The following is a 56,721-nucleotide window of genomic DNA, read 5'->3' on the forward strand; positions in this document are numbered from 1 at the left end:
ACTGGCAGGTCCAGGCCGCGACCACTGCGGCGCCACCACTGGCGCAAGTCTTTGAGCCACTTTTCGCCTTCGTCGTCGCGCATCTCGGTGTCGTACCAGACGGTCAGGTCGGAGACATGCCCGGCGTCGTTTTCCAGCCAAATGGCGACGTAGGGGCGGTGATACTCGGCAACATCCAGGCGCGGGATCTGCACGGTGAGTTGCGCGTCGGCGGCTTGCAGGGCGCTGCTGCCCAGCAGGGCGGCCAGGGCAAAGGCCAGATGCGGTTTCATTGTGGTCTCCTTTCTCAATGCATGCTCAGTAGCAGAATCAAAAGTGGGATAAGCAGCCCCAGGGTGGTCAGGGGCCAAGTGAACGGGCGGTGGCTGGCCTGACGCAGCAGCAGTAACAGCCCGGTGAGGGCAAATACCAGGCAGGCGACAGCAGTCAAATCGATAAACCAGCTCCAGGCGCCAGAGGTGTGGCGACCTTTGTGGAGGTCGTTCAGATAAGCTATCCAGCCGCGATCGCTGTCCTCAAACAGCAGTTCGCCGCTGTCCAGGTCCAGGCTCAGCCAGGCGTCGCCGCCCGGTCGGGGAAAGCCCATGTACAGCTCACCGTCATCCCACTCGGGCGTGCGTCCGGCGAGCGAGACCGGCAGGGTCTGCTCCAGCCAGTCGGCCAGCTCGGGTGGCAGCGTGGCGTCTTCTGGTGGGTTTTGCTGTAGCCAGGTGCGCAGGGGAGCCGGCAGGCTGGTCTCGATCTCGGTGACCTCGGCCCGCGACTCAATCTGATGCGCGTGATTCAGGGTGATGCCGGTGACCGAGAACAGCAGCAAGGCAGCCAGGCAGATAGCCGAGCTGATCCAATGCCACTGGCGCAAGGTGCCCAGACGGAAAGGTAGTTTCATAACGCCGCGTGTTTGCAAAGATGAGGCGCTAGCCTAAAGGTAAAGCCTTATTTGAGAAAGGTTCTCGATTGTAAATTTTATGCAAATTTCGTTGAGGCTCCGCTCGTCCAGTCGATTTGAACCCGTCTCCAAGTCTGCTTGACTAAAGGACAAGGTCTATTGCTGTTTCGTTAGACCTTAGAAACCCTTATAGAGGAGAGCATTATGTCGTTTGATCAGAAGCATCCTGGTGAGAACAATATGCCGCATTTGCCGCTGCCCGAGCTCGATCCGCCCCATGACCATTGGGAGGGGCCGCTGGAAAGCGAAGAACTCAATGAGCTGGACGCCGGCGAGGTGTGTCGTAACCTGCGCGATGAAGCCAAGTAGGGGCTGTTATCATCGTTTCAGCAGGTTCGCGCGAAACAGCATTTCAATCCGTAGGCTGATTGCCCAGCGCGGCTGGAAGTCAGCCTCGCGCGGGAAGTGCAGTTCCGGGACGATGTCGACGAACAGCATTTGTCGATGAAGGTCTCGGCGGTAGTCTGCAAGCAGGTAGTAATCGTTGACGCGGGGGGTGGATGCGCTATCTCCGACTAATACCCCCGCGTAACGAATGGCACTGCGCGGTCCCAACACCTCGTTGATTTGTGCCCCTTGTGAGAACTCCAGCGTGTCGTATTCCTCCTGCCATTGCAGCTGGCTGATAAAGCGCAGGTGGCGGCTGCTGTCCAGCGGCCGGCCGAGATCCCACTGAGTGCGTGCGGAGTAGCCGTCGTCTTCAAACCAGGATGCGCGGTTATAGCTCGACAGCTGCCAGGGGCCGTCGCCCAGTTGCCACAAACGCTCGGCGCTGGCACGTGCGTACGGGTTGAGTGGCCAGCGTACCTTTACGCCAGCGCCAGCTTGGGTCTTCCAGCCCACAGTGGGGTCGTTGTTGCCTAGCCCAGCCAGACCAATGACCGTGTTGCTGAGGCTGTCGTCCTGGGGGCGCAGGGGCTCGGCGCCTTGCTCTTCCAGGGTGCCGCGTGATTCTTCCGGATCGCTCTCGATGATCAGCCGCAGCCGTTCACGGGTAGTGGGCAAGTCCAGCTTGAAGCGAATACCCGGGTCAATCTCGAAATCCTCCGACTCCATCCAGTCAAAGTCACTGCTCAGTCGCAGGTAGGATTCGTTGTCGACTTCCTGGCTATCCAGCGTACCGAAAAACCCATCGAGATTGCGTGCTGTAATGTCCACCCAACGGATCACACGGTCGTGGACCGGGGTAATGGTTTCAATGGCCCAGGGGGCCAGGTCGGTGTCGTCGTTCGGCGTGGCGTGCACGCTGGTGATGCCAAGCAACAACACTACGGCAAGATGGACTCTGCTCATGTTGTTTTGCTCCCTTCAGGCAAGCGCGGATCAACGCTCCGCAGCACTAATCAGCCTGCCCACCGCCTGAGTATAGCCCGTCTGGTGGATGGCACCCGCCGTGCAAGGGTGTAGACTGCGCCTTGGTGGAAACGCTGTATTCAACGGCGGTCCGTTGAGGAGGCGTCATGCTGTTGTGTTTGCAGGTATTGGTGGTGCTGCTGGTGTCGCTGTGGGCGCTGCCGGCGCTCTGGTATCACCGCCCCCGTCGCCTTGCCCTGCGTTATCTGCCCCTTGCCCTGTGGTTACTGTTGATGACTCTGGTCGTGACGCTCGCCGCGCGCGATCAACCGCTGAGCGCAGCCCTGTGCTTTCTAGTCGGTTTTGCGCCGCTGCTGCTGTGGTGGCGGGGCGTGATGCCCAAGGGTAACTGCGACTGGGCCGATGACATGGCCTACACCACCACCGGCGTGGTTGACGGCGACAGCCTGCGCCTGCAGCGCGTGCGCTGTTTTGACTGGCGCAGTGCGACGGACTACGAGATGCGCTGGGAGAGCCGCGAGTATTCGCTGTCAGCGCTGCGCTCGGTGGACATGCTGACGTCCTTCTGGGGGCACCGCTCCATTGCCCACATGCTGATTTCCTTTGGTTTTAGTGATGGCCGGTATCTGAGCTGGTCGGTTGAAATCCGCCGCGTGCGTGACCAGGAGTACTCGGCTATCGCCGGGTTTTTCAAGCATTTTGAACTGAACATCGTTGCCAGCGACGAGACCGATATCGTCAAGGTGCGCAGTAATCACCGTGGCGAAGACATGTATTTGTATCGCACCCGGCTATCGCCGGCCGCCGGCCGTCAGTTGCTGCTGGGTTACGTAGAGGCGGCCAACCGGCTGGCGGTACGCCCACGCTTTTATCATACGGTGCGGGCCAACTGCACCAACGTGGTGTTTGCGCTGATGCAGCGCATTCGCCCGGACCTGCGCAGCGACATTCGTTTGCTGCTCAGCGGTTATCTGGATAGTTATGTGTACGCCCAGGGCGGGCTGCAGAAAGGCTTTTCGCTCGCCGAGTTGCGCCAGCGCGGGCGCATTACCGAGCGGGCCCGCGACGAGAGTAGCGATGTACCCTTTTCCCGGCGTATCCGTCAGGGTGTGCCGGGTTGTGACAATGACTGAGGCAGGTGAACGGGTATGAAAGTAGGGCTGTTGCAATGTGATGATGTCGCCGACGATCTGCTGAGCGCACATGGCAATTATCCGCAGATGTTTGAGCTGGCGCTGCGCAAGCGCCTGCCGCAAATGCACTATCGGGTGTACCAGGCGCATCGCGGCGAGCTGCCGGCCGATGTGCACGAGTGTGATGTCTACCTGACCACTGGCAGCAAGCACGGGGTGTATGAAGACCTCGATTGGATTCGTGGGCTGGAGGTCTTCGTGCGTGATCTGTGGGCGGCCGAGAAACCGCTGGTTGGGGTGTGCTTCGGCCACCAGTTGATGGCCCGTGCGATGGGCGGCAATGTGCAGAAGTCCGATCGTGGTTGGGGTGTGGGTGTGTCCTTCAATCAGGTGATTGAGCCGCAGCCGTGGATGCAACCCGCACAAGAGTCACTTGACCTGATCGTCAGTCACCAGGATCAGGTCATCGACCTGCCAGCGCAGGCGCAAGTCATTGCCAGCAGCGATTTCTGTCCGAACTACCTCCTGCAATACGGCGAGCACTTTCTCAGCGTGCAGGGGCATCCGGAATTTGAAAAGGCCTACTCCTTTGACCTTATGGATATGCGCTCGCACACCATTCCTCCGGCGCGGGTGCGTGCCGGCAAGGCCTCGCTGCACGCGGAGCTGGACAGCGATTTGATGTTCGACTGGATCGTCAATTTTCTGCAAAAGGGTGCAGGCTTTGCCTGAGGCCGGGTAGCGGCGTATCCTGCTTCGCACCTTCATTCAGCGCGGGAGCGCCCATGATTTTTATCTCCAATCAGGTTCAGCTCGGCGACTGGGAAGTCGAGATGAGCGCCGTCCGCGCCCAAGGCGCGGGCGGTCAGAACGTCAACAAGGTGTCCAGCGCGATTCATCTGCGTTTTGACATCAACGCCTCCAGCCTGCCGCCGTTCTACAAGGAGCGGCTGCTGGCGCTGCGCGACTCGCGTATCACCAGCGATGGTGTGATCGTGATCAAGGCGCAGCAGTACCGCACCCAGGAAATGAACCGCGAGGACGCCATCAACCGCTTGCGCGAGATGATTCTGGCTGCAGGTGTGGTGCAGAAGAAGCGGCGCCCGACCCGTCCGACCCGCAGCTCGCAGGTCAAACGGGTGGACGGCAAGGTCAAGCGCGGTCAGACCAAGCAGCTACGTGGCAAGGTCGACCTGTAGACTGACTGGTTCTGCACTCGCTCAGGCCGTTGGCACCAGCACGCGATTGCCTGCGCCGGGCAGGGTGCGCAAGCTGCGGGCGCGGCTGTTGTCGATGCTGTATTCCGCTGCCTTGACGGTGCTGACAAAGCGCCAGTCCGCGCGCGCTTCCTCTGCAGTAAAGGTCACCAGCAGATAACCGCGCTGATTGGCGTTCAGGTACTGCAAACCGTCTACCAGCGTGATGATGGCCTGCTCGGCTGCCGGTATCTGCGCTTCGCTCAGGCCCAGGTAGGACTCCAGCCCCGGTGAACTGACCGAGGCGGTCGCAAACTCCACACCCACCGCATCGCCCGCCAACGTGGCCAGGTTGTTGGCCCAGGCGTTGTGGGTATCGCCAGCCAGCACGACCAGGTTCTGGTTCAGCGCGCGCGTCGCGCCCAGCACCACTTCACGCTCGTAGGCGTAGCCGTCCCAGGCATCCAGGTTGTAGGGGATCACCGTCTCGATACGCGCAATCTCGGCAGCGGTCAGCGTCGGATCTCCCGCCTGCTGGCGCAGCTTGATGGTGACCAGCTCGGTCAGCATGGCAGTCATGTCTACCGCACCCGGGTTCTGCAGGGCGGTGAGCATTTCCGCCGGCAACAGCATGCGGCCCATCAGTATCTGTTGGCCAAGCACCTGCCAGGTGGCGGTGGAGGTGGCGAGCTGCGTCTGTAGCCAGTCCAGCTGGGACAGGCCCAGCAGCGTGCGGTTGGTGTCGCTGACATCTGCGGTGAAGCGCGCTGCATCAAAGCCGGTGGCGCTGATGTAGTCGGCAAAGTTCAGTTGCTCATCGCGCCCGATGATGCGGGTATCGAGCATGTGCAGGCTGACCAGGTCGCCAAAGTCAAAGCGGCGGTAGATGGTTTCTTCATCGTCGTCGCTGGCCGGGCGCACGGGCATCCACTCAAAGTAAGCCTGCAGCGCCGCCAGCTTGCGCTCGGTGAAGTCGCCTTCGCCGTCGTTGTGGTTCTCGGCACCATTGCGCCAGGTGTCGTTGGTTACTTCATGGTCGTCCCACACGGCGATAAAGGGCGCGCTGGCATGCAGCAGTTGCAGGTCCTCATCGGTGCGGTAGAGGGCATAGCGCTTGCGGTAGTCGTCCAGCGAGAGGATCTCACTGGCGTTGTCCTCCGGCAGCAGGCGACCCAGGGCGGCGGCATCTTCGGTGGCGTAGCCGCCGTTACCGTATTCGTAGATGTAGTCGCCCAGATGCAGTACGGCATCCAGTTCAGCCTCGGCCGCAGCGGCGGCATAGACATGGAACAGGCCTGCGGGGTAGTTGGAGCACGACAGCACGGCAAAGCGCACCTGATCGATACTGCCGGCCGGCAGCGTCTTGCAGCGGCCGACGGGTGAGGTGAGCCCGGCTACCTTGAAGCGGAAGTAGTAGCTGGTGCCCGGCAGCAGGTCTTGTGCATCAACCTTGAGGGTGAAGTCACGAGCGGCATTGGTGCTGGCAGTGCCGCTGTGTACCAGGTCGGTGAAGGCGCTGTCGGTGGCGATTTCCCAGCCGATCTGCACCTCTGCGTTGTTGCCATCGGTGGGGGTAATGCGTGTCCACAGCAATACACGGTCGGTCAGCGGGTCACCGCTGGCAACACCATGCTCAAAAGCCAGGCCGCGCACTGCCTCGTCGTCGCTGGACGAGGAGCTGCTCGACAGACAACCCTGCAGGCCGCTGGATACTACGATGGTGCCAACGGCCAAGGCCGAAGCGCGCAAAAAATCCCGACGATTGAATCCACCCACGTTACTGCTCCTGATCTGTTGTGTGGGCAAAGGCTGGCAGCTGTGCGTGACAGGGGTGCGACAAGACCGTTACGGCTTGTCGACAAACCACAGCTCGATGGCGTCACTGGTCAACTGATCACGGTTTTGCGGGGTGGGCGTCCAACTGCGCCAGCAACGCGTGGCGTGGGTGAGGAACTCGAACAGCGGCAGGTGCTGACGCAACACCCGGCGCTTGCGATGGCTGATGACCGGGTTGAAGTAGCCGAAATAATCGAGCATCTGCCGCGGGTTCTTGCGTACCCACAGCCACGACCCCATCTCCAGCGTGAACGGCAGGAACAGGTTATCGGGCTTATGTTCCTGGCTGTGGTCGTAGAGGTAGTCCCAGAGGTCGCCGTGGGTGGTGTAGTTGATCGACTGCGGCTCGATGATATAGGGGTGATGGTGCGGGTAGGTCTGCTCGAACAGCTGCTTCAGCCGCAGCACCTCGGCGATATGGGCGATGGGTTTGTGGCTGCGGGCATAGCTGCACCAGAGCCGGTCGCGGCGCCCAAAACCGCTGTGGCAATCCACACTCATGGCAAAGGGCGCAGACTGCATGCGCTGCTGCACGGTGTTGACCACCGCCATGGCTTCGGGCTCCATGGGCGCGCCCATCTTGCCCCGGTACCAGGGCAGGCGGCGGCTGATACGGTGGCCGCTGACCAGCCAGGGCACCGGCCCCATGGCATCGACCGGGGCGTTGCGCATCAGGTCTACGCCGTTGAGGTTGCTGCGCCGGTGATGCCAGATGCCGCCGGGGTTGATCATCGGCATGAACAGCAGCCGGACCCGCTCCAGTTGCTCGCGCAACTGATCATCCCAGTCGAGCCGGTGTACCAGACTGTGCAGCCAGGAAATCAGCACCTGGGTGCCAATCCGCTCAACGCCATGCACGCCACCAAAAAAGCCAATCACCGGCGCCTGCGGCGAGCGGCTACCCAGCTCGATCACCCGCACCGGAATGGACAACCCGTTGACCGGCACATGCAAAGGCGTACTAACCCGCAGATGCCGCGCCGCCTGATGCAACAGCTGTTCAAGCTGCGCGTGCTCGGGGAGGTGGCGATGGATCTGGTGTTGCGCGTCGCTCATGAGGCACTCGGGCGTGGGGAAGCCTGATCATGGCAGGGGTGTGTGACGATTGGGTTAATGTGCTCGAGCGGGAGCATCGTTTGCTCGTATTGGCATGGCTTTACGCTATCGCTCATGCGTACTCTGCTTTTCGCCTTCCTGGCGAGTCACTTTTCTTTGTGTGGCCAAAGAAAAGTAACCAAAAGAAAGGCACCCGGCCGCGCTGTCGGGGTGCTCTATGGGTTGTTAGGGGAAATGGGCAAGCATTTCCCCTGACTCGCCGTAAGGGCGAAACCTGAATTGGATGTGGGCTTGGCAACCGGCCTTAACGACGAACTGCAACGGGTTGAGACTATCCAGCAGCGTCAGTGCCATACGACAAAGCAGCCTTCAAACCTCAATCCACCAACGCCCCATTCACAATCGCCCGCAACTCCTGCCGCACCGCATAACTCGACGACGGAATCAGCTGGGTCATAAAGACCATCAGCAGGTCTTCCACCGGATCGATAAAGAAGTTGGTACTGGCCATGCCGCCCCAGCCGTATTCGCCCACCGAGCCGTTGGTTTGTGACTTGGCGACGTCGATCTTGACCGAAAATCCAAGGCCAAAGCCGCTGCCGTCGTAGGGTGTTTCGCTGAAGGAGCCGACCGAAACGCCGGGCAAGTCCTGGTTGTTCGGCAGGTGGTTCATGCGCATGAACTCCAGCGTTTTACGGCCGATGATGCGAGCGCCGTCCAGCTCGCCGCCGTTGGCCAGCGCCTGGGCGAAGCGGTAGTAGTCGTCAATGGTGGAGACCAGCCCGCCGCCGCCCGACAGATAGCCGTGGGCCTTGCTGAAGTTGGAGTCTTGCGGGTCGTCCTGCAGGCTGAAGCTGCCGCCGGGCTGGAACTGGTAGCAGGCGGCAAAGCGCGGCAGTTTGTCGGCGGGTACGGTGAAAAAGGTATCCACCATGCCCAGCGGCGCAAAGATATGGCGCTGGAAGTATTCATCCAGCGACAGCCCCGATAGTACCTGCACCAGGTAGCCGCATACGTCGGTTGCGACCGAGTAGTTCCAGGCGGTGCCGGGAGAAAACTCCAGTGGCAGACGGGCCAGGTCCTCGACCAGGCGGTCCAGTGTCAGACCCGGGCCGCCGTCGAGCTTGAGGCTGCGGTAGGCCGCATCGACGTTGGTGCGGTTCATGAAGCCGTAGGTCAGGCCCGACTGATGGGTGAGCAGATCGCGGATGGTCATCGGCCGCTCGCAGGCGGTGGTCAGCATCTGCGGGTAGACGCCGGTCTTGTAGACGCGCAGGTTGCTCCAGCTGGGAATGTACTTGTGGACCGGGTCATCAAGCAGAAAGCGGCCCTGCTCGTACAGCTGCATCAGGGCGATGGAGGTGATCGGCTTGGTCATGGAATAAATGCGGAAGAGGGTGTCACGCTCCACCGGCAGGCCGCGCTCCACGTCCCGCAGGCCCTGCGCGTGACAATAGACCAGTTCACCGCGCCGGGCGACCAGCGTCAGGGCGCCGGGCAGTTTGCCGGCGTCGATGTAGGCTGATTGTAGGTGGCTGCCAATGTGTGAAATCCGTTCCAGGTCGACGCCGGCGATGCAGTTGCTGTGGGCCATAGGTGGAGTATCCCTCGTGTGCGTGAACCCTCGATAGTAGCTTGCCGGGGCCGCTGACAGAAGGCTCCAGCGCCGGCAAATGCCGCGTCATGCGGAGGCGTGATGGCGGTTACAAAATAAAGTCGGTTTCGCCGGGCCAGACCTCTTGTGCGCCAACGCGGCGCGGAGTAAAAAAACGCTCACCGAAGCGGCCTGAGGATTGCGATGAAATGAGCGACCATTCGCCCTGTCTGAACTGCGGTGCCTGTTGCGCCACATTCAGGGTGTCTTTTTACTGGGGAGAAACCGATAGTACCCCAGGGGGTGACGTACCCACCCACCTTACCGAACAGATAACGCCTTACCGTGCCTGCATGCAGGGCACCAATCAGCCCAAGCCGCGCTGCGTCGGTTTGCTGGGTACGGTTGGCGAGGGCGTGCGTTGCAGTTTGTACGAGCAGCGCCCCAGCCCGTGCCGTGAATTCCCTTATCACGGTGAAAACGGCCAGGACAGTCCGGATTGTCAGCGCGCCAGAGCCGCCCACGGCTTGCCCCCGCTGCCATCCAATCCGACACGTCCGCGGCTGATTCCGATCATCGCGGCTTGATCTGAGTGCACGCACGCCATTACCGGCGTGCGTGATCTCATTCAGCGCTGCTGCGGGTGCTGCTATCGGCAATCAGCGCATGCACCAGATAGAGCTTGCGCAGGCTGTCGACGTTGAGCACAAAGGGGTAGATATCGGTCTGCCCCATGCTGCGCGCCAGTACGTTCAGCACGCTGCTCAATTGCACCCAGCGATTGCAGAAATCCAGAAAGGCCTCGCGTTCGTCCTGCCCCAGCGGCAGCGGCGGTAGCTGACTGCTGTCAAAGGGTTCAACGTGCATGGCCAGGCTCCCGGGCTGGATGCCAAAGTCCAGGGCGGCATTCAGGGTGTCGGTCATGTGCAGGTAATGCGCCCAGGTTTCGGCCCAGTCTTCCCAGGGGTGAGCGCTGGCGTACTGGCTGATGAAATGCTGCTGCCAGTCGCTCACGGGCTGTTCGTAATGCGTTTTGAGGGCGGCCTGATAGTCGGCGCGCTCATCGCCGAACAGCTCGCGGTAGGGCGTTAGCCAGTCGGTGGTCTGTACCAGCCGGTCCCAGTAGTAATGCCCACTTTCATGGCGGAAGTGCCCGAGCAGGGTGCGGTAAGGTTCGTGCAGTTGCTGACGACGCTGCTCGCGGTTGGCCGGGTCCGCTTCGGCCAGATCCAGGGTGATTTCACCGGCCATGTGCCCGGTGGTGATCGGTGGCCCGCCCGGCAGCTGGCGCAACAGGTGAAAGCCCAGACCATGCTCCGGGTCCAGCCGGCGCGGCACTACCGGCAGCCCCAGGAGAACGAGCTGCGCCACCAGGCGGCGCTTGGCCTGCTCGACCTGCAGCCACAGGGCCTCGCTGTTCGCTTGGCTGAGATCGGGGATGGTCAGGTTGAGGTCGCATGACAGGCACAGGGCCGCGTCGCTGTCAGCGGGAATCAGCCAGTTGCACTGGGCCGCGCTGGCACGGTTGGTGCAGCAGCGCACACGGCGCGGCTCGGCAGCCTGGGTGCGGTAATGCTCGGCGTCTGGTTTCAGGGCCAGCAGCTGGCCCTGTTCCGGCAGGTAGCCCAGCTCGGCGCCGCAGCGCACGCAATGGGTGTTGTCAAAGAAGATCGGCTGGCCGCAGCTACAGCGCTGCAGCAAGCCATTGGGATGGTAATCGAACAGCTGTTGTCCGCGACTGCGCTGCAGCAGTTGCTCGAAGTAGCTCATGGTGCCTCCTGTGCTCGCTCAACTGCTGCCTTGCAGTTGCTCCGGGCTGGCGAAGTAGGTTTGGCTGATGGCCGCGTGTAGTTCGTCAAAGTCGATCTGGATCTCGTCGACAAAGGCGTGCAGCTCGTCGGGCTCGGCGGCCAGCAGGGCGACGTCCGGCTTGCTCAGATTCTGCCGACAGGTTTCCACCTCCTGCAGGGCCAACTCATGCCGCGGTAAGGTCTGCAGAGCGTTGGCCAGGCGTTCCATGCAGCAGGCCACGCTGCGCGGGAACAGCCGATCCTGCAGCAGGAAGCTAAGCACATCCGGCCCGCGAATGCGCAGACGTACGTGCTGGCGATACATCTGGTAGCCGGTGAGGGATTTGAGCACGCTCATCCACTGCAGGGTTTCAAATGGCTTCAGGTCTTCGTCGCTGCGCGGCAGCAGGTTGGCCGAGCGCACGTCGATGATGCGGGTGGTCATGTCGGCGCGTTCCAGCTGGCGGCCCAGCATCAGGAAGGAGCGCACCTGGGTGTAGCTCAGGATGCCCTCAATCAGGCCGTTGACCGTCTGGCAGCTGCGAATCACGCGGCCCAGAAAGGCGTCGCGGCGGCGCGGTGTGATACCCGAGCCGACCTGCTCCTTGACGCTCAGATACAGCTGGTTGACCTCTTCCCAGATTTCGCGCGGAATCACGTCGCGGGTGGTACGCAGGTTCTCCCGAGCGGCGGCCAGCGAGCTGAGAATGGAGCCGGAATAGCGGCGGTCACCGCACATGAAGGTCAACACGCTGGCTTCATCGCGGGTGGGGTACAGCTCGTCGAACAGGGCGTCGTTGCCGGTAATGGCAATGATCTCGGCCCATCCCAGCTTGGTCGAGCGGGGCAGGTCGAGTAACAGGTGACTGGTGACGCTCAGCAGGCGGGCGGTATCTTCGGCGCGCTCAAGATAGCGGGCCATCCAATAAATATTTTCGGCTACACGTGAAAGCATGATTCAGTTCCCTGCCAGGTCAACGATCCAGGTGTCTTTGCTGCCGCCGCCCTGCGAAGAGTTGACGACCAGCGAACCCTTGGTGAGCGCGACCCGGGTCAGGCCGCCGGTAGTAACCCAGGTGGATTCTCCAGACAGGATGAAAGGTCGCAGGTCCACGTGGCGCGGCTCCATGCTGTTGCCGCACAGAGTTGGCGAGGTAGACAGGCTCAAGGTGGGCTGCGCCATGTAGTTGCGCGGGTTGGATTTGATCAGCTCGGCAAAGGTGTCGCGTTCCTTTTTGGTCGCGTGCGGGCCGATCAGCATGCCGTAGCCGCCAGACTCGTTGGCGGGTTTGACCACCAGCTTGTCGAGGTTATCCAGCACGTACTTGCGGTCGTCTTCGAACATGCACAGGTAGCTGGGCACGTTGGGCAGCAGGGGCTCCTGGCCCAGATAGTATTCGATGATCTTGGGTACAAAGGCGTAGATCACCTTGTCGTCTGCCACACCGGCGCCCGGTGCGTTGGCCAGCGCGACGTTGCCCTTGCGCCAGGCGCGCATCAGGCCGTGGACGCCGAGCATGGAGTCCGGGTTGAATACCTCGGGGTCGATGAACATGTCATCGACGCGGCGGTAGATGACATCCACCCGCGCCAGCCCGTCGATCTTGCGCATGTAGACGCAGTCGTCGTCACCCACCACCAAGTCGGTGCCTTCGACCAACTGCACGCCCATCTGCTGAGCCAGGTAGGAGTGCTCGTAGTAGGCCGAGTTGTAGATGCCGGGGGTGAGGATGACGATACTCGGGTCATCGCCGGGGCGCGGCGACAGCGAGGCGAGCATGTCATACAGCTGTGCGGTGTAATCGTCGACCGGCTGGATCAGCCCGGTGGCGAACAGGTCGGGCATCACGCGCTTGGTGACGTTGCGATTCTCCAGCATGTAGGACACACCAGAGGGAACGCGCAGGTTGTCTTCGAGCACGTAGAGCGTGCCGTCATTGTCGCGCACCAGATCGGAGCCGCAGATGTGTGCCCAGACGTTGTGTGGGGTGGAGATGCCCACGCACTGCGGTCGGAAGTTGACCGACTGGGCCAGCACCTCCTTGGGTACTACGCCATCTTTGACGATCTTTTGGTCGTGGTACAGGTCGTCGATAAACATATTCAGAGCCTGCACACGCTGCTTGAGCCCGGCGTCGGTCTTCTGCCACTCGGCCAGCGGAATGATGCGCGGCACAATGTCGAAGGGCCAGGCCCGGTCGATCATGTTGCCTTCGGTATAGACGGTAAAGGTGATGCCCATCAGCTGGATGGCCACCTCGGCTGCGGTCTTGTGTTCGGTCAGCTCGCGGGCGTCGAGATTGGCGAGATACTGGCACAACAGCTCGGCCTCCGGGCGCGGCTGTCCCGGTGCCTTGATGAGTTCGTCGTAAAAGCCCTTCGAAGTGTAATCGTCCCAGTTTACTTTACTCATTCAGCTACTCTATTCGCCAGGGGAAGGTTGGTGTGCAACCTGCAATTGCCATACCAGATGCACTGGATCGGGGCACTGTCCTGATGCGTGCGTTGTTACGGACGGCAGCGAAGATTGTCACCCACCTGTGTTAAGGGTTGAGTATCGCTGTGCTTGGCACAGCCATTGCTTCTACTGTCGCGGGCACGGCCGCACACTTGATTGGGATCATCTGTCATGACAATCCGCGTAGCACTAAGGCACCAGACCACCTACGATTTCGACAAGCCGGTTGCGCTGTCGCCACACCTGGTGCGTCTGCGCCCGGCGCCGCACTGCCGCACGCCGGTTGATGCCTATAGCCTCAAGATTAGCGGAGGTGAGTACTTCATCAACTGGCAGCAGGACCCTTTTGGCAACCATGTGGCCCGTTTGGTGTTTCCGGAAAAGATGAGCCACCTGTCCATCGAGGTAGAGCTGGTTGCCCCGATGACGGTCATCAACCCCTTTGATTTCTTTGTCGAGGAGTACGCCGAACAGTTCCCCTTCGACTATCAGGAAGGCTTGCGCAAGGAGCTGGCGCCCTACCTTGAATGCACCAAACCGGGGCCGCTGTTGAGCAAGTGGCTGACCTCTGTCAGCCGCGAGGAATGCTCCATTACCGATTTTCTGGTCACCCTGAATCAGCGGCTGGCCAACGACATTACCTACGGCATCCGTATGGAGCCTGGCGTTCAGACGCCAGAGCAGACGCTGGAGCTGGCCAGTGGGTCTTGCCGGGATTCAGCCTGGCTGCTGGTGCATATCTGCCGCCAGCTGGGCCTGGCAGCGCGCTTTGTCTCCGGTTATCTGGTGCAGCTGACCGCTGACGTCAAGGCGCTGGATGGCCCTTCGGGTACCGAAACCGATTTCACCGATCTGCATGCCTGGACCGAAGTCTTTGTGCCGGGCGCGGGTTGGATCGGGTTGGACCCGACTTCCGGGCTACTGGCAGGCGAGGGGCACCTGCCGTTGGCCGCTACAGCCGAGCCGGCCAGCGCCGCGCCCATTACCGGCGCAAGCGACCCCTGCGAAGTCGAGTTTGGCTTTGACATGAGCGTCACCCGGGTGCACGAAGACCCGCGGGTAACCAAGCCTTACAGCGACAGCCAGTGGGAGGATATTCTGGCGCTGGGGCAGCAAGTTGATGCGCGTCTGGATGAGCTGGACGTGCGTTTGACCATGGGCGGCGAGCCGACCTTTGTCTCCATTGACGATATGGATGCACCAGAATGGACCATCGCAGCGCAGGGGCCGACCAAAAGAGGGCTTTCCGAGCGTCTGTTACGCCGGCTGCGGCCGCATTTTGCGCCCCATTCGCTGATCCATTATCAGCAGGGTAAATGGTACCCGGGCGAGCCACTGCCGCGCTGGGCGCTGGCCTGTTACTGGCGCCGAGATGGCAAGCCGATGTGGCAGGATGATCGCTGGCTGGCTGATGTAGACCGCGACTACGGCGCGGACGAGCACAGCGCCAAACGCTTTGCCGAGGCGCTGATGCGCCGTCTGGGCGTGTCGGGTAAGCATTTGCTGCCTTGCTTTGAAGACGCCTACTACTACCTCTGGCTGGAACGTACTCAGCCCATCGACGTTGACCTGCGCGGTGAAGACCTCAAAGATGATGAAAATCGCCTGCGCCTGGCGCGTCTGCTGGAGCGTGGTCTAGATCGTACCGTGGGCTACACCTTGCCGCTGACACGGGCAGAGCGGGGCGGCTGGCTCAGTGGCGACTGGCCCCTGCGGCGTGAGCAACTGTATCTGGTGCCGGGTGACTCGCCCATGGGCCTGCGCCTGCCGCTGTCGTCGTTGCCCATTGCCCGGCGTGAAGAAGCGCAGCCGTTGTCGCTGTTTGACGAACCCGCGCCGCTGCCTGACCTGCACGGTGAGGTGGCGAGTCGCTACAGCGCTGTGCACAGCATCCGCCATGACGGCATGCATCACATGGCCGCGGGGCAGGACTGGCAGGAACAACTGCCCGAGTTGAGCGACGGAGGTGTCATCGGCACTGCGCTGTGCATCGAGCCGCGTGACGGCAAGTTGTTTATCTTCATGCCGCCGCTCGCTGAACTTGAGTCCTATCTGGAGTTGCTGGCCTGCATTGAGCACTCGGCTGCCGAGCTGGACATGCCGGTCTGCATCGAGGGCTATGCGCCGCCGTCTGACAACCGCATCGAAAAATTCATGATCACGCCGGACCCGGGGGTGATTGAGGTGAACATCATGCCGGCGGCCAGTTGGCCGGAGCTGGTACGCAATACGGAAATCCTCTATGAGGAAGCGCGTCAGACGCGTCTGGGCACCGAGAAGTTCATGCTCGACGGGCGTCATACCGGCACCGGCGGCGGTAACCACGTTACCCTGGGCGGCCGCACGCCAGCCCAGTCGCCGTTCTTGCGCCGGCCCGATCTGCTGGCCAGCATGCTGACCTACTGGCAGCACCATCCGAGTCTCTCGTATCTGTTCTCCGGCATGTTTATCGGCCCGACCAGCCAAGCGCCGCGGGTGGATGAAGCGCGTTACGAAGCGCTATACGAGCTGGAAATCGCACTGTCGCAGATGCCGGAAGGTGAGGTGCCGCAGCCCTGGCTGGTTGACCGCCTGGTGCGCAACCTGCTGACGGATATCACCGGCAATACCCACCGCGCCGAGTTTTGTGTCGACAAGATGTATTCGCCCGACAGCGCCACCGGGCGCCTTGGGCTGTTGGAGCTGCGCGGTTTTGAAATGCCGCCGCATGCGCGCATGAGTCTGATGCAACAACTGCTGATTCGCGCGCTGGTAGCGCGCTTCTTTGCCGACCCGTATCGCCAGCCACTGGCGCGCTGGGGCACCGCCCTGCATGACAAGTGGATGATGCCGCATTACCTCTGGCGCGATCTGTGCGAGGTGCTGGCGGATCTGCGCGATCACGGCTTTGACTTTGCAGAAGACTGGTTTGCGCCTTTTCTGGAGTTTCGCTTTCCGCACGCCGGCGAGGTGCAGTACGGCGATACCCGTATCACCCTGCGCCAGGCTATCGAGCCCTGGCACGTGCTGGGCGAGGAGGTCAGTGGCGGCGGTACGGCGCGCTATGTGGACTCCTCCGTCGAGCGGCTGGAGGTCAAGCTGCAGGACTATAACCCGGCGCGTCACGTGCTGACCTGCAATGGCTTTCGGGTACCGCTGCAGTCAACCGGTGTGGCGGGCGAGGCGGTAGCCGCGGTGCGCTATCGCGCCTGGCAGCCACCGTCGGCGCTGCATCCGACCATCGCCGTGCAGGCGCCGCTGGTGTTCGATCTGGTCGATACCTGGAACGCCCGCTCGCTGGGTGGCTGCACCTATCACGTGGTGCACCCGGCCGGACGCAACTTCGAGCGCTTCCCGATCAATGCCAATGAAGCAGAGGCGCGGCGCATGGCGCGATTCTGGGAGTATGGGCATACCCAGGGTGCGATGGCAGAGATCCAGCAGGCGCCCGGACAGGAGTATCCACATACGCTCGATCTACGACGCGCCGGGGTGCGCAGTCCTGGTTTATAATCGACGGTTACACATTTAAGGCTGCTGATGTTCAGCCGTCACCGGGAACTGCTGCATGCAACAAGCTGTGAATCTGGGATCTGCCGTCAAGGCCATCCTTGGGGAGTATCCGGGATGCGCCGGGCACGACGAGCTGCTGGGCGAGGATCAGCAGCCGCGTGTCCCCTGGCAGGCACTGCTGGAGGACGTCGCGCGTCTCGGTCCTGACGTGCTCGTTGGACGTTGGGAAGAAACCCAGAATCTGCTGCATGAGAATGGCGTTACCTTCAACCCTTACGAAGATGACCCGGGCCAGCTCCGTTCCTGGCAGCTGGACTGTCTGCCTTGGGTGGTTGGTACCCAGGAGTGGGATGAGCTGGAAGCTGGCCTGCGTCAGCGCAGCCGCCTGCTTGAGCACATTCTGGATGACCTCTACGGTGCGCGGCGCATCATCAGTGAGGGCCTGTTGCCGCCGGAGCTGATTTTTACCCATCCGGGCTTTCTGTTTTCGGCCGCAGACAGTCCGCCGCAGGTAGAGCGACCGCTGCTGATTTTTCATGGTACGGATCTGGTGCGCGACAGCCAGGGCGGCTGGCAGGTGCTGGCCGACTGGACCCAGTCGCCGGCCGGCGCAGGCTACGCGCTGGAAAACCGCATTACCCTGGCGCGGGCCTTGCCGAGTATCTACCGTGAAGCGCCGATCAAACGGCTGGCGGGCTTTCTGCAGGCGCAGCACCGCTGTTTGGCCAGTCTGGCCAACGGGCAGCGCGAGCAGCCGAATATCGTCCTGTTGTCGCCGGGCCCGGGCAGCCCCGGTTACTTTGAACACGCCTGGCTGGCCAACTACATGAATTTCTCGCTGGTCGAGGGCGATGACCTGGTGGTGCGCGACGGGCAGGTTGCCATGCGTACTCTGGGCGGCCTCAAGCAGGTGGATGTGATTCTGCGGCAGATTAACGACCCCTGGTGCGACCCGCTGGAACTGCGCCCGGACTCGCTGCTCGGGGTGCCTGGGCTGCTACAGGCCGCGCGTTGCGGCAATGTGCATATCGCCAATGCGCTGGGCGCCGGTATTTTGGAGCACCCGGGGCTCTCGGCCTTTTTGCCGACGCTGTGTCAGGCGCTGCTGGGCGAAGAGCTGCTGCTGCCGTGCCGAGAAACCCTCTGGTGCGGCGATGCCCGCTCGCTGGAACAGGTCAAGTCCGAGATCGACGGCTGGATACTGCGCGATATCAGCAAGCCCGGACGCCTCTACCATGCCGATCAAATGGGTCTCGAAGCGCTGCGCGACCTGCGCATCAGCATGGAACGCCACCCTTATCTGTTTACCGCTCAAAGGCCGATCGAAGCCGCGGTGACCCCTGGTTTCAACCCGCAGACCGGCACTCTGGAGCGGCAAAGTGCGACCCTGCGCTTTTTCAGTCTGGTCGAGCCCGATGATCTGACCAAGCCGGTCAACGAGCGTAACTACCGCGTCATGCCGGGCGGCCTGGCTTGGGTTGGTGAGCCGGGTGCACCGCTGATGAAGAGTCGGCTGGTCAAGGATATCTGGGTCATGGCGCCGGTGCCGCAGCCGCACATCAGTTTGCTGCGTCAGGCACTGGGGCCGATTGTCGTGACCCGCGACGGCAAGGATCTGCCATGCCGAGTAGCGGAAAGCCTGTTCTGGATGGGCCGTTACGGTGAGCGGCTGGACACCCGTGGCCGGCTGCTGCGCGAGGCGCTGGCCCGACTGCTGCAGGACGAGCGCCCGGAAACCGGCTCGCAGCTGATGCCGGACTTGTTGCGTGCGCTGGAAATTCCGCTGGACCCGGCCGATCTGGAAGGGGAGGCGCCAAGCAACAGCCGCTTCTCGCGCGAGTACATCGCCATTCGGGATCGCCTGCTGCAGATGTTTTCTGATGATCTGCCAGACGGCCTGCCGGTGCTGTTCGGGCACTTTGTACGCAACAGTCGGGCGGTGCGAGACCACCTTGGGGACGACACCTGGCGTGCTATCAACAGTTTGCGTCAGCACTTCAACAGCATGTCTCGGGCCCGGGGCGTGGTGGTCGGTCAGCGTCATCTGGAAGCCATGGTGCTGGATCTGGCGGCGTTCTTCGGTCTGTGCAACGAGACCATGCCGCACCATTATGGCTGGCGCTTCCTTGATATTGGCCGTTTTCTGGAGCGTGCCATCGGCTCGCTGGAGTTGCTCAAGCTCGCGCTGCTGACCGCTGATGAGCCCGGTATTCCGCTATGGGAGGTGGTGCTCGCTACCACCGACAACCTGACTGTCTACCGTCGGCGCTATCGCTCACAGCTGCACCCGCTGGCGATTCTGGACCTGTTGTTGTTCGATGAGGCCAACCCGCGCTCCATTGGCTACATGCTCAAGCGGCTGGGTTCGCAGATTGCCAAGTTGCCGTCGCCGGGCAGCTCACCGTACCGTAATCAGGAACAGCGGCTGATTATTCAGGCGACCAGTGCCCTGCATCTGGTCGACATCGAAACCCTGTCGGATCTGGAAGGCTCTGTTTCGGCGCGCAAGGCGTTGAGCGAGCTGCTGGATCAGTTGATTCAACCGATGGCTGAGCTGTCCAACGCCATCACCCACAGTCATTTCAGTCATGTTGAAGCGCCTCGTCAGTTGGTCAGCATGCACTTCAGCGGCCAGGCCTGAGAGGTTTTTGGTGAAATATCTTTTGCGCCACAGCACCCGTTATCAGTACAGCGGCCCGGCCAGCCTGAGTCAGAACGAGGCGCGCATTTTGCCCCGTGTACTGCCCTGGCAGGAGTGCAATAACAGCCAACTGGAGATCAGCCCGCGTCCTGATCGCATGCGTGAGCGCACTGACTTTTTTGGCAATCGGGTGGTGTACTTCTCCATCGAGTCCTTGCATGACAGCCTGGACGTTAGCGTCAGCAGTGAAATCATCACCCATCCAAGACCCTTGGCTGACATCTTCTCGGGCATCGCCTGGGAGCAAGCGGTGCTGGAACTGCGTCAGGACCCGCGCCAGACCAACCGCGATTGTCTGGATGCGCGGCTCTATGTGCTCAGCTCGCCCTTTGTGTATCAAAGTGCCGAGCTGGCCGAGTTTGCCCGCAGCAGTTTCACGCCCGCGCGCAACCTGATTGATGCGGTGCTGGAGCTGAACACCCGTATCTTCACCGAGTTCACCTACGACCCTGAATTCACCACGGTCGCAACGCCCCTGCAGGACGTGCTGGCCAGCAAACGGGGCGTCTGTCAGGACTTTGCCCACCTGGCCATCGGCTGCCTGCGCTCGCTGGGCCTGGCGGCCCGTTATGTCAGCGGCTACATGGAAACGCTGCCGCCGCCCGGTCAGGAAAAACTCCTCGGCGCAGACGCCACCCACGCATGGCTGGCGGTCTACGTGCCCGGTTGGGGCTGGCTGGAGATCGACCCCACCAACGGCTGTGTGCCCGATGAGCGCTACATCGTACTCGGCTGGGGACGCGACTTCGCCGACGTCACGCCGCTCAAGGGCGTGATGACGGGCGGTGGGGAGCATGTGCTCAGTGTGGCGGTGGATGTGTTGCCGCAGGCCTAGATCAAGCTGCAAGCCACAAGCTTCAAGCTGCAAGAAAGAACCCGCGCGGTTGCGAATCGCGCGGGTTTTCTTTTGCTGGTGCATGGGCGCCAACAGCGTTGAGAAAAGGTTGTCGGAGTACCAGCAGAGCTCACCCTGATTACGTTTGCGCCTCAGAGCACAAAAAAACCCGGCCGGAGCCGGGTTTGCTTGCAGCTTGCCGCTTGAGGCTTGCCGCTGTAACGCGCGTTACATATTCGGATAGTTCGGGCCACCCGTGCCTTCGGGCGCGATCCAGTTGATGTTCTGGGCCGGGTCCTTGATGTCGCAGGTTTTGCAGTGTACGCAGTTCTGCGCGTTGATTTGGAAGCGCTTCTCGCCGTCGTCCTGAGTGACAACCTCGTATACGCCGGCCGGGCAGTAACGTTGTGCCGGCTCGTCGTACAGCGGCAGGTTTTTCTCCAGCGGGATGCTCGGGTCTTTCAGCGTCAGGTGGATCGGCTGATCTTCTTCATGGTTGGTGTTGGACATGAAGACAGAAGACAGCTTGTCGAAGCTCAGCACGCCATCGGGTTTCGGATAGTCGATCTTGGTCGCTTCGGAGGCCTTTTTCAGGCAAGCGTAATCCGGCTTGGTGTCGTGCAGGGTGACCGGGATCTTGCCGCCGAACCAGTTCTGGTCGATGTAGTTGAACGCGCCACCGAACAGCGGGCCGAACTTGTGAATCGCCGGGCCGAAGTTACGGGCTGCAAACAGCTCGTCGTACAGCCAGCTGGACTTGAAGTTGTCGACGTAACCGGTCAGCTCGTCACCGCCTTCGCGGCCAGCCTTGAGGGCTTCAACAACGGCCTGGCCGGCCAGCATGCCGGATTTCATGGCAGTGTGGCTGCCTTTAATCTTGGCAAAGTTCAGGGTGCCCAGATCGCAACCGATCAGCGCGCCGCCCGGGAAGACCATCTTCGGCAGGGAGTTGATGCCGCCTTTGCAGATGGCACGAGCGCCGTAGGCAACGCGCTTGCCGCCTTCCAGGTACTGTTTGATGACCGGGTGGTGCTTGTAGCGCTGGAACTCATCGAACGGCGACAGGTGCGGGTTGGAGTAGGACAGATCAATGATCAGACCAACGACAACCTGGTTGTTCTCGATGTGGTACAGGAACGAACCACCGGTGTTTTCGGTGCCGACGATATCCAGCGGCCAGCCAGCGGTGTGAACAACCAGGCCTTGTTCGTGCTTGGCTGGGTCGATATCCCAGATTTCCTTGATGCCGATGCCGTAGTGCTGGGCATCTGCTTCGGAGTCCAGGTTGTAACGTTTGATCAGCTGCTTGCCGATGTGGCCGCGGCAGCCTTCGGCGAACAGGGTGTACTTGGCGCGCAGTTCCATACCCGGGGTATAGAAGCCGTCTTTCGGGTTGCCTTCACGGTCGACACCGAGGTCACCGGTGAGGATGCCGCGAACGACGCCGTTTTCGTCAATCAGCGCTTCCTGGGCGGCAAAGCCCGGATACACCTCTACGCCCAGGCCTTCGGCCTGCTCGGCCAGCCAGCGGCACAGGTTGCCGAGGGAGATAATGTAGTTGCCATGGTTGTGCATGGTCTTGGGTACGAGGGCGTCGGGCAGCTTGGTCGACTTGTCTGCGCTGGTGAGCATATAGATGTCATCGCGCTTGACCTCGGTGTTCAGCGGGGCGCCCATCTCTTTCCAGTCAGGGAAGAGTTCGTCCAGGGCGCGCGGCTCGAATACCGCACCGGAGAGAATGTGGGCGCCGACTTCGGAGCCTTTTTCTACGACACAGACGCTGATTTCCTGTTCGGCTTCAGCGGCTTGCTTTTTGATTTGGCATGCAGCTGCCAGGCCAGAGGGGCCGGCACCTACGATGACAACGTCAAACTCCATGAATTCGCGTTCCACAATTTATCTCCTAACTCAAGGCCCGTCACATGTAATTGGATTCTTTAGATGATCTTCCGTGATCCATTGAGCCGCGCAGTATAACAGCCCGTTTTTTGCGCTCCAACGCAAAGATGGCGTTTTGGCCCTTTATTGGACCTTTTGTCGAATTGCTCCTATTGACCGCCTGTGCTTGGAAAGTCATGATAAAGAGCTTTTGAACGACGGGCCCGCTTTAGTCTTATTGTGAACGTTTTTTTATTTCTGGTCACTATTTGTTCGGGCTTTGTTTTGGCTACACATTAAATGAGGCAACCATGAAGGTACTTGTAGCGGTTAAGCGAGTCGTTGACTACAACGTCAAGGTTCGCGTCAAAGCGGATAACTCCGGTGTTGATCTGGCCAACGTCAAGATGTCGATGAACCCCTTCTGCGAGATCGCCGTAGAAGAAGCCGTACGCCTGAAAGAAAAAGGCGTTGCGACCGAAATCGTCGCTGTCACTGTCGGCCCGACTGCCGCCCAGGAACAACTGCGCACCGCCCTGGCACTGGGCGCCGACCGCGCTGTTCTGGTTGAGTCCGCAGACGAGCTGAGCTCCCTGGCCATCGCCAAGGCGCTGAAAGCCGTTGTTGATAAAGAGCAGCCGCAGCTCGTTATCCTCGGCAAACAGGCCATCGACTCCGACAACAACCAGACTGGCCAGATGCTGGCTGCACTGTCTGGCTACGCTCAGGGCACCTTTGCCTCTGAAGTTGCCGTTGAAGGCGACAGCGTCAAGGTCACCCGCGAAATCGACGGCGGTCTGCAGACCGTTGCTCTGAAGCTGCCGGCCATTGTTACCACTGACCTGCGTCTGAACGAGCCGCGCTACGCGTCGCTGCCGAACATCATGAAGGCCAAGAAAAAGCCGCTGGAAACCCTCAAGCCGGAAGACCTGGGCGTGAGCACTGCCTCCACCGTCTCCACCCTGAAGGTTGAAGCCCCGGCTGCCCGCAGCGCTGGCATCAAGGTCAAGAGCGTTGACGAGCTGGTCGACAAACTGAAGAACGAAGCCAAGGTGATCTGAACATGAGCATTCTGGTTATTGCTGAACACAACAACGCCGAGCTGAACGCAGCTACTCTGAACACCGTTGCGGCCGCTCAGGCTATCGGTGGCGACATCGATGTACTGGTTGCCGGCGCTGGCTGCGCAGCCGTTGCTGACGCCGCTGCCAAAGTTGCTGGCGTAAGCAAGGTCCTGCTGGCTGATAACGCTGCCTACGCAAACCTGCTGCCGGAAAACGTTTCCCTGCTGATCGCTGAGCTGGGCAAGGGCTACACCCACATCCTGGCGCCGGCCAGCACCAATGGTAAAAACTACCTGCCGCGCGTTGCTGCGCTGCTGGACGTTGATCAGATCTCCGAGATCACTGCTGTTGAGAGCGCTGACACCTTCAAGCGCCCGATCTACGCCGGTAACGCGATTGCCACCGTGCAATCCAGCGCTGCCATCAAGGTCATCACCGTACGCGCCACCGGCTTTGACGCCGTTGCGGCCGAAGGCGGCAGCGCTGCCGTTGAAGCCGTTGCCTCTGCCCACGACGCTGGCACCTCCAGCTTTGTTGGCGAAGAGCTGGCCAAGTCCGACCGTCCGGAACTGGCAGGCGCCAAGATCGTCATCTCCGGTGGCCGCGGCATGCAGAACGGCGACAACTTCGAAATGCTGTACAAGGTCGCCGACAAGCTGGGCGCTGCTGTAGGTGCCTCGCGCGCCGCGGTTGACGCCGGCTTCGTACCGAACGACATGCAGGTTGGTCAGACCGGTAAGATCGTTGCGCCGCAGCTGTACGTCGCGGTCGGCATCTCCGGTGCCATCCAGCACCTGGCCGGTATGAAAGACTCCAAGGTGATCGTTGCGATCAACAAGGACGAAGAAGCGCCGATCTTCCAGGTAGCCGACTACGGCCTGGTTGCCGACCTGTTCGAGGCGGTACCGGAGCTGGAAGGTAAGCTCTAAGCCACAAGCCGGCCCTTGGGCCGGCGGCTGGAAGCTAGAAGCTGAAAGCTGTAAGACCACTGCCGCGTGAGTGGCTGGTTTTTCGCTTTAAACAAACCCCTGACGCGCAAGCGTTGGGGGTTTTGTTTTTTTTGGGAAAGGGTTGAGGGCTGGCTAGAGGCTTAAGGTTGGAAGCCATAATCCTGAGTAAGTGGTTAGGCTATGGGAAGGGCCTTTGCCGCGTCAGTTCAACGACTTCGCGGAGTCGAAACTTCCAGCTTCCAGCTTCCAGCTTCCAGCTTCCAGCTTCCAGCTTCCAGCCTGCGGCCGGCTCTAAAGCTCGAAGGCTTCGAGCCGCTTGCCGTTTTCGTCGACCTCAAGTGCCCAGCCGGCCTGGTCCCAGTCTCCCAGGACAATGCGTACGGCGGGAGCGCCGTCGATCATCAGGTCGTGGATGGCGGGGCGGTGGGTGTGGCCGTGGATGAGGGTTTTTATGCCTTTCTCACGCATGATGTGGGCAACCGCGCCCAGGTTGACGTCGGTAATGTCGGCGGCTTTCATGCGGGTGCGGCTCTGGCTTTCGTTGCGCAGTTTGCGGCCCAGTTTGTAGCGGGTGCGTTTGGGCAGGTTACGCAGCAACAGGCGGCTGGCGGGGTTGCGCAGCCAGCGGCGCATGCGCATGTACTCAAGGTCGTCGGTGCAGAGGCTGTCGCCGTGCATCAGCAGTACCGGCTCGCCATTGAGTTTGACCACCGTCGGGTCGTTGAGCAGGGTGCAGCCAGCGGCGCGGCAGAAGCGTCGGCCGAGCAGAAAGTCCCGGTTGCCGTGCATCAGGTATACCCGGGTGCCTTGCGAGCTTAGGTGGGAGAGGGCGCGCACAACCTCGCGTCCCAGCTCGTCGATGGTGTCGTCACCCAGCCAGACTTCGAAAAAGTCGCCCAGGATATACAGTTCATCAAAGCTCGGGGCGCGGGTTTCAAGCAGACGCAAAAACGCCCGGGTGATATCCGGGCGTTTTGCTTCCAGATGCAGATCCGAGATAAACAGATAGCGCATCGGGATAATGGGCTCAGTCGACCAGTTCGGCGCGCTCGATGATCACGTCCTCGGCGGGTACGTCCTGGTGGCCGGAGCGGGAGGTGGTGCGCACGCCCTTGATCTTCTCAACTACGTCCATGCCATCGGTCACCTTGCCGAAGACCGCGTAACCCCAGCCGTGCATGGTCGGAGCGGAGAAGTTGAGAAAGTCGTTGTCAGCCACGTTAATGAAGAACTGGGCGCTCGCCGAATGCGGATCAGGTGTGCGCGCCATGGCGACGGTGCCGACACTGTTGCCAACGCCGTTGTCGGCTTCGTTCTTGATCGGATCACGGGTGTCTTTTTGCTGCATGCCGGGGGCAAAGCCACCGCCTTGAATCATGAAGTTGCTGATCACGCGGTGGAAGATGGTGCCGTCATAGTGGCCGTCACGCACATACTGCTTGAAGTTCTCAACGGTCACCGGTGCTTTGTCGGCAAAGAGTTCCAGGGTGATGACGCCGTAGTTGGTATGCAGTTTGACCATGGGGTAATCCTCAGACAGTCGGGCGATGGAGGTTTGATGCCAGCTGCATTGCTGCATTCAGGCACCTGCAAGTTTCGGGTATGATACGGGTTTTGGCCATGATGGCCTAGGGATGCGCAGGCTAATGCACTAGTCTGCCTGTCCCGAGTGATCCCCGATGCGAAAAACATCACCTGAGCGAGTTTTGCCGACCTTATGAACAAGCCCGACGCTACCCCTCCGAGTCACTTCCTGCGCCAGATCGTCCAGGCCGATCTGGACAGTGGCAAGCACAGCAGCATTGTCACGCGTTTTCCGCCGGAGCCTAACGGCTACCTGCACATCGGGCACGCCAAGTCGATCTGTCTGAACTTTGGCCTCGCCAAGGAATTTGGTGGTGTCTGCAACCTGCGCTTTGACGACACCAACCCGGCCAAGGAAGAACAGGAATACATCGACGCCATCAAGGCCGATGTCGAGTGGCTGGGCTTTGAGTGGGGCGGTGATGTGCGTTACGCCTCTGATTACTTTGACCAACTGCACGCCTGGGCCATCGAGCTGATCAAGGCCGGCAAGGCCTATGTCTGTGAGCTGACGCCCGAGCAGGCCCGCGAGTATCGCGGTACCTTGACCGAGCCGGGCAAGAACAGCCCGTTCCGGGAGCGCAGCGTTGACGAGAACCTGGATCAGTTCCAGCGCATGACTGCCGGCGAGTTTGCCGATGGCGCCAAGGTGCTGCGTGCCAAGATCGACATGGCCGCGCCGAACATGAACCTGCGCGACCCGATCATCTATCGCATCCGCCATGCCCATCACCACCAGACCGGTGACAAGTGGTGCGTTTACCCGAGCTACGACTTTACCCACGGTCAGTCCGATGCCCTTGAAGGCATCACTCACTCGATCTGCACCCTGGAATTTGAAGATCATCGCCCGCTGTACGAGTGGTTCCTCGACCAGCTGCCGGTACCGGCGCACCCGCGTCAGTACGAATTCGCTCGTCTGAACCTGAACTACACCGTCACCAGCAAGCGCAAACTCAAGCAACTGGTCGATGAGAAGCACGTGGACGGCTGGGATGACCCGCGCATGTCCACGCTCAGCGCCTTCCGTCGTCGTGGCTACACGCCTGCTGCCATTCGCGAGTTCTGCGAGCGCATCGGCGTGACCCGGTCTGACGGTGTGGTTGATATGGGCGTGCTCGAATTCTGTATCCGCGACGACCTGGATGCCAACGCACCGCGCGCCATGTGCGTACTCAAGCCGTTGAAAGTGACCATTACCAACTACCCGGAAGGTCAGACCGAAGAGCTGCGACTGCCGCGTCACCCCAAGCAGGACATGGGCGAGCGCGTACTGCCGTTTGAGCGGGAGATTTACATCGATCGTGAGGACTACATGGTCGATCCGCCGAAGGGCTACAAGCGCCTGGTGCCGGGCGGTGAAGTACGTTTGCGTGGCAGCTACGTGATTCGCGCGGATGAAGCGATCACCGACGCCGACGGCAACATCGTCGAGCTGCTGTGCAGCTATGACCCGGACACCCTGGGCAAGAACCCGGAAGGCCGCAAGGTCAAGGGTGTGATTCACTGGGTGCCGGCGAGCAGCAGCGTTGAGTGTGAGGTGCGACTGTACGATCGCCTCTTCAACACCGCCAATCCGGATAAGGGCGAAGCGGGCACCACCTTCCTCGACAACATCAACCCGGATTCCCTGCAGGTGCTGAGCGGCTGCCGCGCCGAGCCGTCGCTGGCTGAGGCAACGCTGGATGATCGCTTCCAGTTCGAGCGCGAAGGGTACTTCTGCGTCGACTCGCGCGACTCCAAGGCCGGTGCAATGGTCTTCAACCGCACCGTTACTTTGCGCGACTCCTGGGGGGGCTGATGGCGCTCGCACTTTACAACACCCTGACCAAGACCAAGGACACCTTCAAGCCGCTGGTTGGCAATCAGGTACGGATGTATGTCTGCGGCATGACGGTTTATGACTTCTGTCACATCGGCCACGCCCGGGTGATGGTGGCGTTTGACGTGGTGGCGCGCTGGTTCCGCCATCGCGGCTATGACCTGACCTACGTGCGCAACATCACCGACATCGACGACAAGATCATCAAGCGCGCCAACGAAAACGGTGAAACCTTCGAGCAACTGACCGAGCGCATGATCGCGGCCATGCACGAAGACGAGGCGCGCCTGAACGTGCTGCGGCCGGACCAGGAGCCGCGTGCCAGTCAGCATATCGAGGGTATGTTCTCGATGATTCAGACGCTGATCGACAAGGGCTACGCGTACGCGCCGGGTAACGGCGACGTTTATTACCGCGTTGGCAAATTCGAAGGCTACGGCAAGCTGTCGCGTCGCAAGATCGAAGATCTGAAAATCGGCGCGCGCATCGAAGTGGACGAAGCCAAGCAGGACCCGCTGGACTTTGTACTGTGGAAAGCAGCCAAGCCAGGTGAGCCGAGCTGGACGTCGCCTTGGGGTGAAGGTCGCCCTGGCTGGCATATCGAGTGCTCGGTCATGTCGACCTGCTGCCTGGGCAATACCTTTGACATTCACGGCGGCGGCCCGGATCTGGTGTTCCCGCACCATGAGAACGAGATCGCCCAAAGCGAAGCGGCCACCGGCGAGCAGTACGCTGCTGCCTGGATGCACGCCGGTGCGGTGCGCGTTGATGGCGAGAAGATGTCCAAGAGCCTGGGTAACTTCTTCACCATTCGCGAGGTGCTGGAAAAGTATCATCCGGAGGTGGTGCGTTACCTGCTGGTGTCCAGTCACTACCGCAGCGCAATCAATTATTCCGAAGACAACCTCAAGGAAGCCAAAGGGGCGCTGGAGCGTTTCTATATCGCACTCAAGGGCCTGCCAGACGCGGCGCCTGCCGGTGGCGAAGCCTTTGCTGAGCGCTTTGGCGCCGCAATGGACGACGACTTCAACAGCCCTGAAGCCTGCGCCGTGCTGTTTGAAATGGTGCGCGAGGTTAACCGCCTGAAAGAGACCGATGTCGCCGCTGCTGCTGCACTGGCAGCCAGCCTGCGTCAGTTGGCCGAGGTGCTGGGCGTACTGCAACTGGATGCTGACACCTTCCTGCAGGCGGGTGCTGCCGGCAAGGTCGATGCTGCCGAGGTTGAGGCGTTGATTGCGGCGCGCCTGCAGGCACGTGCCGACAAAAACTGGGCCGAGTCCGACCGCATCCGCGATCAGCTCACCTCCATGGGTGTGGTGCTGGAAGACGGTAAGGGCGGCACTACTTGGCGGCTGGCGGACTGATGCCACAGGATATGACCGATCTCCGGGGCCGCGTGGCCCTGGTAACCGGTGCCGGTAGCGCCGACGGTATTGGCTTTGCGATTGCCAAGATGTTTCACGTCGTTGGCGCGACTGTGGTTCTGACCTCGACCACCAATCGAATTTTTCAGCGCCAGAATGAGCTGGACCCTGAGCGCCTGCGCAGTTTGGCGGTGGTTGCCGATCTGACTCACCCCGAGCAGGCTGCCCAGCTGATTGATCAGGTCATGGCGCAGTTTGGACGGATCGACATTCTGGTCAACAACGCCGGGATGTCGCAGTCCGGTATTGAAGAGCCGATTGGCGATTTGTTCCACCGCATGGCGTTTGAGCACTGGCAGCGCGAGATTGATCTGAATCTCAATACCTGCGTGCACGTGAGCCAGCCGGTACTCCAGCACATGCTGGCGGCGGGCTTTGGTCGTGTGATCAATATCGCCTCGGTGACCGGCCCGCTGGTGACCTTTCCGGGTACCGCCGGTTACAGCGCGGCCAAATCTGCAATGGTTGGTCTGACTCGCTCCATTGCTCATGAGGTGGCGGGGCAGGGTATAACCGTCAACGCCATCGCTCCTGGCTGGATTCACACCCCCTCCAGCTTGCCCGCCGAGCTGGAAGCCGGGCGACACACGCCGGTTGGCCGGCCTGGTAGGCCGGACGAAGTGGCGCGCGTTGCGTTGTTCCTGGCCAGCGAAGGCTGCAGCTACATGACAGGGCAGATGCTGGTGGTGGACGGCGGGAATTCTTTGCAGGAAATCAAGGGTTAGCCCGCTGCACGGCAGCGGGCTAACACGGTTACCACGTTGATCAGTACCAGATATCGGAGTTGATCTTGTCCTTCAGCTCCGGGTACTCGTCAGCCCGGAACACCGGCTCCACGCCGGTTTTGCGCTGGGCCAGATAGTCCTTGGTCAACTTGGCCACGGTGCCGGACAGCAGCAATATGCCGATCAGGTTGATGGTCGCCATCAGCCCCATCGAGGCGTCCGCAGCGTTGAATACGGTGCCAACCGCCTGGTAAGCCCCCCAGACCACCATCGCCAGTGCCGCGCAGCGCAGGCTGAGCATGCCCATCTTGCCGCCAAGCCCGAGGAAGATCATCGCATTCTCGGCGTAGGAGTAATTGGCCACGATGGAGGTAAAGGCGAAGAACAGAATCGCGAAGGCAATGAAGTAGCGGCCGGCGTCACCAATGTGCGCTTCCATCGCCGCCTGTGTCAGCTGGGTGCCGGTTACGCCGTTGCCAGGTTCCAGTACGCCTGAGAGCAGAATCATCACTGCGGTGGCGGTACAGATGACCAGGGTGTCGATAAATACCCCTGTGGCCTGCACGAAGCCCTGCGATGCGGGGTGGTGCGGGTTGGGTGTTGCGGTGGCGGCGACGTTGGGCGCCGAGCCCATGCCCGCCTCGTTGGAGAACAGCCCGCGCTTGATACCGTTAAGCATCGCCGCGGCGACCGAGCCGGCTACGCCACCGGCGGCCTCTTCCAGCCCGAAGGCGCTTCTGACGATGGTCGCCAGCACGCCGGGCACCTCGTCATAGTGCATCGCCAATACCACCAGCGCCATCAGCACATAGGCGGCAGCCATAAAGGGCACGACAAATTCGGCAAAGCGGGCAATTGAGCGCAGGCCGCCAAAGATAACGACAGCGGCAACCAGCGCAATGGCAATGCCGACAATCAGTTTGTTGAAGCCAAAGGCGCCTTCCATCGCATCGGCAATCGAGTTTGCCTGCACGGCGTTGAACACCAGACCAAATGAAATGATCAGGCAGACCGAGAAGATACTGCCGGCCCACGGCGCCTTGAGGCCCTTGGACAGGTAGAACGCAGGCCCGCCACGGTACTGGCCTTCGCCGTCGCGCACCTTGTAAAGCTGCGCCAGGGTACTTTCGGCATAGGCCGTTGCCATGCCGACCAGCGCAACCATCCACATCCAGAAGATTGCCCCGGCACCGCCAAGGTACAGAGCGACAGCAACGCCAGCCAGGTTGCCGGTGCCAACCCGGGAGGCAAGGCTGGTGCACAGGGCCTGAAAGGGCGAGATGCCGGACTTGTCACTTTGCCGCGCACCCAGTACCGAGCGGATCATCTCCCCAAAGTGAAGAAACTGCAGAGCGCCCAGGCGGATGGTGAAGAAGATCCCGACGGCCAGTAGTCCGTATATAAGGACATACCCCCAGAAAATCGTGTTCAGCGCGTCAATTATCGTGTTCATGGTCATCCCCCAGATACTTTTGAAATAGATTGTTACTTTCAATGTAGCGGCCCTGCGCCACGGCGCCAGCTGAGGATCTGATAATGTCTATTGTCAAAAGTGTGGAAAGGGCAGAGGATGGGAGAGCTGCTCGACCTAACGACGATAACAAAAACTGCAATACCAGAGGTGAGTCATGTCTGTGTTGACGCCTGAAAACCTGACTATTCAGCCCCGGCGCATTGATTTTGGCCTGCCTGATCCGCTGCCTCGGCATTGGCTTGGTGGCGACCCTTTCAAGACACATTTCTTCAACGCCATGTCATTGCTGTTCCCCGATGGCGAGTGTTTTTTTATCGACTCTGTCAGGCACTTTCGCGATCAGGTTACCGACCCGCAGCAACAGGCTCTGATCAAAGGTTTTATCGGCCAGGAAGGCCATCACAGTCGTGAGCACATCGAATACAACAACCGTTTGCAGGCGCTTGGCTACGACGTTGAGCGGCTAACCCAGCCGGTGCGTCGCCGTATTGCCTATGCAAACAAGCACCTTTCTCCTGAGCGCCGTTTGGCCGGCACTGTGGCCATGGAGCATTTCACCGCCATCATGGCTGATTCGGTGCTGCGTGAACTGCGCTGGTTCGAGGGCTCTGATGAGGCGATGCGACGCATCTGGCGCTGGCATGCCTTGGAAGAAACGGAGCACAAGGCAGTCGCCTTCGACCTGTACATGCAGGTATGCGGTGATCGCAAGCTGCTGCGCGAGGCCATGCGCTTTTCCACCTGGTTTTTCCTACGGGACGTTACCCGTGGTGTCTGGCACATGCTCAAGCGCGATGGGCACCAGTGGGATGTGCGTTTGTGGTGGCGAGGGATGCGCTGGTTGTGGGGGCGCGGCGGCTTCTTTTCGAGCCTGTGGGGCGCTTATCGCGACTTTTATCGCGAGGACTTTCACCCCTGGCAGCATGACAACGAGGCGCTGATGCGCGACTGTCAGCGCGAGTTTGATTTGGCTAATACGTTACGAACAAACTACTGAATTGTCTCGGTCTGAGGCGACGTTTTGTCGCTACTGGTGTATCCTTGCGCGCAATCTCTTGTGAGGAGCTACCATGCCAATACAACTACACATCGCAAAAGAAACCCGGCGTCACGAGAATCGCGTTGCCCTGGTGCCGGCGGTTGTTGCCAAGCTGCAGAAGCTGGGCATTGAGCCGCACTTGGAGCCGGGCGCCGGTGAGGCGGCCCGTATTCCGGATGCCGACTACACCGCCGCCGGTGCCACCGTCGGTGCTGCGCCGGCCGAGACACGGCTTTTTTTTCGCGTCCAGCCGCCCAGCCTCGCTGACATTCAGCTGATGCCCGAAGGCTCCATTCTGTGCAGCTTTATCTACGCACAGCGTGAGCCAGAGGTGGTGAAGGCGCTGCGTGATCGTCGCATCACCTGTTTTGCGATGGAGCTCATCCCGCGTATTACCCGCGCCCAGGCAATGGACGCGTTGTCCTCCCAGGCAGCCCTGGCCGGCTACTACGCCGCGCTGCTGGCAGCTACCCACCTGAACCGCATTCTGCCGATGATGACCACGGCCGTAGGTTCGCTGCGCCCGGCCAAGATTCTGGTCATGGGGGCCGGGGTCGCCGGTCTGCAGGCGCTGGCTACCGGCAAGCGTCTGGGTGCGATGATTGAAGGCTACGACGTACGACCGGAAGTGCGCGAACAGGTCCAGTCGGTGGGTGGCAAGTTCGTCGATACCGGCGTGTCCGCAGTGGGCGAGGGCGGTTACGCCCGTGAGCTGACCGAGGAGGAGCAGAAGCAGGTGCAGGAGGTGCTGACGCGCCACGTGCAGCAAGCTGACGCGATCATCACTACGGCCTCCATTCCCGGCAAGCCAAGCCCCAAGATTCTGACCGAAGAGCAGATCATGGGCATGAAGAGCGGCTCGGTGATTATTGACCTGGCGGCAGAAGGGGGCGGTAACACGCCGCTGACGCAGCCCGGTGACACTGTTGAAGTCGGACCGGCGACCATTGTTGCGCCGCTGAACATTGCCAGCCACCTGGCCGAGCACGCATCTGAGCTGTACGCCCGTAACCTGCTGGCCCTGGTGGGCTTGATGGTGCAGGACGGTGAGCTGTCCCTGGATTGGGAAGACGAAGTGCTGGCCCGTTCAGTACTGACCCACGACGGCGAAATCCGCAACGATGCAGCGCGCGCTGCTGTCGAAGAGCAGGCTTGAGGATTTAAAAAATGGATATGAGTGTCACTATCACAGGCTTTGTTGCCCTGTATATTTTCCTGCTGGCAGCCTTTGCCGGCTATGAAATCATCGGTCGTGTACCGGCCATTTTGCACACCCCGCTAATGTCGGGCTCCAACTTCATTCACGGCATCGTGGTGGTCGGCGCGATGTGGGCGCTGCTCAACGCGGGCTCCACTCTTGAGCAGGTCATCGGTTTTGTCGGCGTTCTGCTGGGCGCGGGTAACGCGGCTGGCGGTTACGTGGTAACCGAGCGCATGCTGGAAATGTTCAAGCCGACCAACAAAGCGCCCGGCGCAGACAAGGAGTAAGTAGACCATGTTCAGTGCTTTTCTGATTGACGCGGCCTACTTCGTCGCAGCCTTTCTGTTTTTGTACGGTCTCAAACGCATGGCCAGCCCGGTTACTGCACGCTCGGGCATCATTGTTGCCGGCGGCGGTATGCTGGTCGCCGTGGTTGCGGCCTTTCTGTACGGCTTTGATGTCAGCCCGCGCGCCGAGGCGCATCTGGGCACCAACCTGTTCCTGCTGATCCTGGCGCTGGGGCTGGGTACCGGCTGGGCGTGGTTCAGCGGCAAGCGCGTTGCCATGACCGACATGCCGCAAATGGTCGCCTTGTACAACGGTATGGGCGGCGGCGCCGCGGCGGCGATTGCTGCTACCGAGCTGCTGTCGGGCAATGCTCTGGCGCACGGCGTGGTTGTCACTGTGCTGGCAATTCTCGGTGGTTTGATCGGTGCTGTTGCGCTGTCCGGCTCGCTGATTGCCTGGGCCAAGCTCGATGGTCGAATGAACAAGACCTGGCGTCTGGCCAAGCATCAGTACGTCAACGCGGCCTTGCTGGGTGGTGCGCTGTTTATCGGTGCGATCATCAGTGTGATGGCGATTGCCGGCGCAACGGAAACGCCAGTGTTCCTGATCCTGGTGTTCTTTGCCGTCGCTCTGGCGCTGGGTGTACTGCTCACCACGCCGATTGGTGGCGCCGATATGCCGGTGGTCATCTCCCTGTACAACGCATTCACCGGCCTGGCCGTTGCCTTTGAAGGTTTTGTGCTGCAGAACCCGGCGATGATCATTGCCGGTACGGTAGTAGGCTCGGCCGGCACGCTGCTGACGTTGATGATGGCCAAAGCGATGAACCGCCAGGTCAGTAACATCATCTTCAGCGATTTTGGTGGCGAAGACGATGGTGCCGATGGCGAGATTCAGGGCACCATGAAGTCGGCTGATGCTTCCGATGCGGCCATTGCCATGTACTACGCAAGCAAGGTGATCATCGTTCCGGGTTACGGCCTGGCGGTGGCACAAGCGCAGCACAAGCTGTATGAGTTTGTGAAGCTGCTGCAAAAGCAGGGTGTCGAGGTGAGCTTTGCCATTCACCCGGTTGCCGGCCGTATGCCGGGCCACATGAACGTGCTGCTGGCCGAGGCGGGCGTACCCTACGACATCATCTTCGACCTGGAAGACATCAACGAAGACTTCGCACAGGCCGATGTTGCCATCGTGCTGGGCGCCAACGACGTGGTTAACCCCGCGGCGCGCACCCGCAAGTCCAGCCCGATCTACGGCATGCCTATCCTTAACGTGGATCAGGCGCGTCAGGCCTACGTCGTCAAGCGTGGCCAGGGCAAGGGCTACTCCGGCGTCGAGAACGAGCTGTTCTTCCTCGACAACACCTCCATGGTGTACGGCGATGCCCAGAAGGTCATGGTTCAGATGATCGAAGCGGTCAAGTCGCTGGGCTAAGCCTATCGGCAGTGATCAGGCCTCTGTCCGCAAGGGCAGGGGCCTTTTTGTATTCTGCAGGAACCAAAAAGCGCGGCCCCTGGTCAGCTTGAGCGTAGATAGCCCGCATAAGGAGTTCGTGAGGTGGATGAATCACCACAAAACCTGGAGCAGTTGCTTAAACACGTGGACGGGCTGGCCGAGGGGCAGGAACAGGTCTCGATGCGGGCCGTGGTGGACTCGATTGGTCGGCGCTCGTTCGGCCCTTTGCTGCTGATCATGGGGGTGATGTTGTTCTCGCCCTTGAGTGGCATCCCGGGGATGGCCATCTTTGCCGGCATCTTCGTGATGCTGATTGCCCTACAGATGCTGTGCGGGCGCAGCAACTTCTGGCTGCCGGCCTTTATTCTTGATCGTGCGGTGCCGCAGGCGCGTCTGCGCAAGGCGATAGGCTGGGTGACCCCGACGGCGCGGCGAATTGACAGGCTGATCAAGCCGCGGCTGGACTTTATGCTGCAGCGCACGTCCACCTTCTTGATCGCCGGGTTGTGTGTGGCGGTCGCGGCGGCCTTACCCCTGCTGGAGCTGGTGCCGTTCTCGTCTTCGATTGTTGGGTTGGCGCTGGCAATTATGGGCCTGGCGCTGGTTGCACGCGATGGCTTGCTGGTACTGATTGCGGTCACGTTGATTGTGACAGCGGCGAGCCTGGTGCTGAGCAAGCTGCTTTAGCCGTCTCGCGGAAGGGATTAGGAGGTGGGGTGTGCCCGGCCATGGCGGTCGGGCACAGTCAGGCTCAGGCCTTGGCGGTGTAGCCGTAGATGGACTTCACCTCCAGGAAGTCGTCAAACCCGTAGTGCCCCCACTCGCGGCCGATGCCAGACTCCTTGTAGCCACCGAAAGGAGCTTTTGGGTCCAGCGGTGCGCCGTTCAGGTGTACCATGCCGGTACGGATGCGGCGAGCAACATTACGCGCACGATCCAGGTCGCCGGAGGAGACATAGCCAGACAGACCGTAACGGGTGTCGTTGGCGATGCGCACGGCGTCCTCTTCATCTTCATAACCAATGATCGACAGTACCGGCCCGAAGATCTCTTCGCGGGCGATGGTCATGTCGTTGGTGACGTGGGTGAACACGGTGGGCTTGACGTAGTAGCCCTTGTCCAGACCCTCGGGGCGTCCGGGGCCGCCAGCAGCCACTTTGGCGCCTTCTTCGATGCCGGCGCTGATCAGGTCCTGAATCTTGGTCCACTGTGCTTTGGAAACAACCGGGCCCATGACCGTATCGGCAGCTTTGGGGTCGCCAGTCTTGACCTTGGCGGCGGCGGCCTGGGCGATGGCGGCAACGTCGTCCATGCGGCTGTTGGGTACCAGCATGCGGGTCGGTGCGTTGCAGGACTGGCCGGTGTTGTTCATGCAGGACATGACGCCATGGGCCACCATCTTCTCGAAATTGACGTCGTCGAGCAGGATGTTGGCAGATTTGCCGCCCAGCTCGAGCGCAACACGCTTGATGGTCTGTGCGCCGTTGGTCATGACCTGGCGGCCGGCAGCGGTGGAGCCGGTGAAGGACATCATGTCGATATCCGGATGGGCTGACATCGCGGCGCCAACGGTGGGGCCGTCGCCGTTAACCAGGTTGAAGACACCTGCGGGTACGCCGGCTTCATCGAGAATTTCGGCAAGGATCAGAGCCGACAGTGGCGCGACTTCAGAGGGCTTCAGCACCATGGTGCAGCCGGTAGCCAGTGCCGGTGCGATCTTGCAGGTCAGCTGGTTCATCGGCCAGTTCCACGGGGTAATCAGGCCGCAGACGCCAATCGGCTCCTTGACCACCAGAGTGGTGCCGATTTCTTCTTCAAATTCGAAATGCTTGAGGGCTTCCAGTGCCGTCATGAAGTGCGACAGGCCAGACGGGGCTTGGGCAGTCTGGGCAAGCTTGGTTGGTGCGCCCATTTCCAGTGAGATCGCCTCGGCGACATCACCCATGCGCTTTTTGAAGACTTCAATCACGCGTTCTAGCAGGGCGATGCGCTCTTCACGGGTGGTATTGGCGTAGCTCGGGAAGGCGGCGCGGGCGGCGGCTACCGCGGCGTCTACGTCTTCCTTGGTGCCGAGCGCGATGCTGGCAACGGCTTCTTCGGTGGCAGGGTTGATGACATCAAGCTGCTGATCGCCTTTGGGGGCTACCCACTGACCGTTGATGTAAAACTGCTGATGATGGCTCATTGCGCATGGCTCCTTCTTATTTATGAGGGTGGTACTCTGGGGCCAACCATAGCACTGCAGTCCGCGCGAATTCACGCAATTTGGCGACATTTGTTGTGTATCTGTGTAAGTGTCTCGCGGGTGAGGCCTTTCGCCTTCCGAAGGCGCGCTGCAGCCTCTATAATGCGCCGGCTGCGAGCAGCGTAATACTTGACTGAATTGCTTGGATATTGCATAGTGTCGCGGTGAAATCAACCGCTTGAGAGCGTCTATGCGACTGACTACCAAGGGTCGTTACGCCGTTACAGCCATGCTGGATCTGGCGTTGCATGAAGACCAGGGCCCCATCACGCTGGCCGATATTTCGATGCGCCAGGGTGTTTCCATCTCCTATCTGGAACAGCTGTTTGCCAAGTTGCGGCGCGGCAAGCTGGTCGAGAGCGTGCGCGGTCCCGGCGGTGGTTACCGCCTGGCAGGTGGCGCGGCAGCGATCAGTGTGGCGCAGATTGTTGAGGCGGTGAACGACTCGATGGACGCCACCCGGTGCCTGGGCAAGGGTGATTGCCAGGACGGTGAGGTCTGTTTGACCCACCACTTGTGGTCCGATCTGAGTGCCCGGCTGCGGCAGTTTCTCAATGACATCACGCTGGCTGAGCTGGTCTCGCGAGAGGACATCCGTCGCGTCAGCTCGCGGCAGGATCATTGCATTTCCAGAGCGCGTCACACTGTGAGCGAGCTGGAGCGCATTATCTGAAAGAGCCGTAGAGCTCTCCATTTTCATGTGTCGGCCCGTGCCGGCACAGGCCTGAATCAAGCATTGGCGATCGCGTGATCGTGATTGCAGAATCTGAGGTGATACCGTGACTGAAGAAGTCGAAAGCCTTATCAGAAAGGACTATGCGGCAGGTTTCCACTCTGCCATCGAGTCCGAGACCCTGCCACCGGGGCTGAATGAGGACGTGATCCGTTTCATTTCTGCCAAGAAGGAAGAGCCTGAATGGCTGCTGGAATGGCGCCTGAAGGCATTCCGTGCCTGGCAGGAAATGGAAGAGCCCACCTGGGCCCACGTGCATTACCCGGAAATCGACTTCCAGGCGGTATCCTACTATTCAGCACCCAAAAGCATGGACAGCAAGCCCAAGAGCCTCGATGAGGTCGACCCTGAGCTGCTGGCCACCTATGAAAAGCTGGGTATCCCGCTGCATGAGCAGGAAATGCTCGCCGGTGTCGCGGTAGACGCTGTATTCGACTCGGTCTCGGTAGTCACCACCTTCCGTGAAAAGCTCTACGAAGCCGGTGTGATCTTCTGCCCGATCAGCGAAGCGGTACACAAGTACCCCGAGCTGGTGCAGAAGTATCTGGGCAGTGTGGTGCCGCAGAAAGACAACTATTACGCCGCCCTGAACTCGGCGGTCTTCTCCGATGGCTCCTTTGTCTATATCCCCAAGGGCGTGCGTTGCCCGATGGAGCTGTCTACCTACTTCCGCATCAACGAAATGAACACCGGGCAATTCGAGCGTACCCTGATCGTCGCCGACGAAGGCTCCTACGTCAGCTACCTCGAAGGCTGCACGGCGCCGATGCGCGACGAGAACCAGCTGCATGCTGCAGTTGTCGAACTGGTCGCCCTGGATGATGCACAGATCAAGTATTCCACCGTGCAGAACTGGTATCCGGGTGATGCCAACGGCAAGGGCGGTATCTATAACTTTGTTACCAAGCGCGGTATTGCCCACACCAACGCCAAGATCTCCTGGACCCAGGTAGAGACCGGCTCGGCAGTGACCTGGAAGTATCCCAGCTGCGTGCTCAAGGGCGACAACAGCGTGGGCGAGTTCTACTCGGTTGCCCTGACCAATAACTTCCAGCAGGCCGATACCGGCACCAAGATGATCCATCTTGGCAAGAACACCCGTTCGACCATCGTCGCCAAGGGTATTTCTGCCGGTCGCAGCGACAGCGCCTATCGCGGTCTGGTGCGGATCAACCCGGGTGCCGATGGCGCGCGCAACTATACCCAGTGTGATTCGCTGCTGATCGGTGATCGCTGCGGCGCGCACACCTTCCCGTATATCGAAAGCAAGAACCCGAGCGCCGTGGTTGAGCATGAGGCGACAACATCCAAGGTCAGTGATGACCAGATGTTCCTCTGTCAGCAGCGCGGCCTGGATGCCGAGAAAGCGGTCTCGATGATCGTTAACGGCTTCTGCCGCGAGGTATTCAAGGAGTTGCCGATGGAGTTTGCGGTAGAAGCCGGCAAACTGCTTGAGGTCAGTCTCGAAGGTTCTGTGGGCTGAGCGCAGTGCGCCGCCCACTCACGGTTAAAGTAATTTATCAGGCGTAAATGATGCTGAATATCAAAGACTTGTACGCAAAAGTTGAAGAGAAAGATATCCTCAAAGGGCTGTCCATCGAGGTCAAGCCGGGCGAGGTACATGCCATCATGGGCCCCAATGGCTCGGGCAAGAGCACCATGGGCAACGTGCTGTCCGGCCGCCCCGGTTACGAAGCGACCGCCGGCTCTGTGACCTTCAAGGGCAAGGATTTGCTGGAGCTCGAAACCGAAGAGCGTGCGCGTGAAGGTCTGTTTCTGGCGTTTCAATATCCGGTCGAGATTCCGGGCGTCAGCAACATGGAGTTTCTTAAGGCTGCGGTAGATGCCAAACGCAAGCATCAGGGGCTTGAAGAGATCTCCTCTGTCGACTTTCTCAAGCTGGCCCGTGAGACCTGCAAACGCGTCAACCTGGATGCCAGCTTCCTCAAGCGCGGTGTCAACGAAGGCTTCTCCGGCGGCGAGAAGAAGCGCAACGAGATCATGCAGATGATGCTGCTTGAGCCCGAACTGTGCATTCTCGACGAGACTGACTCCGGTCTGGATATCGACGCCCTGCAGGTCGTTGCTGATGGTGTTAACGCCATGCGCGACGGCAAGCGCAGCTTTCTGGTCGTAACCCACTATCAGCGCCTGCTGGACTACATCGTGCCGGACTACGTGCACGTGCTGGCCGGTGGTCGTATCGTCAAGTCCGGCGACAAGAGCCTGGCGCTGGAGCTCGAAGCCAAAGGTTATGGCTGGCTGGAAAACGAGGTGGTCTGATCCGATGACTGATTTTCAACAGACGGCCTTGCAGCTGGCGGGGCAGCAGCAATCACCAGAGTGGTTGGCAGGCCTGCGTGAGCAGGGCGCCAGCACCTGGGCGCAAGCAAGCTGGCCGACGCGCAAGACCGAGAACTGGAAGTATCTGTCGCTGGCACCACTTCAGCAGTATCAGCAGCTGGACTGGGGCGTGGCGGCAGACGGCCAGGCGCTGGACGATGTTGAGCAACTGCAGCTGGATGCGACCCGCCTGGTGTTCATCAATGGCCGCTTCAGCAGCGAACATTCCAGCAGCCTGCCGGCCGGTATCGTCCGCTTTGGTGAGGCGGACGGCGAGCAGCGCGCACTGATCAGTCAGCACCTTGGCCGTGTGGTCGACAGCGAGCGTCATCTGTTCGCCGCGCTGAGCAATGCCTGGGCGGCTGATGGCGTACTGGTGCATGTGCCGCGCGGTCAACGTCTGGAAAAGCCGTTGTACGTGCTGAATATCAGCACCCCGCAGCGCACTCCGGTCGCTGCCAGTCAGCGCCTGCTGCTGGTGCTGGAGGATAACGCCGAGGCCGAGCTGATCGAGCACTACGCCTCCGATATTCACGCCCAGAACGGCTTCGTCAACAGCCTGACTGAAGTGGTTGTTGGCAATAACGCGCAGGTGCAGCACTACCGCATCAACCTGGAGCAGGAAGACCTGCTGCATGTGGGCGGTGTGCACGTTAACCTGCAGCGCGACGCGCGTTTTCATGGTTTTACCCTGGCCCAGGGCAGCCGCCTCAAGCGTATCGACTATCAGGTGAATATGCTGGGTGAGGGTGCCCATCTGGATCTGAACGGCATCTATCTGCCGCGCAACCGTCAGGTGATCGACTATCACACCAACGTTGAGCATTGCGTACCGCACTGCACCAGCAACGAGGTGTTCCGCGGCATCATTGGTGACGCTGCCAAGGCGGTCTTTAACGGTCGGATTCATATCCACCCGCAGGCCCAGAAAACACTGGCCGAGCTCAGCAACAAGAACCTGCTGACTTCGCGCACCGCCGAGATCAACACCAAGCCTGAGCTGGAAATCTACGCCGACGACGTACGTTGTGCCCACGGCGCGACCATCAGCCAGTTGGACGAGACCTCGATGTACTACCTGCAGAGCCGCGGTGTTTCCAAGGCTGACGCCATCACCATGCTGAGTTTTGGCTTTATCAACGAGTTGCTCAACCAGGTGCCGGAGCAGGCGGTGCAGGACTATCTGCGGCCGCGCCTGGTGTCGCTGTTTGGGCAGGCCAGCGAGACGGTAGGGCAGATCGGTTATGAATGAGCAGGTCAAACCGCTGCCCTTTGACGCCGAGCGCGTGCGTGCCGACTTCCCGATTCTGAATCAGGAGGTCAATGGGCACCCGCTGGTGTATCTGGACAACGCCGCGACAACCCAGAAGCCGCGCGCGGTGATTCAGGCGCTGGTCGACTACTACGAGCAAGACAACAGCAATGTGCACCGGGGCGCCCACGCGCTGGCTGATCGTGCAACGCAGAAGTTTGAAGCAGCCCGCGTGAAGGTCGCCGAGTTCATCAACGCGCCCGAGGCGCGGCAGGTGATCTGGACTCGTGGCACCACCGAGGGTATCAACCTGGTGGCATCCAGCTGGGGGCGCAGCAACCTCAAGGCGGGTGATCGCGTACTGGTCTCGGCAATGGAGCACCACTCCAACATCGTGCCTTGGCAGATGGTGGCGGCCGAGAAGGGCGCCACGGTTGAGCCGATTCCGGTCGACGTCGATGGTGTGCTGGATCTCGCTGCGCTGCAGGACATGCTTGATGAGCGCGTGAAGATGGTGGCCTGCGGTCACGTCTCCAACGCACTCGGCACGGTCAATCCGGTGGAGCAGGTGATCCGTCTGGCGCATGGCGTGGGCGCGTTGACCTTGATTGACGGCGCTCAGGCGGTCAGCCACTGGCCGGTTGATATGCAGGCGCTAGACTGTGATTTTTACGTGTTTTCCGCGCACAAGCTGTTTGGCCCGACAGGGCTGGGTGCGCTGTATGGCAAGGTGGCGCTGCTGGATGCCATGCCGCCTTATCAGGGCGGTGGTGAAATGATCGAGTCGGTCAGCTTTGCCGGTACCACCTACAATCAGCTGCCTTACAAGTTTGAGGCCGGCACCCCGGATATCGCCGGTGTGATCGCCTTTGGCGCGGCTATTGATTACCTCAACCAGCTCGACCGAGCCGGCGCTGCCGCTCATGAGAAGGCGCTGCTGGCTTATGCCGAAGAGCGTGCCAGAGCCACACCGGGTGTGCGGCTGATAGGTACCTCGGCAAACAAGACCAGCGTCATGAGCTTTTTGCTCGAGGGCGCGCACCCCAACGATGTGGGTATGTTGCTTGATCAGCAGGGTGTGGCGGTGCGTACCGGCAACCACTGTGCGCAGCCGATCATGGAGCAGTACGGCGTACCGGGTACGGTGCGTGCGAGTCTGGCCTTTTACAACACCCGGGATGATATCGACCGGTTGTTTGCCGCACTGGAAAAAGTACGGCTGTTTTTATAGGAGTCATCAGATGAGCGTAGAGTCTTTCGACCCCAAGCAACAGGCCGTGACCGTGACACCGGCCGCGCTCGCGCATTTCCGCCGCCAGCTGGGCGGTCAGCAGGGCAAGGCGGTACGCCTGAGTGTGAAAAAAAGTGGCTGCACCGGCTTCAAGTATGTCATTGACCTGGTCGAGCAGGCCGGCGCCAGTGATCTGCATTATCAGCTCGACGAGCAGGTAGAGCTGCTGGTTGATGGCGAGAGCCTGCAGGTGTTGTCCGGTACGGAAATTGATCTGGTGCGCGAGGGCATCAACCAGCAGATCAAGTTCGTCAATCCCAACGTGAAGGACGAATGCGGCTGCGGCGAAAGCTTCAGCGTCGATTGATCCGTCGCTGTTCAGGGTGCGGCGCCATGCGTCGCACCGTCTTGTCTTGCTGTGAGGAAATCTGATGGAACGTCGCATGGTGGTGGCACGGGCTGACTGTCCGGCCCGCCGAGTTCCCGACGGAACCCCCCTGACCATCCCCAAGGATACCTTTGTCACCATTACCCAGGCGCTGGGTGGCAACTACACGGTTACCTATAACGGGCAGATGGTGCGGGTTGATGGTACTGACGCCGAAGCACTCGGCCTTGAGCCGGAGCTGCTGTCCTTTGCCGAGCCGACTGATGACCAAATCCGCGAGGAGCAGGTCTGGGAGGCGCTCAAAACCGTCTATGACCCAGAGATACCGGTCGATCTGGTGAATCTGGGGCTTATTTACCATGTGGCGGTGGATCAGCAGGCGCACAAGGTGACGATCGAGATGACCCTGACCGCGCCTGGCTGTGGTATGGGCCCGGTGCTGGTAGGTGATGTGGAATACCGCGTCAAGCTGGTGCCCAACGTAGACGAGGTCAAGGTTGATCTGGTCTTTGACCCGCCCTGGCAGCGTGACATGATGAGCGAAGAAGCACAGCTTGAAACCGGTATGTTTTTCTGAGGACAGCGATACATGAGCCGATTTGGTACGGACATCACCAGCGACGATATCGTTGATACCCTGTCGTTCTTTGATAGCTGGGAAGACCGCTACAAGTACATCATTGATCTGGGGCGTGAGCTGCCTGAACTGGCGGCCGAGCAGCGTACCGAGGACAACCTGGTGCGCGGCTGTCAGAGTCAGGTATGGCTGGTGAGCCGCCGCGAGGGCGACAGGCTATATTTTGATGCTGACAGCGATGCATTCATTGTGAAGGGGCTGCTGGCCGTGGTGCTGGCTGCCTACAACGGCAAGCGGGCAGACGAAATTCGCGATTTTGATATCGAGGGCTATTTCGCCAGCCTGAATCTGCTCAAGCACTTGAGCGTGACGCGCGGCAACGGCCTGCGTGCTATGGTGCAGCGCATTCAGGCCAGCGCCGCAGCCTGAAGCGCTGCGGCGCCAAATGATGGCGCGCTGCAATCAATAGTTGTGCTTGACTGCGGCTGCGGTTATGGTCGCGTTGCGACTGAGGGGCGTTCTGAAGAGCTTCGTGCGCCCAGCCACATGAATGATGTAACCACAAAAACAACAACTGCAGAGTTCACTGCATGCGGACATTCTGGCCCAGGCTGAAGGACGACTTTCAGCTATCCATCATCACGCTCGTTGGCCTGCTGGCCGTCGTCGGCGTATCCCCCTACGCGGTTTTTCGGCTCGGCGAAGGCAGTTGGCTGGTTGGCGCCACTGATACTTTCCTGGTGGTCAGCACCCTGCTGGCCGTGGTGTACGCCTGGCGCACAGGCGATACCATTCGCCCTGGGCAATTTCTCGCGCTGATCTACTCGACTGGCGCTTTTCTGGTCTCGGCCAAACTGGGTGCTAACGGCCTTTTCTGGATGTATGTCCTGATTCTCTTCAACTTTTTTGTTGTGCCGCCCTTGCAGAGCCTGATTGCCACGATGAGCACGCTAGTGGCGATATGCGTTTACGGCTGGTTGCACCCGGAGCGGGTATTCGAGAGTCATTACCAGATGGCGTCCTTTGTCGTCACCTGTCTGCTGTCAGGCTTGTTTGCCTTTGTGTTTGCTCACCGCGCCCGGGTTCAGCGCCGACTGCTGGCCCGCCAGGCCACCATCGATCCGCTGACCGGTATCGGCAACCGGCGCACCATGGATGCCGAGCTGGATATTGCCATGGCCGATAGCAAGCGTTACGGCATCGATTTTGGCCTGCTGGTACTCGATTTGGACTACTTCAAGCAGATCAATGACCGCTTCGGACATGGCATTGGTGATCAGGTGTTGGTCGACTTTGTTGATTGTGTCCGTGAGGTATGCCGCCCATCAGACAGGCTGTTTCGCCTTGGTGGAGAGGAGTTCGTGTTGCTGGTACCCAAGGCGGACCTGAATAGTCTGAAGGCGATCGCTGAGCATATTCAGCAGCGGGTACGCACACAGCTTCTTCGTCCGGATGGGGCGCCTGTGACGGCGTCGATTGGCGGCAGCCTCTTGCGCGGCCACGCTGATCGGGATGGCTGGTTGAAACATGCCGACGAGTGCATGTATGACGCCAAACGCGCGGGCCGTGACCAGACTGTCATTCGGCCATTGGCACCCAATCGGGCGGTTGCAGCCACCGAAGGACCTGATTACCATCAATAGCAGGCCATTACTGGCAGCCAATGGGAGTCAGTCATTATGAAATCGACTTTTACCGATCGAGAGTTCTGGCAAAAATTGTCCAATCACGCTCGCCTGGCGGGCCGTGAAGTGGTAGAGAAGGCTCTTTGCCTGTATTACGCCGCGCGACGCCCGGAAACCCCTACTTGGGCCAAGGCGGTGATCGTTAGCGTATTGGCGTACTTTATTGCCCCGCTAGATGCGATTCCGGATTTTACCCCGCTAGTTGGCTTTACCGATGACTTGGGCGTCTTTGCATCTGCACTGGCCATGGTCGCCATGTATATCGACCGCGACGTGCAGATTCAGGCGCGCGAGCGGGCCGAAAGCTGGTTTGGCCCGCATATCGAGGAAGTATTCGAAGGTCGTTGAGTTACAGCGCGGTCAGTGGCTGTTGAACACCCGCCGCTGACCGTCGCTGCCTACTGCAATCACGTCGTAACTGTCCCGCCGATCGCCCATTTCCATGCCCGGCGAGCCAACCGGCATGCCGGGAACGGCAAGGCCGCGGACACTATTTGCACTATCAAGCGCCAGAATATCGCTGGCCGGTACGTGTCCTTCTATAAACATGTCCTTGTACACGGCGGTATGGCAGGAGCGTAGATCAGGCGTGATGCCCAGCTGTTGCTTGAGCGGCAAAACGCTCTGAGTCACGTGATCGGTCACTTCAAATCCGTTTTCTTCCAGGTGTTCTATCCAGGCGTGGCAGCAGCCGCAGTTGGGGTCGCGGTAGACATCAATGCTGGCGGCCTGAGCGAGGCCTCCGATCAAAAGCAAGCCGCCGGCGAGCAGGGTTTTCATCATTAGGGCTCCTGAGAGGGCGTGGCAGGGACAGGGAGTCAAACTGGGATTCTCCAGAGTATGCCCACTTCTGGTATCTTGTGCGGCTTTCTAGGCTAGTCTGTTAAGTGGCAGGTGTCACGCGGGCTGCCAATTCAAATTGTGTGTTACCGCTGCATGATACGTTCTCCTTTGCCACATTTCGCTGCGCGCTCGTGTAGGCGCTCCCGGTGCCTGGCCATCTCGGTCATGCTGCTGGGCGTGCTGCTGTCTCAGCCGACTTGGGCGATGCGGGTAGTCTTTGTCAGCCCGGGCAAACTGGACGAGCCTTTCTGGCACGATGCTGATGAGGGGCTGCGGCACGCGGCCGCCTCATTGGGCATTGAGCTGGAGCTATTGCACGCCGAGCGTGATCATCTGGCCCAGCTGAGCCTGTTGCGTGAGGTGGCAGAGCGCCCAGTGGAGCAGCGTCCTGATTATTTGCTGGTTACGGCTGACAAACAGGTGCTGCCAGGCCAGCTGGAGCTGGCTGAGGGGGCCGGGATTCCAATTTTTTCTGCCTACAACGGCGTGCAGCGTAAGGAACGTGACCTGCTCGGCTATCCGCGTGATCGTTTCTCGTACCGGCTCGGCAGCCTGGTCCCTGACGCTGAAGAGGCCGGGTTCCTTAGCGCGCGTGCGCTGATCAAAGAGGCTCAGGCGCGCTGGCCGGGGCCAGAAGACGACATACTTGAGCTGGTAGCGATCTCTGGTGACCGCGGTACTGATAGCTCGTTACGGCGCACGCGCGGCATGGAGCATGCTACCAGCCGCTTTCCGCGTGTGCGGCTGCGCCAGACAGTTTACGGCGATTGGCAGCAGGAGCTGGCCCGCTATCAAACCCCCATTTTGCTTGATCGCTATCCGCGTACTCGGCTGATCTGGACTGGCAGTGACCTGATGGCATTTGGCGCCAGCGATGGGCTGCGTAGCAGTGGTCGGGTGCCCGGGCAGGACGTCTTGCTGTCGACAATCAACATGACCGAAAGGGCGACACGGGCACTGCTCAATGGCGAGTTGGATGCCATGGTTGGTGGCCATCACCTGGCGGCGGCCTGGGCGCTGGTGGTGTTATACGACTATCACAATGGTGTCGATTTTGCCGAAGCAGATGGGCTTGAGATGAGTAAGAGCATGTTCGCCCTGTTTGATCGGGGGATGGCGCAAGATTATCTGGGTTACCTGGCGGCGGGGCATCCGGAGGTGGATTACTGCCGTTTCAGCAAGGTGTGTAACCCGGAGTTGAAGGCCTACGATTTCTCCATCAGCAACTGGTTGAGCGCCGCTCGTGTCGCGACACAGCGCTCAACCGCACGTCTATCAGCGCTTGGCGATAATCCAGACGGCGTGCACGATGCCGGGGATGTAGCCGAGCAGCGTCAGTAGAATATTCAGCCAGAACGCGCCGCCAAAACCCACTTGCAGAAATACGCCAAGAGGCGGCAGCAAAATCGCGATTAGGATGCGAATCAGGTCCATGTGTCATTTCCTTTTGTGGTTAAAGACTCTCTTGTGTGACTCGCCTGAGGCCAGATTGTTCAGTTGCCGATAACGCCACCGTCTTCTCTGGTGACCAGTACGGTCGTTGAACGGGGGCGTGTTTTACCATCGCTGGCCGGATAGCTGATGCCCGGATGCTGAACGTTGACCCACATGGCTCGGGCGTCCGGCGTCCAGGTGATACCCGTGATCTCCGCGCCGCGCGGGCCTACCAGAAAACGGCGTATTTCTCGGCTGAGCGGGTCGGCGCAAAGCATCTGGTTGCAGCCAATGTCCGCGGTGTAGGGCGCTTGTTCATCTGCGTCGGTCAAAATCCACAGTCGGCCGTCCGGGTCAAAGGCCAGACCGTCTGGCGAGGAGAACAGATCACCGTTGATGTTGCCGAGGCGATGGGACGGGACGCTGTCATCAGCTTTCTGGCGCTCGCCGGCAATAACGAACAGATCCCATTCGAATTCAGTTGCCCTTGGGTCGGCGCCGTCCTCGCGCCAGCGCAGAATCTGCCCGTGAACGTTTTGCTCACGGGGGTTGGCTGCATCGGTCGGGTCTGCTTTGCCGCGCTCGGTGTTGTTGGTCAGGCTGACGTACATCTCGCGCGTTGTCGGGTGCGACGCGACCCACTCTGGGCGATCCATCGGCGTCGCACCGACGGCATCTGCCGCGCCACGGGCATTGAGCAACACGGCGTACTGATCCGCGAAGCCGTTCTCCGGCGTAAGACCCGGCTGTCCCCAGCGCAGCGGCAGCCAGCGGCCTCGGCCGTCGGCGTCAAACCGGGCGGCGTAGAGTGTGCCTGCGTCGAGCAAGTCGCGGTTGTGGTCCCTGTCGCCAGACTTGTAGGCCTGCTCTGGTACGAACTTGTACACGTACTCGCCGCGCGCATCATCGCCGGAGTACACGGCCATATGGCCGTTGTCATCGATTACGCAGGTGGCGCATTCGCGACCAAGGCGACCCATGGCTGTGCGCTTGCGTGGCCTGTGGGTCGGGTTGAACGGGTCGACTTCGACCACCCAGCCAAAGCGGTTGGGTTCGTTGATGTGGCCCTGATACGGGCGACTGGCGTCCGGTGTGGCGTCAAAGCGCGGCTCGACTGCCTCCCAGGCATAGTAGCGGCTGCTGCCGCCAAGACCGATGCCGTAGCGCTTGTGGGTAGGGCGTGCGTTGTAATCCGCTTCGTCGCGGTTGACGAAGTAGTTGTGGAAGTTTTCTTCGCAGGCCAGATAGGTGTGCCAGGGGGTAGCGCCCATCGAGCAGTTGTTGATTGTGCCCAGAATCTCCAGTCCACTCGGGTCGCTTTCCGTGCGCATTGCCGGGTGGGCGGCCAGGGGCCCGCTGACGGCCATGGGTGTTGCTGCAGTAATGCGGCGGTTGAGCGGTGAGTCTGCCACTCGCTGCCATTGGCCACGGGCGTCGCGCCGGATTTCGATAATGCTCAGGCCGTGCGCGGCGATCTCCTTGTAAACCTGCTCGCTGGGACGGCCACGGCTGTTGTCAGGCCCTGAAGTGAACTGCATGCCCGCAGGGTGCAGCGTCGGGTTGACGTATTCGTGATTGACCACCAGCAGGCCGCGCTCATTGGGCTGGTCGGCAAAGGGGAAGTAGTGCATGCCGTCGTGGTTATCACCGGCTTGCATGAGTTGGTCTTCCCAGCTGTTGCTGGCATCGCTGTGCCAGTCCGGCGCGTTGGCCAGAACAGCGTCGCCCCAGCTGAAGAAAGGGGTGGCCCGGTAACCTGGCGGTACAATTACCGAGTCGAATGTGCTGGAGGTTTGTGCTGCAACTGATTGAAATCCAAGTAGAGAAGCTTGAGCGGTCTTGCTTGCACTGCAGGCGCTGAGCAGCGAAGGCAGCAGGGTAGCCAAGGATGCTGCCCCCAGGCCCTTGAGCAGCGTGCGCCGGCTGAGAGCGATATCGCCCAGCCCCTGCTTGTCAGTCGGGTTGATCGAGTGGTCGTCGACTGCTTCCAGCTGACGGTGAAATTCGGGGTTTTGCCAACTCATGGAAAGCTCACTGTGACAGACGGTAGCGGAAGGTATTACGCACTCCGGCTACTGTAACCGGCTGGCCGTCGACCAGGCGGGGTTGATAGATGAAATCCCGGGCAGCAGCCAGCGAGGGGCGCGCAAACAGTGGGCTGTCGCAGGCACCGTCGACCAGCCGCGGGTTATCCACTCGACCGCTTGCCGTGACGTCGTACTCGACGGTGCAATCGCCCTCCAGTTTCTGGGTTAGCGCCCGCCTAGGATAGTCCGGTTCCGGTTTGTTGATAGGGCGATATTGCTGCTCAGCGGCGATCCGCGCGGCCTCGGCTGCGGCGTGGGCGTGGGCGTGGGCTTGTGCCTGCTGTCTGGCCAGCTCGTCACGCCGTTGTTGCTCGGCGGCTGCGGCTTCTGCCAGCCGCTGTTGTTCAGCGCGCTCACGCTCGCGTTCCGTCGCTTCTTGCTGTTGCCGCAGCTCGCGTTGACGTTGCTGTTCCTGTTCCTGCTCCAGGCGCTTGCGGGCAATGGCCGCTTCGTCCACCACCGGCTTGGGTGGGGGCGCTTCTGCCACCGGTGGCGGCGGGGCAGGCTCAGGCGGCGGCGCTGCAGCAGGTGGCTCGACTAGTGGCTCAGGCTGCGGTGCGGGCAGGGTAACAAGCTGTGTGCGCAGGCTGGGCGCTTGCGCAGCAGGGCTGGGGCTTGCCGGTGCCCAGCCCTGCCACAGCATGGCTGCAATCGCCGTATGCAGCAACGCGGTGGCCAGCAACGGCAGGGCGACCGAGCTGCGCGCCTCGCCAGGTATGCTGCAGCGATGCTCCGAGTTGGTGAGGATGGGGCTTGCTGTGCTCATGGGGCTTCCGTGATCAGGCCGAGCTGGGTAATACCCGCCTGCTGCAGGGCCGCCATGGCGGCTACGACCAACCCGTAGCCGGCGGCCGCATCGGCGCGGATGAATACCTGTGTGTCCGGTTGCGTGCTGGTGACGGCGGAAAGCTCGCGGGTCAGGTCGTCCAGCGTGGCGGTAGTGTGCTCGTAGCTATCGGTTTCAACGTTCTCGCCAAGGTTCCAGTGGTAACCACCGCTGGCTTCGACCGACACCGTCACGATTGAGGCGGGATTGTCCGGCTCAAGCGCTTCGGCCGCAACCTTGGGCAGCTCGATCTGCACGCCTTGAGTCATCATCGGTGCGGTGACCATGAAGATCACCAGCAGCACCAGCATGACGTCGATGTAGGGCACCACGTTCATTTCAGCCTTGGGCTTGCGCTTGGTTCTGGTCGCTCGCATATCCATGGTAGTTACCCCGCGTGCTGGCTGTGCAGGCGACGATGGAGGATGGCGCTGAATTCATCAGCAAAGTTGTAGTAGTGCCCAAGCAGATTTTCGCTGCGGGTGCTGAAGCGGTTGTAGGCGATAACCGCTGGAATGGCGGCGAACAGGCCAATGGCGGTTGCAATCAGCGCCTCGGCGATGCCGGGCGCGACGGTGGCCAGTGTTGCCTGCTGGACCTGCGACAGGCCAATGAACGAATTCATAATGCCCCACACGGTGCCGAACAGGCCGATATAAGGACTGACGGAGCCGACAGTGGCCAGGAAGGGCAGGTGACGATCGAGTCGCTCCTCTTCCCGGAAGATTGCTACGCGCATGGCACGCTGCACGCGCTGCATCACCGCCTCAGGTTCGCCGTTGCCGCGCTGGTTCAGCTGGGTGTACTCCTTGAAACCCGCGCGGAAGATTTGTTCGACACCGGGGGCGCCGCCTTCCAGGCGATACAGCTGGGCCAGTTCGGTACCCGACCAGAACTGATTTTCAAATTGCTTGAGTGCGTTTTGTGCCTGGGCGAACAGGCGCCCGCGCTGGGCGATCAGGAACCAGGTAGCGACGGATGCCAGCAGCAGCGTCAGCATCACCCCCTTGACCAGTAGGCTGGCTTCCATCACCAGACTCCAGATGCTGTGATCGGTTGCAGTCATATTTGCCTCGCTGCCGGCCCGATCGGGCCGGTCTTGTCATTTGGTTAAGCAGGAAGGTTCAGGGCAGTTGCAACAGCTCGGCGATGGCTTGCCAGGGCACCAGTTTGTAGTTCTGGTTGCCCTCGGGAAGCCGCTTGCGGCCGTCCTGTACTACCAGCAGGCCGCCGGGCCAGGCGGCGCCAAAGTCGGCGGAGCTGACTTCAAGGCCATCGGTTTCGGATACGCCGTCGATGCCGCGCTCAGCATTCAGGCCGATGCGGAACGCGCCATGGGCGGTGTAGGGCGGCACGGCATCGAACACCACGTAGCTGTCGTTACCCTGGCTGGAAACAACCAGATACGGGCGGTCCTGGTGCTGGTATACGCCCATGCCTTCCACGTCGTCGTTCAGCAGCTCGCTGAGACGGGCAACTTCGGTCAGTTCTGTGGGCTTATCTTCTGCGGCCGAAAGGGTCCAGATGCCGACGCCTTCCTCGCCGACAAACAGCTGCTGGCGGGCATCGTCAGCCACGCAGCCTTCGGGCTGGGTCTCGGTCGTGAAGTGGCGAACAGCCTTGGCGGTAACCTGGCCGCTGCTGCCATCAAGCCGGTATTGAATGAAGCGCCCGTCTTTGTCGTTGGGGATGGCGTAGACAACACCCTCCGGGCTCTGCGCCATGCACAGACCATAGATGTCTGTCAGCTCGGTAGGCACATCGCCCAGACCGGTAGTCTGGCCGCTTGCCGGGTCAATGGCGAACAGTTCCAGGCTGTTGCGGTCGCGGTTGGAAGCAACGGCCAGATCAATTTGGCGCTCACCCAGGGTAAAGCCCTTGCGCAGATCGACGTTGTTGATGCGGCCGACCGGCAGATATTGCAGCTCTCGGCCCTGCAGGTCGTACACGCCCAGACCGCCACGTTTGTCGGTTCCCAATACTCGAGCCAGCTCAGGGACGCTCGGGTGTGTCCAGATCGCCGGGTCGTCGGCGGCGTCGCCGCCATGGGGGACTGGCTCTGTTTGCGCCAGGGCAACCACCTCGGGCAGCGGGGCTTCACCGGCAAGGTGGGTTGCGCCGTTCAATTCGGTGAGTAGCTGGGCGCCGCTGTCGTCGGTTATCAACAACTGCAGTGTGTCGTCCTTGGCCCGTGCCGACAGTTGTTCGGGTTTGCTGCCCTCGGTCAGTTGCCAGCTGTCGTGTTGCCATTGCTCGTTCTGCCAGCGATAGCGGTGCAGGCTGTTGCTGCCGGTGTCCAGTGCAAGCAGCCCGTCCGGGCTGGCCGCAAGCCCCTCCGGCCCTTCAGGCAGTGCACCCCAGGGCTGGATCAGGTCGACGATACGGCGAGTGCTGTCCGTTTCGGGGTGGGCGGCGTACTGCCAGATGCCGATCTCTTCTTCGCTGATGAACAGCGCGTCCAGCGCGGTATTCACCGCACACCCCTTGGCGCCTACCGGCAAGTGCAGATTGCGCACCAGGCGCGACGGGGCCCCCTGTTCGCCGAGCAACCATTGCTGCCCGAGGCCTTCTTCGCCGATCAGAAACAGGTAGTTGTGCTCGCTCTGGTCCCGGTAGAAGCACAGGTCCTCCAGCGGGTAGCCGGTGCTGGGCAGGTATTCCGGCGCAGAGGCAGCGCCGGCGGTGTTCCAGCGCAGAATGACGGGTTGGTCCCGCTGCAGATCGTGGCTGGCCGCAAGCAGGCCAGCGGTGCCTGGCTGCACGGCGAGGGTGTCGTAGTAACCGGGCAGGGCGGTGGCTACCGGGCTGTCGTTGCTGTCGAGCAGTTGAATGCCCTGAGCGTTGATCACCAGGCTGCCTGCCTGCTCGCCGGCGATCAGGCGCTGGGCGCTGATGCCGCTGGCGCTGCGTACCTGCAGGGCCAGGTCGCTCTGGGTGGCAGGTGCGGCTGCTTGCGACTGCGGCTGCTCGCTGTTGTTTTGTTCGTTACAGGCAGCCAGCAGCAGCGCGCTGCCGACCACCGCGATAATGGATGGTACTGGACGCATTGGAGTTCTCGTTTATGTCTCGGGTCGCGGCGGGCGTGACTGCCCGCCGCAGTCGCTCAGAAGTGGGTCAGGGTCAGGCCATCTTTGTAGGTTGGGCCGTATTCTTCGTACTGAGCGTTGTATTTCCGGTCGCCGGTGTAGACGTAGTAGCTCTCGTCGGTGATGTTCTGGGCCGCCATGAAGAGCTGCAGGTTGTCAGTCAGGAAGTAGCTGGCCGACAGGTCGACGAACAGCTGATCGTCAACGCGGTAGTCGTAGCGTTTATCGAGCACATCGCCAACTTCGTCGAGGTAGTCCGATTTGTAGTTGGCAGACACGCGCAGGCTGAGCTTGTCGTTTTCCCAGCCCAGCGTCAGATTGCCGGTAAGATCCGACTGGCCCGGCAGGTCGATGCTGCGTGATTGCATGCGGCCGGTGTCGGGGTTGTATTGCTCGATGTCAGCATCGGAACGGCTGAGGGTGGTGTTGGCGTTAACCAGCAGACCGTTCCACGGAGCGGGTAGCCAGCTGAATTTTTGTGCATAGGCCAGCTCAAGTCCGTAGACCGTGGCGCTGTCGCCATTGACGTAGCTCATCGCCTCGTCAAAGGTTGCGTAGTCGCCCGTGCCGGCCAGGTCGGCGTCGTAGACGAAGTTCTCGATATCCTTATAGAAAACAAAGGCCGAGACGGCGCCGGCGCGGCCCATGTAGTGCTCGATACCCAAGTCCAGGTTGCTCGACTCCAGTGGTTTGAGGTTGGGGTTACCGAACTCGGCTTCATTACCGTCAACCACAAAGCCTGGGAAAAGCTGGCCGAAGGTGGGGCGCACCACGCTGTTGGTCCAGCTGGCACGCAGCTGGCTGTTGGCGCCAAGCTGGTAGATGGCATGCAGTCCGGGCAGCCAGTGGTGATAGCTGTTGCGGGTGTCAACGCTTTCGAATACGCCCTCATTCAGGCCGGTGCCCTCGGTTTTCAGGCGTGTGCCTTCGTAGCGCAGGCCGGCGATGATGCGCAGGTCGTCAATATCGACCGTGTTCATCAGGTAGGCGGCGTTGATGTTCTCCTGGATGGTGAAGTCGTTGATGCGCGATTCTTCATCATCATAGAAATCGGCCGGATTGAGACCGCTGAGCAGACGCTCCAGCGCGCTGGCGGAGATTTTCGGGCCAAGACGGGTGGTGCCGCTGACAAAGTGTTCAAGGCTGAGCTGGTCGTCGGTGAATCCGTAGGTGTCAAAGTCCTCGTAGGCCCAGACATCAAGGTTATTGTCCTTTTCGCGAGTGCTGAACTTGGCACCAAACTGCAGCTGCGAGGGCAGGTCAGCCATGAACCAGTCGCGGGTCAGATCGACACGGATGTTTTGCTCGGTGTCGGTCGTCAGCCCTTGCTCGCGTTCAATCTCGGCCAGGCTGAAGTTGGCCGGATCGTAGAACGCGTCATCAATGCTCAGGTTGGGTTGCTTGCTGTCGTCGTAACCAGCGTTGACAAAGTCGTCGTTGCCCTCGAAGACCGCGCCGGGCGTGTGCAGCGGGCTATCCTCTTCGGCCTCGCTGTAACCGTATTGTGCGGCGACTTTCCAGTCGCCCAATTGGCGCTCGCCGCCAATAACCAGGCTTTTGATCTCCTGGGTCTCTTCGCGGTCTTTGATTTCGCGTGCGCCTTCGGCATCACCTCGCTCACCTGCCAGCTGAGCGTCGGCAAACTCAATCACGTTGGCCTGGCGGGTTTCGCTGTCCTTGAAGCGGCTGTAGAGGGTGCGCAGGTACAGCTCGGTGTCCTCGTCCGGGCGATAGTCAACGTTCAAGCCAATGCCTGCGCGCTCTCGATTGATGTCGTAGCGGCGTTCTTCCAGCTCTTCAAGGCGAGCGCCGGCCGGGTCGTCAAAATCCCAAGCGCCGCCGGTTTCAACGTTGTCAGAGCCGAAACTGCGATCTGCCCAGCTGAGCGCGGCAGCGATCGCCAGGTTGTCGACGCCATCGCCGACGCTGAAGCGGTTGCTGAACGCGCCAGACACCTCTGGGCTGGTGTCGCCGGTGTTGTCGTCGTAGCTGGCTTCGGTGGACAGGCTGTAGAACAGGCCGTCGTGGTCGAAGCCGGACAGGCTCTCGACTTCGATGGTGCCGCCCAGGGAGTTGGCATCCATGTCTGGCGTCAGGGTCTTGACCACCGAGAGGGACTGGATCAGTTCGCTGGGCAGCACATCCATCGCCACGGCGCGGCGGTCGCTCTCTGGCGCCGGGACCAAGGTTCCGTTGATGGTCACGCTGTTGAGATCTGCGCCCAGGCCGCGAACGCGGACGAAGCGGCCTTCGCCCTGATCGCGTTCGACCGAGATGCCAGGTACGCGCTGCAGCGCTTCGGCGGCGTTTTCGTCGGGCAGTTGGCCAATGGCGTCGGCGTGCACCACGCTCTCGGTGTTGTTGGACAGGCGCTGTTCTTCGAGCGCCTGTTCCATCTGGGCGGCTTGGCCGATGATGGTCATGACTTCGGTTGTGGCCTGCGCCCAGCTGGCGGAGCTGCCGGCGATGGCAAGGGCCAGCGTGCTGATGCGAAAGCCTGCGTGCAGACGTGAATGGCGGGCAGACATGGGGTTCCTCTCCTGGCGAAATGGGTTTCGTGTCCCGTTTGGGAGGGGAACTTAGGCAGGGCAGATGGCGTTTCTGTGACAGTGTTTCGGCGGGCGGGGTGAAACCGCGTCAAATCAGCGGGTTTGGCGGCCTGACTGAGCTTAATTGACCTTCTTGGCCTGTCTGCAAGCCTCGTAACAGAGGGCTTTCGGCGCATTTCCCCGG

The 56,721-nt window shown here is 60.8% G+C and carries 51 protein-coding genes (1 of these 51 running past the window's edge); 29 read left to right on the forward strand and 22 right to left on the reverse strand.

What is annotated here, in order from left to right; all coding sequences use genetic code 11:
* Both BM116_RS06970 and BM116_RS06975 read right to left on the reverse strand, forming a co-directional pair.
* Positions 1–272 carry the 5' portion of a DUF2271 domain-containing protein gene (locus BM116_RS06970; protein WP_083727847.1) on the reverse strand. 238 nt of this gene lie to the left of the window's left edge, so only the first 272 of its 510 coding nucleotides appear in the window; the start codon lies at positions 270–272; the stop codon falls past the left edge of the window.
* A 14-nt stretch (positions 273–286) separates the two neighbouring features.
* Positions 287–889 (reverse strand): PepSY-associated TM helix domain-containing protein, encoded by a 603-nt coding sequence (locus BM116_RS06975; RefSeq protein ID WP_083727846.1) that lies wholly within the window; start codon positions 887–889, stop codon positions 287–289.
* Positions 890–1,093: 204 nt separating this feature from the next.
* Here BM116_RS06975 and BM116_RS18820 point away from each other — a divergent pair, with 204 nt between their 5' ends.
* On the forward strand, positions 1,094–1,258 hold the full coding sequence (locus tag BM116_RS18820) for a hypothetical protein (protein WP_169847282.1): 165 nt from the start codon (positions 1,094–1,096) through the stop codon (positions 1,256–1,258).
* 9 nt (positions 1,259–1,267) lie between these two features.
* Here the strand turns inward: BM116_RS18820 and BM116_RS06980 are convergent, their stop codons facing one another.
* Positions 1,268–2,242 (reverse strand): hypothetical protein, encoded by a 975-nt coding sequence (locus BM116_RS06980; RefSeq protein WP_090475075.1) that lies wholly within the window; start codon positions 2,240–2,242, stop codon positions 1,268–1,270.
* A 167-nt stretch (positions 2,243–2,409) separates the two neighbouring features.
* Between BM116_RS06980 and BM116_RS06985 the strand changes: the two genes are divergently transcribed.
* Genes BM116_RS06985 through arfB form a run of 3 tightly spaced genes read left to right on the forward strand, consistent with a single transcriptional unit; the run spans position 2,410 to position 4,595 of the window.
* Positions 2,410–3,396, forward strand: a complete 987-nt coding sequence (locus BM116_RS06985) for an Lnb N-terminal periplasmic domain-containing protein (RefSeq protein ID WP_083725293.1) — start codon at positions 2,410–2,412, stop codon at positions 3,394–3,396.
* A 15-nt stretch (positions 3,397–3,411) separates the two neighbouring features.
* A complete protein-coding gene (locus BM116_RS06990) occupies positions 3,412–4,128 on the forward strand; it encodes a glutamine amidotransferase-related protein (protein WP_083725291.1) in 717 nt (238 codons plus the stop codon).
* A gap of 53 nt (positions 4,129–4,181) precedes the next feature.
* On the forward strand, positions 4,182–4,595 hold the full coding sequence (gene arfB / locus BM116_RS06995) for an alternative ribosome rescue aminoacyl-tRNA hydrolase ArfB (protein WP_083725289.1): 414 nt from the start codon (positions 4,182–4,184) through the stop codon (positions 4,593–4,595).
* 21 nt (positions 4,596–4,616) lie between these two features.
* On the opposite strand, the gene BM116_RS07000 is transcribed toward arfB, so the two are convergent.
* From BM116_RS07000 to BM116_RS07010, 3 genes are all read right to left on the reverse strand, one after another.
* The gene (locus BM116_RS07000; RefSeq protein WP_083725287.1) at positions 4,617–6,368 is read right to left on the reverse strand and encodes an alkaline phosphatase D family protein; all 1,752 of its coding nucleotides are present in this window, start codon (positions 6,366–6,368) and stop codon (positions 4,617–4,619) included.
* A gap of 69 nt (positions 6,369–6,437) precedes the next feature.
* A complete protein-coding gene (locus BM116_RS07005) occupies positions 6,438–7,484 on the reverse strand; it encodes a DUF2817 domain-containing protein (RefSeq protein ID WP_083725285.1) in 1,047 nt (348 codons plus the stop codon).
* A 376-nt stretch (positions 7,485–7,860) separates the two neighbouring features.
* The gene (locus tag BM116_RS07010; protein WP_083725283.1) at positions 7,861–9,078 is read right to left on the reverse strand and encodes a serine hydrolase domain-containing protein; all 1,218 of its coding nucleotides are present in this window, start codon (positions 9,076–9,078) and stop codon (positions 7,861–7,863) included.
* Between the two features lie 209 nt (positions 9,079–9,287).
* On the opposite strand from BM116_RS07010, the gene BM116_RS07015 reads away from it, so the two are divergent.
* Positions 9,288–9,665 carry a YkgJ family cysteine cluster protein gene (locus BM116_RS07015; RefSeq protein ID WP_083725281.1) on the forward strand — a complete coding sequence of 126 codons (378 nt, stop codon included), beginning with the start codon at positions 9,288–9,290 and terminating at the stop codon, positions 9,663–9,665.
* A gap of 37 nt (positions 9,666–9,702) precedes the next feature.
* Here the strand turns inward: BM116_RS07015 and BM116_RS07020 are convergent, their stop codons facing one another.
* Genes BM116_RS07020 through BM116_RS07030 form a run of 3 tightly spaced genes read right to left on the reverse strand, consistent with a single transcriptional unit; the run spans position 9,703 to position 13,281 of the window.
* Complete coding sequence (locus BM116_RS07020; RefSeq protein ID WP_083725279.1) at positions 9,703–10,848, reverse strand: zinc-binding metallopeptidase family protein; 1,146 nt, start codon at positions 10,846–10,848, stop codon at positions 9,703–9,705.
* A gap of 18 nt (positions 10,849–10,866) precedes the next feature.
* Complete coding sequence (locus BM116_RS07025; protein WP_083725277.1) at positions 10,867–11,823, reverse strand: alpha-E domain-containing protein; 957 nt, start codon at positions 11,821–11,823, stop codon at positions 10,867–10,869.
* A 3-nt stretch (positions 11,824–11,826) separates the two neighbouring features.
* Complete coding sequence (locus tag BM116_RS07030; protein ID WP_083725275.1) at positions 11,827–13,281, reverse strand: circularly permuted type 2 ATP-grasp protein; 1,455 nt, start codon at positions 13,279–13,281, stop codon at positions 11,827–11,829.
* Positions 13,282–13,497: 216 nt separating this feature from the next.
* Between BM116_RS07030 and BM116_RS07035 the strand changes: the two genes are divergently transcribed.
* The 3 genes from BM116_RS07035 to BM116_RS07045 are packed head-to-tail and all read left to right on the forward strand — an operon-like array spanning position 13,498 to position 20,354.
* A complete protein-coding gene (locus BM116_RS07035) occupies positions 13,498–16,818 on the forward strand; it encodes a transglutaminase family protein (protein WP_083725273.1) in 3,321 nt (1,106 codons plus the stop codon).
* A 55-nt stretch (positions 16,819–16,873) separates the two neighbouring features.
* The gene (locus BM116_RS07040; protein WP_083725271.1) at positions 16,874–19,459 is read left to right on the forward strand and encodes a circularly permuted type 2 ATP-grasp protein; all 2,586 of its coding nucleotides are present in this window, start codon (positions 16,874–16,876) and stop codon (positions 19,457–19,459) included.
* A gap of 10 nt (positions 19,460–19,469) precedes the next feature.
* Positions 19,470–20,354 carry a transglutaminase family protein gene (locus BM116_RS07045; protein WP_083725269.1) on the forward strand — a complete coding sequence of 295 codons (885 nt, stop codon included), beginning with the start codon at positions 19,470–19,472 and terminating at the stop codon, positions 20,352–20,354.
* 228 nt (positions 20,355–20,582) lie between these two features.
* On the opposite strand, the gene BM116_RS07050 is transcribed toward BM116_RS07045, so the two are convergent.
* Positions 20,583–22,247 carry an electron transfer flavoprotein-ubiquinone oxidoreductase gene (locus tag BM116_RS07050; protein WP_083725267.1) on the reverse strand — a complete coding sequence of 555 codons (1,665 nt, stop codon included), beginning with the start codon at positions 22,245–22,247 and terminating at the stop codon, positions 20,583–20,585.
* A 296-nt stretch (positions 22,248–22,543) separates the two neighbouring features.
* Between BM116_RS07050 and BM116_RS07055 the strand changes: the two genes are divergently transcribed.
* Both BM116_RS07055 and BM116_RS07060 read left to right on the forward strand, forming a co-directional pair.
* Entirely contained in the window at positions 22,544–23,293 is a 750-nt protein-coding gene (locus tag BM116_RS07055; RefSeq protein WP_083725265.1) for an electron transfer flavoprotein subunit beta/FixA family protein, read from the forward strand.
* A gap of 2 nt (positions 23,294–23,295) precedes the next feature.
* The gene (locus BM116_RS07060) at positions 23,296–24,225 is read left to right on the forward strand and encodes an electron transfer flavoprotein subunit alpha/FixB family protein (protein WP_083723987.1); all 930 of its coding nucleotides are present in this window, start codon (positions 23,296–23,298) and stop codon (positions 24,223–24,225) included.
* Between the two features lie 312 nt (positions 24,226–24,537).
* Here the strand turns inward: BM116_RS07060 and BM116_RS07065 are convergent, their stop codons facing one another.
* Complete coding sequence (locus tag BM116_RS07065; RefSeq protein ID WP_083725263.1) at positions 24,538–25,260, reverse strand: UDP-2,3-diacylglucosamine diphosphatase; 723 nt, start codon at positions 25,258–25,260, stop codon at positions 24,538–24,540.
* 13 nt (positions 25,261–25,273) lie between these two features.
* Complete coding sequence (locus BM116_RS07070) at positions 25,274–25,768, reverse strand: peptidylprolyl isomerase (RefSeq protein WP_083725307.1); 495 nt, start codon at positions 25,766–25,768, stop codon at positions 25,274–25,276.
* A gap of 195 nt (positions 25,769–25,963) precedes the next feature.
* Here BM116_RS07070 and BM116_RS07075 point away from each other — a divergent pair, with 195 nt between their 5' ends.
* From BM116_RS07075 to BM116_RS07085, 3 genes are read left to right on the forward strand one after another with little or no spacing between them, the layout of a single operon-like run.
* Positions 25,964–27,631 carry a glutamine--tRNA ligase/YqeY domain fusion protein gene (locus tag BM116_RS07075; RefSeq protein ID WP_083725261.1) on the forward strand — a complete coding sequence of 556 codons (1,668 nt, stop codon included), beginning with the start codon at positions 25,964–25,966 and terminating at the stop codon, positions 27,629–27,631.
* Positions 27,631–29,016 carry a cysteine--tRNA ligase gene (gene cysS / locus BM116_RS07080; RefSeq protein WP_083725260.1) on the forward strand — a complete coding sequence of 462 codons (1,386 nt, stop codon included), beginning with the start codon at positions 27,631–27,633 and terminating at the stop codon, positions 29,014–29,016. Before BM116_RS07075 ends, cysS begins: the two co-directional genes overlap by 1 nt.
* Positions 29,017–29,027: 11 nt before the next feature.
* Entirely contained in the window at positions 29,028–29,801 is a 774-nt protein-coding gene (locus tag BM116_RS07085) for an SDR family NAD(P)-dependent oxidoreductase (protein WP_083725305.1), read from the forward strand.
* A 40-nt stretch (positions 29,802–29,841) separates the two neighbouring features.
* Here BM116_RS07085 and BM116_RS07090 read toward each other — a convergent pair whose 3' ends face one another.
* Positions 29,842–31,254 carry an alanine/glycine:cation symporter family protein gene (locus tag BM116_RS07090; RefSeq protein WP_083725303.1) on the reverse strand — a complete coding sequence of 471 codons (1,413 nt, stop codon included), beginning with the start codon at positions 31,252–31,254 and terminating at the stop codon, positions 29,842–29,844.
* A gap of 175 nt (positions 31,255–31,429) precedes the next feature.
* Between BM116_RS07090 and BM116_RS07095 the strand changes: the two genes are divergently transcribed.
* From BM116_RS07095 to BM116_RS07115, 5 genes are all read left to right on the forward strand, one after another.
* The gene (locus BM116_RS07095) at positions 31,430–32,272 is read left to right on the forward strand and encodes a metal-dependent hydrolase (RefSeq protein WP_083725258.1); all 843 of its coding nucleotides are present in this window, start codon (positions 31,430–31,432) and stop codon (positions 32,270–32,272) included.
* 73 nt (positions 32,273–32,345) lie between these two features.
* Positions 32,346–33,470 (forward strand): NAD(P) transhydrogenase subunit alpha, encoded by a 1,125-nt coding sequence (locus tag BM116_RS07100; RefSeq protein WP_083725256.1) that lies wholly within the window; start codon positions 32,346–32,348, stop codon positions 33,468–33,470.
* A gap of 17 nt (positions 33,471–33,487) precedes the next feature.
* Positions 33,488–33,802 carry an NAD(P) transhydrogenase subunit alpha part 2 gene (locus BM116_RS07105; protein ID WP_083725301.1) on the forward strand — a complete coding sequence of 105 codons (315 nt, stop codon included), beginning with the start codon at positions 33,488–33,490 and terminating at the stop codon, positions 33,800–33,802.
* A 7-nt stretch (positions 33,803–33,809) separates the two neighbouring features.
* A complete protein-coding gene (locus BM116_RS07110; protein ID WP_083725254.1) occupies positions 33,810–35,237 on the forward strand; it encodes an NAD(P)(+) transhydrogenase (Re/Si-specific) subunit beta in 1,428 nt (475 codons plus the stop codon).
* Positions 35,238–35,360: 123 nt separating this feature from the next.
* On the forward strand, positions 35,361–35,945 hold the full coding sequence (locus BM116_RS07115; protein ID WP_083725252.1) for an exopolysaccharide biosynthesis protein: 585 nt from the start codon (positions 35,361–35,363) through the stop codon (positions 35,943–35,945).
* 64 nt (positions 35,946–36,009) lie between these two features.
* Here the strand turns inward: BM116_RS07115 and BM116_RS07120 are convergent, their stop codons facing one another.
* Positions 36,010–37,443, reverse strand: a complete 1,434-nt coding sequence (locus tag BM116_RS07120) for an aldehyde dehydrogenase family protein (RefSeq protein WP_083725250.1) — start codon at positions 37,441–37,443, stop codon at positions 36,010–36,012.
* 250 nt (positions 37,444–37,693) lie between these two features.
* On the opposite strand from BM116_RS07120, the gene iscR reads away from it, so the two are divergent.
* From iscR to BM116_RS07170, 10 genes are all read left to right on the forward strand, one after another.
* Positions 37,694–38,176 (forward strand): Fe-S cluster assembly transcriptional regulator IscR, encoded by a 483-nt coding sequence (gene iscR, locus BM116_RS07125; RefSeq protein ID WP_083725248.1) that lies wholly within the window; start codon positions 37,694–37,696, stop codon positions 38,174–38,176.
* Between the two features lie 106 nt (positions 38,177–38,282).
* Positions 38,283–39,719 (forward strand): Fe-S cluster assembly protein SufB, encoded by a 1,437-nt coding sequence (gene sufB, locus BM116_RS07130; protein WP_083725246.1) that lies wholly within the window; start codon positions 38,283–38,285, stop codon positions 39,717–39,719.
* Positions 39,720–39,769: 50 nt separating this feature from the next.
* Positions 39,770–40,519: a Fe-S cluster assembly ATPase SufC gene (sufC, locus tag BM116_RS07135; RefSeq protein ID WP_083725244.1), complete on the forward strand. Its 750-nt coding sequence runs from the start codon at positions 39,770–39,772 to the stop codon at positions 40,517–40,519.
* Positions 40,520–40,523: 4 nt separating this feature from the next.
* Entirely contained in the window at positions 40,524–41,831 is a 1,308-nt protein-coding gene (gene sufD, locus BM116_RS07140; protein WP_083725242.1) for a Fe-S cluster assembly protein SufD, read from the forward strand.
* Positions 41,824–43,062, forward strand: a complete 1,239-nt coding sequence (locus BM116_RS07145) for an aminotransferase class V-fold PLP-dependent enzyme (protein WP_083725240.1) — start codon at positions 41,824–41,826, stop codon at positions 43,060–43,062. Before sufD ends, BM116_RS07145 begins: the two co-directional genes overlap by 8 nt.
* A gap of 10 nt (positions 43,063–43,072) precedes the next feature.
* Positions 43,073–43,429, forward strand: coding sequence for a HesB/IscA family protein (locus BM116_RS07150; protein WP_083725238.1), 357 nt, complete (start codon positions 43,073–43,075; stop codon positions 43,427–43,429).
* A 64-nt stretch (positions 43,430–43,493) separates the two neighbouring features.
* The gene (gene sufT / locus BM116_RS07155; protein WP_211276253.1) at positions 43,494–44,027 is read left to right on the forward strand and encodes a putative Fe-S cluster assembly protein SufT; all 534 of its coding nucleotides are present in this window, start codon (positions 43,494–43,496) and stop codon (positions 44,025–44,027) included.
* A gap of 12 nt (positions 44,028–44,039) precedes the next feature.
* The gene (locus BM116_RS07160; RefSeq protein WP_083725236.1) at positions 44,040–44,456 is read left to right on the forward strand and encodes a SufE family protein; all 417 of its coding nucleotides are present in this window, start codon (positions 44,040–44,042) and stop codon (positions 44,454–44,456) included.
* A gap of 161 nt (positions 44,457–44,617) precedes the next feature.
* Positions 44,618–45,670 (forward strand): GGDEF domain-containing protein, encoded by a 1,053-nt coding sequence (locus BM116_RS07165; RefSeq protein ID WP_083725234.1) that lies wholly within the window; start codon positions 44,618–44,620, stop codon positions 45,668–45,670.
* Between the two features lie 36 nt (positions 45,671–45,706).
* Positions 45,707–46,060, forward strand: a complete 354-nt coding sequence (locus BM116_RS07170) for a YkvA family protein (protein ID WP_090475081.1) — start codon at positions 45,707–45,709, stop codon at positions 46,058–46,060.
* Positions 46,061–46,072: 12 nt separating this feature from the next.
* Here the strand turns inward: BM116_RS07170 and BM116_RS07175 are convergent, their stop codons facing one another.
* Positions 46,073–46,495 carry a DUF411 domain-containing protein gene (locus BM116_RS07175; RefSeq protein ID WP_083725230.1) on the reverse strand — a complete coding sequence of 141 codons (423 nt, stop codon included), beginning with the start codon at positions 46,493–46,495 and terminating at the stop codon, positions 46,073–46,075.
* A 225-nt stretch (positions 46,496–46,720) separates the two neighbouring features.
* Between BM116_RS07175 and BM116_RS07180 the strand changes: the two genes are divergently transcribed.
* Positions 46,721–47,896: an ABC transporter substrate-binding protein gene (locus tag BM116_RS07180; protein WP_169847237.1), complete on the forward strand. Its 1,176-nt coding sequence runs from the start codon at positions 46,721–46,723 to the stop codon at positions 47,894–47,896.
* Here the strand turns inward: BM116_RS07180 and BM116_RS07185 are convergent.
* The 7 genes from BM116_RS07185 to BM116_RS07215 are packed head-to-tail and all read right to left on the reverse strand — an operon-like array spanning position 47,831 to position 56,516.
* On the reverse strand, positions 47,831–47,989 hold the full coding sequence (locus tag BM116_RS07185) for a YqaE/Pmp3 family membrane protein (protein WP_083725226.1): 159 nt from the start codon (positions 47,987–47,989) through the stop codon (positions 47,831–47,833). The genes BM116_RS07180 and BM116_RS07185 overlap by 66 nt on opposite strands.
* A gap of 59 nt (positions 47,990–48,048) precedes the next feature.
* Entirely contained in the window at positions 48,049–50,013 is a 1,965-nt protein-coding gene (locus tag BM116_RS07190; protein WP_083725224.1) for a PhoX family protein, read from the reverse strand.
* 7 nt (positions 50,014–50,020) lie between these two features.
* A complete protein-coding gene (locus tag BM116_RS07195) occupies positions 50,021–50,842 on the reverse strand; it encodes an energy transducer TonB (protein ID WP_083725222.1) in 822 nt (273 codons plus the stop codon).
* Positions 50,839–51,279 carry a protein TolR gene (gene tolR / locus BM116_RS07200; protein ID WP_090475088.1) on the reverse strand — a complete coding sequence of 147 codons (441 nt, stop codon included), beginning with the start codon at positions 51,277–51,279 and terminating at the stop codon, positions 50,839–50,841. The genes BM116_RS07195 and tolR overlap by 4 nt, the downstream gene beginning before the upstream one ends.
* Before the next feature lie 11 nt (positions 51,280–51,290).
* The gene (tolQ, locus tag BM116_RS07205) at positions 51,291–51,968 is read right to left on the reverse strand and encodes a protein TolQ (RefSeq protein WP_083725218.1); all 678 of its coding nucleotides are present in this window, start codon (positions 51,966–51,968) and stop codon (positions 51,291–51,293) included.
* Positions 51,969–52,026: 58 nt separating this feature from the next.
* Complete coding sequence (locus tag BM116_RS07210) at positions 52,027–53,949, reverse strand: phytase (RefSeq protein ID WP_083725216.1); 1,923 nt, start codon at positions 53,947–53,949, stop codon at positions 52,027–52,029.
* A 56-nt stretch (positions 53,950–54,005) separates the two neighbouring features.
* Positions 54,006–56,516 (reverse strand): TonB-dependent receptor, encoded by a 2,511-nt coding sequence (locus BM116_RS07215; protein WP_083725214.1) that lies wholly within the window; start codon positions 56,514–56,516, stop codon positions 54,006–54,008.
* Positions 56,517–56,721: the final 205 nt, after the last annotated feature.

The sequence above is a fragment of the Halopseudomonas pachastrellae genome, assembly GCF_900114765.1.
In the GTDB taxonomy this organism is placed as follows: domain Bacteria; phylum Pseudomonadota; class Gammaproteobacteria; order Pseudomonadales; family Pseudomonadaceae; genus Halopseudomonas; species Halopseudomonas pachastrellae.

Bases quoted from the DNA above. Each gene is read 5' to 3' on its own strand.
- BM116_RS06975 (WP_083727846.1), bottom strand. From the start codon at position 889: ATGAAACTACCTTTCCGTCTGGGCACCTTGCGCCAGTGGCATTGGATC.
- BM116_RS18820 (WP_169847282.1), top strand. From the start codon at position 1,094: ATGTCGTTTGATCAGAAGCATCCTGGTGAGAACAATATGCCGCATTTG.
- BM116_RS06980 (WP_090475075.1), bottom strand. From the start codon at position 2,242: ATGAGCAGAGTCCATCTTGCCGTAGTGTTGTTGCTTGGCATCACCAGC.
- BM116_RS06985 (WP_083725293.1), top strand. From the start codon at position 2,410: ATGCTGTTGTGTTTGCAGGTATTGGTGGTGCTGCTGGTGTCGCTGTGG.
- BM116_RS06990 (WP_083725291.1), top strand. From the start codon at position 3,412: ATGAAAGTAGGGCTGTTGCAATGTGATGATGTCGCCGACGATCTGCTG.
- arfB (WP_083725289.1), top strand. From the start codon at position 4,182: ATGATTTTTATCTCCAATCAGGTTCAGCTCGGCGACTGGGAAGTCGAG.
- BM116_RS07005 (WP_083725285.1), bottom strand. From the start codon at position 7,484: ATGAGCGACGCGCAACACCAGATCCATCGCCACCTCCCCGAGCACGCG.
- BM116_RS07010 (WP_083725283.1), bottom strand. From the start codon at position 9,078: ATGGCCCACAGCAACTGCATCGCCGGCGTCGACCTGGAACGGATTTCA.
- BM116_RS07015 (WP_083725281.1), top strand. From the start codon at position 9,288: ATGAGCGACCATTCGCCCTGTCTGAACTGCGGTGCCTGTTGCGCCACA.
- BM116_RS07020 (WP_083725279.1), bottom strand. From the start codon at position 10,848: ATGAGCTACTTCGAGCAACTGCTGCAGCGCAGTCGCGGACAACAGCTG.
- BM116_RS07025 (WP_083725277.1), bottom strand. From the start codon at position 11,823: ATGCTTTCACGTGTAGCCGAAAATATTTATTGGATGGCCCGCTATCTT.
- BM116_RS07030 (WP_083725275.1), bottom strand. From the start codon at position 13,281: ATGAGTAAAGTAAACTGGGACGATTACACTTCGAAGGGCTTTTACGAC.
- BM116_RS07035 (WP_083725273.1), top strand. From the start codon at position 13,498: ATGACAATCCGCGTAGCACTAAGGCACCAGACCACCTACGATTTCGAC.
- BM116_RS07040 (WP_083725271.1), top strand. From the start codon at position 16,874: ATGCAACAAGCTGTGAATCTGGGATCTGCCGTCAAGGCCATCCTTGGG.
- BM116_RS07055 (WP_083725265.1), top strand. From the start codon at position 22,544: ATGAAGGTACTTGTAGCGGTTAAGCGAGTCGTTGACTACAACGTCAAG.
- BM116_RS07060 (WP_083723987.1), top strand. From the start codon at position 23,296: ATGAGCATTCTGGTTATTGCTGAACACAACAACGCCGAGCTGAACGCA.
- BM116_RS07065 (WP_083725263.1), bottom strand. From the start codon at position 25,260: ATGCGCTATCTGTTTATCTCGGATCTGCATCTGGAAGCAAAACGCCCG.
- BM116_RS07070 (WP_083725307.1), bottom strand. From the start codon at position 25,768: ATGGTCAAACTGCATACCAACTACGGCGTCATCACCCTGGAACTCTTT.
- BM116_RS07075 (WP_083725261.1), top strand. From the start codon at position 25,964: ATGAACAAGCCCGACGCTACCCCTCCGAGTCACTTCCTGCGCCAGATC.
- cysS (WP_083725260.1), top strand. From the start codon at position 27,631: ATGGCGCTCGCACTTTACAACACCCTGACCAAGACCAAGGACACCTTC.
- BM116_RS07085 (WP_083725305.1), top strand. From the start codon at position 29,028: ATGACCGATCTCCGGGGCCGCGTGGCCCTGGTAACCGGTGCCGGTAGC.
- BM116_RS07090 (WP_083725303.1), bottom strand. From the start codon at position 31,254: ATGAACACGATAATTGACGCGCTGAACACGATTTTCTGGGGGTATGTC.
- BM116_RS07095 (WP_083725258.1), top strand. From the start codon at position 31,430: ATGTCTGTGTTGACGCCTGAAAACCTGACTATTCAGCCCCGGCGCATT.
- BM116_RS07100 (WP_083725256.1), top strand. From the start codon at position 32,346: ATGCCAATACAACTACACATCGCAAAAGAAACCCGGCGTCACGAGAAT.
- BM116_RS07105 (WP_083725301.1), top strand. From the start codon at position 33,488: ATGAGTGTCACTATCACAGGCTTTGTTGCCCTGTATATTTTCCTGCTG.
- BM116_RS07110 (WP_083725254.1), top strand. From the start codon at position 33,810: ATGTTCAGTGCTTTTCTGATTGACGCGGCCTACTTCGTCGCAGCCTTT.
- BM116_RS07120 (WP_083725250.1), bottom strand. From the start codon at position 37,443: ATGAGCCATCATCAGCAGTTTTACATCAACGGTCAGTGGGTAGCCCCC.
- iscR (WP_083725248.1), top strand. From the start codon at position 37,694: ATGCGACTGACTACCAAGGGTCGTTACGCCGTTACAGCCATGCTGGAT.
- sufC (WP_083725244.1), top strand. From the start codon at position 39,770: ATGCTGAATATCAAAGACTTGTACGCAAAAGTTGAAGAGAAAGATATC.
- sufD (WP_083725242.1), top strand. From the start codon at position 40,524: ATGACTGATTTTCAACAGACGGCCTTGCAGCTGGCGGGGCAGCAGCAA.
- BM116_RS07145 (WP_083725240.1), top strand. From the start codon at position 41,824: ATGAATGAGCAGGTCAAACCGCTGCCCTTTGACGCCGAGCGCGTGCGT.
- BM116_RS07150 (WP_083725238.1), top strand. From the start codon at position 43,073: ATGAGCGTAGAGTCTTTCGACCCCAAGCAACAGGCCGTGACCGTGACA.
- sufT (WP_211276253.1), top strand. From the start codon at position 43,494: ATGGAACGTCGCATGGTGGTGGCACGGGCTGACTGTCCGGCCCGCCGA.
- BM116_RS07160 (WP_083725236.1), top strand. From the start codon at position 44,040: ATGAGCCGATTTGGTACGGACATCACCAGCGACGATATCGTTGATACC.
- BM116_RS07165 (WP_083725234.1), top strand. From the start codon at position 44,618: ATGCGGACATTCTGGCCCAGGCTGAAGGACGACTTTCAGCTATCCATC.
- BM116_RS07170 (WP_090475081.1), top strand. From the start codon at position 45,707: ATGAAATCGACTTTTACCGATCGAGAGTTCTGGCAAAAATTGTCCAAT.
- BM116_RS07175 (WP_083725230.1), bottom strand. From the start codon at position 46,495: ATGATGAAAACCCTGCTCGCCGGCGGCTTGCTTTTGATCGGAGGCCTC.
- BM116_RS07180 (WP_169847237.1), top strand. From the start codon at position 46,721: ATGCTGCTGGGCGTGCTGCTGTCTCAGCCGACTTGGGCGATGCGGGTA.
- BM116_RS07185 (WP_083725226.1), bottom strand. From the start codon at position 47,989: ATGGACCTGATTCGCATCCTAATCGCGATTTTGCTGCCGCCTCTTGGC.
- BM116_RS07190 (WP_083725224.1), bottom strand. From the start codon at position 50,013: ATGAGTTGGCAAAACCCCGAATTTCACCGTCAGCTGGAAGCAGTCGAC.
- BM116_RS07195 (WP_083725222.1), bottom strand. From the start codon at position 50,842: ATGAGCACAGCAAGCCCCATCCTCACCAACTCGGAGCATCGCTGCAGC.
- tolR (WP_090475088.1), bottom strand. From the start codon at position 51,279: ATGCGAGCGACCAGAACCAAGCGCAAGCCCAAGGCTGAAATGAACGTG.
- tolQ (WP_083725218.1), bottom strand. From the start codon at position 51,968: ATGACTGCAACCGATCACAGCATCTGGAGTCTGGTGATGGAAGCCAGC.
- BM116_RS07210 (WP_083725216.1), bottom strand. From the start codon at position 53,949: ATGCGTCCAGTACCATCCATTATCGCGGTGGTCGGCAGCGCGCTGCTG.
- BM116_RS07215 (WP_083725214.1), bottom strand. From the start codon at position 56,516: ATGTCTGCCCGCCATTCACGTCTGCACGCAGGCTTTCGCATCAGCACG.